Source organism: Peribacillus sp. NPDC097224 (assembly GCF_044761985.1).
GTDB lineage: Bacteria > Bacillota > Bacilli > Bacillales > DSM-1321 > Peribacillus.
In genome coordinates, this window is record NZ_JBIWDK010000006.1 from 1 (window position 1) to 57671 (window position 57671).

Below are 57671 nucleotides of genomic sequence, written 5' to 3' on the forward strand. Positions count from 1 at the left end.
CCTAAAAAAGATGACCCCTGTTCAATACAGAGATCATCTTTTAAAAATTGCTTAGGCTTTTTTAAAATGTCCTTTACACAGGGTACACTTTATAGATTAATGCCTTGGATCTTTTTGTTGTTCTACTTAAGTCGAAATGAAGATTTACAGTATTGCACCCTTTACGTCATAGTTTTTTAAATCAATGTCTAATTCCCTGTCAAGAGCAAGGTTCGCCAGTTGAGATCCAATATAAGGTCCCATTGTTAAACCAGAAGCACCAAGTCCATTGGCTACGATGATGCCATCCCAATCAGGAAGGGGGCCAATAACCGGAAGGAAGCCTGGGGTAAAGGGACGGAAGCCGACCCTTGCTTCAGTAAATGTACTCTCGGCCAAACCTGGCGCAGTATGTAAAGCTTTATCAAAAACCTCCTGCAAACCTCCTGCAGTCATTCGGTAATCGAATTCCTCCATATTTTCATGAGTGGCTCCCGCTACAATTTTATTTTCATTGAAAGCTAATATGTATTGATCGCTAGGGGGCATAACAACAGGCCAGTTATTCGTGTTGCTATTTGGTAATGCTAGATGGATAATCTGTGCCTTTTGGAAGCTAACTTGAAAGTTTACTCCTAATGGTTCAAGTAAATGAGACGCCCATGCACCTGCACAGACAATTACTTTATCTGCAACCATGCTATTGCCTTCAACCGTTACACCGGTTACAGAATTACCTTCGAAGTTCAGTGAAGCATCGCCATGAATCAATGTCGCTCCATTTTTTTGTGCCGCACGCAATAAACTATCTCGTAACGCGCGACCATCAACCCGTGCCGCACCACTTATATGAACCGCTGCATACTCATCCGAAAGTGGTGGGAAGAGAGCGCGTGTTTCTTCCACACTGAGCATAGTGATATCACCAATTTCAGGAGCATCTTCCTTACGCTTTGTCGCTCTTTTTTGCATGCCCATCAGTTTTTCTTCATCAGTATGTAAGCTGATGGCCCCTACTTTAGCGTAGCCTGTCTCTGTTTCCCCATCATTTCCAAGCTCTTTAATTAAACTTGGATAAAAGCGGGCCCCGTTTTTAGCAAGATGATACCATGATTTGTTACGTCTCTGCGATATCCAAGGACAAACAATACCTGCCGCAGCAGCGGTGGCTTGCCCATTATCTTGACGATCTATAATGACTACTTCAGCGCCTTTTTTTACAAGCTGGTAGGCAGTGGATGCGCCTAAAATCCCTGCCCCTATTATAATGATTTTTTGCATATAAACATCCCATTTCTTTCATTTGTGTAAACGTTCTTCTATAACTATAGCGAAGACACTATCCGATTGCTACATCTTGAATGGTATTTGATTATTCACACAGTTATTTTATCTCTGTAAGTTATGCTATGATTAAGAGGAAAAGGCTTGAAAAGATATTAGGAGGACGAATACCGATGTTAAGAAAACAAATGGAAACATACATATCGAAGACTTTGAATGGAGATACGATTGAGTTATATACAGAAGAAAAGGCATATGTAAAAAAGCATCAGTTACTCGCTGATGATATAACTATAGTAGAAATAGAAAACACTACCCGCTTTACTGATGCTTATATCGAACTCAGTGATAAAGAAACCGAAGAATTGATTAAGGAAGAAACAGCTGCATTTCTAAAACAGCCTCTTGAATACTTAAAAACGAATAAAAATGAATTCCTTTACTTTGAATCATCTTGGTTTGATTTAATTGGAGTTGAGGCACTTTCTTTGGAAGTAGATGATGTATTCGGCACTTATAACGCCATGTTCGGGTTGAAATTCCAGAAAAAAATGGGAGACGCACTTAAAGCCTATTTCAATCAAGAACTTCAAGGAGATATTGGGACATTCAGCATGATATTTAACCAAGGTGACGGGCTATGGGACGTTAATTTTGCCTTGAATGCTGTACAAGGATTTAAGGAAGAGATGACGTTAGGTGAAGCGTTCCAACTAATTTACCATTTTCTTTTTAACCTCAATGAAGCAATCGAAGAAGAACAATAAAATAGATGAATGACCCCCATCATTGTTTGATGGGGGTCTTCATGTGCATCCTTTTATTTTTATTGTCATAACCAAATTAAAGGAACTATTGAAAAAGTGCCGAATTAGTAAATAACATTGAATTCTTATTTAGTTCTCTTTTTATTTAATATAAAAAATCCAGAATTAGAAGGAGAGTAATTATATTTGCTGAATGAATTGGGAGTTACACAAGTGACGATTCCATTGCCTTTTAGGTTAGATCACGTGCATTGTTTTTTAGCCGAAGGAGCGAATGGGTGGACAATTATCGATGCAGGATTAAACAACCAAACAGCACGTGATATATGGAAACCGATAATCGAAAAACATGAAATAGGGGATATTATCCTTACTCATTATCATCCCGACCACTTTGGGTATGCAGGTCATTTACAACGGTTAACGGGTGCTGATGTGTGGATGACGGAAGTGGATGAAAAAGCAGGCACTACCTATTGGGAACCTGAAACACTCGATTTCCTGAAATCTAATTATGAATCATGCGGTATGGAAGAGGATTTAGCCCAAGCCTTATCTAGTGATGAAAGCAGCTTTATTCCAAAGGTAAAGCCCTATCCCACGGTTAACCATCATCTTGAGGAAGGAATGAAGATTTTATTTGGCAAGCTAGAGTATGAGGTGATTTTTACACCAGGACATTCAGACGGGTTAATTACTTTATACAATAAGGAAAACAGCATTCTTTTTTCTACTGACCATATATTGCCGAGAATCTCTCCAAACATATCTTATTGGTTTCAAGGAATCAGCAATCCGTTGGAGGCTTTTTTTACTTCCTTAAAGAAAATTCAGAAGTTACATGTAGACTATGTGATTCCTTCACATGGAAAGCCCTTCAAAGACGCAAATAAAAGAATTACGGAATTATTAGATCACCACCAAGAACGGTTACATGTAGCCTATGAAAATATGAAAGAACCGACCACTATACAAGCTGCTTGTAAGATTCTGTTCAAACACCTATCGACTCACGAATCTCGGTTTGCAATTGGGGAGACATTGGCTCACCTAGAGTATCTCCATTCCAAAGGAAAATGCCGAAAATATAAAAGAGATGGGATTTGGTATTACCAATCGATTTAATGATTAAGCTCATTTTATGAGCTTTTTTATCGTTTTGACCCAATATATTCAATATTAAAAAACTGCCAACATTGTTCTATCCCATTGTAATCTTACAATTGAAGTTGAGATTTACCATTATTCTTTTTTTGTTTCGAAGTTTATACTAATAATCAAGTGAAAGGAAGAGGGTACTCCGTGGACAAAGTATTATTTTGGGATAAAGCAAAGAAAGAACATTTCGTTAAAGAGCTTACTAATCAAATGAAAATTAAAAACCGGCTTTTAGGATTAATAATTTCGAATGTCGATAAAAAGACTAGTAGAGTGGAGAGCAATAATAAAGCTTTTAAATATGAACAACAAATAATCATGTTACAAAAGATGGCGGATCTTTGCAGAGGAATCAGAGGAAGAGAGGATATTAAACAACTTAATCTGCTGATCGATACGTATAATTCTTTAAGTTAGGAAAATAGGACAGCACTAAAGAGATGGAGATTATTCATACTCATTAAAAATATGAAATATGGCGTTATTTACATGACGGGGTATCGTAATATGATGGAAAGTGTTATATAATTATATTATTCAGAAAATTTAAAGTTGATTCTCTGTCACTAATTAGTTGGGAGTTTTGAGAATGAAGAACAGGCATTTGAATACCGCAACAGGAGTTTATATGAATTATTTCTTGCTTGGTATGGTGAATATCATGCTGGCATCGAATATGTCTTATTTATCGGAGCAATGGGATACGGATAGTGCTGGTATTAGTTATATTATTGCTGCTATCGGAGTAGGGAAATTGCTTACATATGCCTATACTGGTTATTTATCAGATAAAATCGGGCGGAAACCGCTAGTCTATGCCTCTGCATTCGGTATGGGCATTTTTCTAATCGGGATTCCCCTGTCCCCGAGTTATCAATTGGCTTTTGTTTTTGCAATACTCGCAGGTGTTGCCAATTCATCGATGGATGCCGGTTCATATCCGGGTCTGATCGAGATTTTTCCTAATTCAGCTGGCTCTGCTAGTGTTTTAGTTAAAGCCTTTATGTCTGCAGGAGCATTCCTTCTTCCTTTCATGATTCTATTTATCTCAGATCATGATATGTTTTACGGATACGCCTTCTTTATACCTGCTGCTATTTATTTAATCAATATGCTATTTTTATTTACTGTATCTTTCCCGAGTAACCCAAAAGGAAAAGCTAGCATGCCCGAGAATACTACAAAGAAGAGCAAGTTCAAAGGGAAACCGGTGTTGAGGAAAGAGGGATTTGCCCTTATTTTAATTGGGTTTACATCGACTGGCTTGTTCACCGTTTCCCAAATATGGCTTCCATCATATGGACAGGAAGCGGTAGGCATGAGTATAGCCAATTCAATAAAACTATTAAGTTATTATAGTTTGGGTGCTCTCATTTCCGTTTTGGTTCTATCTGTATTGCTAAAGAAATTTTTACAACCAATTACCGTCATCATGGTTTATCCGATTATTACCTTTATTTCTATTTTGACGATCCTTTTAGTTAAGATACCTATCATCGTGTCCATTACAGCCTTTTTTATTGGCCTTTCTACTGCAGGCGTTTTCCAATTAGCCATTACAATTATGACTGAATTCTTTTGGGAGAAAAAAGGGACCGTTACAGGATTTGTTGCAACCGCAGCTGGATTGGCATCAATTGTCATGCCGCTTATCACAGGGATGATGTCGAAAAGTGGGAATATATCTATCATATTCATTTTCGATGCTTTTCTCTCAATAATAGGTTTTATTTCTGCGGTGTATGTCTATTATCGCCATGGTCAGTTGGTAGACAAGAACAAGAAACCTGAAGAGGAAAAAGTGGATTTTCGTTTAAATGCCTAATTCTTGATATATATATGAAAAGGGTCTCTCGTCGGGAGGCCCTTTTCTTTTATGAAAATAAAGTGTAGGAGTAGACGTTATTGTGTGGCTATTTTTTCTTTTACTTCGTGCATGATATTTTCCAATGAAGTTACGATGCCTTTTTCATCTTTATAGCTAATATGCTTTGGTTGAAAATCGACAGGTGAATCTAAACCAGCAGCAGCCGATATACGAAAAAGACCTTTTCGTAAAGTGACAAGAAAGTTAACGACCCGGTACTTCTTTTCGTCAATGACCAGTGCCTTTTGCAAGTCTGGGTCAGTTGTCGCTACTCCGACTGGACATGCGTTGGATTGACATTTCATTGTCTGTATACAACCAATCGCTATCATGAATCCCCGGGCAATATTGACCAAATCAGCTCCCATGGCTAAAGCAATTGCTATCCGATCCGGGGTGAATAATTTTCCTGAGGCAATGATTTTAACCTGATTCCTTACTCCATATTTCTCAAGGGTTGATACAAGAATGGGTAACGCCGATTTAATAGGCAATCCTACGCTATCAATCAATTCCTGATATGAAGCTCCCGTACCGCCTTCCCCACCATCCAATGAAATGAAATCAGGCCCTTTTCCAGTATCTTTCATATATTTAGCCAATTCCTCGACACTATCATTTCCCCCGATGACCATCTTGATTCCTACTGGTATCCCTGTATGATTCCTGATTTTTTCAATGAATTCACATAAAGTACCTACATCACTAAATTGATGAAAACGATTCGGGCTATCTATCGATTTATAAGGCTCAACTTTTCGTATTTCGGCAATTTCAGGATTTACCTTTTCTGCATCGATATGTCCTCCGCGAGTTTTAGCTCCTTGAGCTAATTTTATTTCAAATGCCTTGATTTGTGGAATTTCGCTTTTCCTTTTCAGTTCATCCCAATCCATCTCACCAAACTTATCCCGTACGCCAAACATTGCGGGGCCGATTTGCATGATGATATCCACTCCACCTTCTAAATGATAAGGAGACAAACCACCTTCACCCGTGTTCATCCAAGTACCTTTAGCCATGCCTAACCCTTCAGACAAAGCTGTAATAGCATTCTTACCCAGAGATCCATAGCTCATCGCAGACATTCCGATAAGACCTTTTAATTTAAATGGGTATTTTACGTTTGGGCCTATAACTACCGTATCATTGTCGTGCAATAAAAAGGCAAGTGATTCTTCATCTTCCCATTTTTCCTCTCTTTGCGAAAAGAGAGGATCTTTTAGGAGGATATACCTTTTGGTTTTCACTTTTGTTTCCCTATCGTATTTCTCTTCTTCGGCTAGTTTTGGGAACATACTATTTCGAACAAAAAGACCTTCCTCATCAAAATCACGTTTTGAACCAAACCCTACCACATCTCTTAAATATTTAGAACCTTTAACCATATGCTCGTATTCATCACGGGAAAAAGGTTTCCCTTCATTATCACTGTTAAACCAATATTGCCGCATTTCTGGTCCGATTTTTTCCAAGAAATAGCGAACCCTTCCGAGTACGGGATAGTTTCTAAGTATTGCATGATGCTTCTGGTTTCGGTCAAAGAAAATCATGTAAATCAACATCAGGACAGCCATAATTATAATGATAAAGACAAGAGCGAATCCCAAGATAATCAAAAGATTGGCTATGACATCCATTTTACCCCTCCTATATGCAGAACTATATCGTTTAATCTACGCGGTCCTTCCTGCATTTATACAATTATCCAATGGGGGCACATGCGCTTCATTTTTTCCTCATGGTCCCCGTTTACTGCGTGATTCAATAGAAGAAGGAATAATCCGTCTATTAAGTTTATAATTAACTGTATATATAAACCGCTTAGGAAGGAGATGGAATTATGAAAATCGTTCTTGCACCAGATTCCTTTAAAGGAAGTTTGACGGCCCCTGAGGTGGCACAGGCAATGGAGCGTGGCGTTAAAAGGGTTTTGCCTTACGCAGAAACAGTAGTAGTCCCCATGGCTGATGGCGGTGAGGGAACGATGGAAAGTCTAATAGCTGCGACACATGGTCAAAGAGTTGACGTACTAGTAAATGGACCACTATTAAACAAAGTACAAGCTGCCTATGGGGTTTTAGGAGATGAAGAAACCTGTGTAGTCGAAATGGCTTCTGCATCCGGTATATGTCTAGTTGAACCCAATAAGCTGAATCCTTTAATTGCGACGACTTATGGAACGGGTGAGCTTATTCATCAAGCGCTAAATGACGGGTATCGAAAATTCATATTAGCCATCGGTGGTAGCGCCACAAATGATGCTGGTGTCGGTATGCTCCAAGCGTTAGGGCTGAAGGTTTTAGATAAAGAAGGGGTAGAAATCGGATATGGAGGAGCGGAACTATCACGCATTACAGCGATTGAGATGCATGATTTCGAGCCAAGAATAGCTGAATGTGAATTCATCATTGCTACAGATGTCCAAAATCCGTTGATTGGAGCCGATGGGGCAACTAAAGTATTCGGTCCGCAAAAAGGGGCAACCCCAGACATGGTTGAAATGTTGGAAGAGGCTTTATCGACCTGGGCGGATCTGGTGGAAATCAAGACAGGTGTCCAATTACACCATAAAGCAGGGGCTGGTGCAGCGGGTGGGATTGGTGGTGCCTTTCAAGCTTTCTTTCCTTCTAAAACGAGAAGAGGCGTCGATATCGTCATGGAATATTCAAGTCTTATAGAAAAGTTATCGGGAGCACAATGTGTTTTTACTGGAGAGGGACAAATCGATGTTCAAACGACATCAGGGAAGACGCCAATGGGAGTGGCTGAAGAAGCGAAGAAACTAAGAATCCCTGTATTTGCCCTAGCAGGCTCAATAGGCAAAGGGGTTGATGCTTTATATCAACATGGATTTACAAGTGTGCATAGCCTTGTCAACGAACCTATGTCACTACATGAAGCCATGGAACGTGGAGCTGAACTGTTAGAGATGCTGACTGAACAAGTTCTGCGTACCTTTATTGCTTCTTCTGGACAGTAATTATTGACATGAGGGATTGAGAAAATAATAGTGGAAATTCCTTAAACACAGTGTACTTGCTGTGTTTTTTATCGTATGCCAGATAAGAACATATCCTTATAGAACATTCCTTTTCACATCCGGTGGGTCTAAAAAGTTCCTGAATCCTCGATGGGATGATTGTACATACTTAGTTGCATACGAATGTATTTGGTTTGGAAGCACATTCTATACATAACTCGTTAAGAACACATGATGAATGAAGAGGTGAGTTGATGGAAGAACCAATTGTAACGGTTAGGAATGTATCAAAGATCTTCGGTAAGTCTCCAAAAGCAGCCATCGATTTATTGGAGAAAGGGAAATCCAAAAAGGAAATTTTAAAAGAAACTGGTCAAACAGTTGGTGTCAATAAAGTGAACTTCGAAATCTATCCGGGTGAAATCTTCGTGATCATGGGGCTATCTGGAAGCGGGAAGTCCACCTTAATTCGAATGTTCAATCGTTTAATTTCACCTACTAGGGGAGAAATCCTCATCAATAATGAAGACATTGTTAAAATGAATGCTTCTCGTTTAAGGGAAGTTAGACGAAAAAAAATTAGTATGGTGTTTCAAAACTTTGCTTTATTCCCTCATAAAACGATCTTGGAAAACACCGAGTTTGGATTAGAAATACAAAAAGTGCCGGTAGAAGAACGAGAAAAAAGGGCGATGCAATCCCTAGAGGTTGTGGGACTAAAAGGGTATGAAAATCAGGTACCCTCCCAATTGAGCGGTGGGATGCAGCAACGTGTCGGCTTAGCCCGGGCACTTGCTAGCCATACTGATATCATCTTAATGGATGAAGCATTCAGTGCGCTTGACCCGCTAATTCGAAAAGATATGCAAGATGAATTACTTGAGATACAAGACCAATTTAAGAAAACCATCATTTTCATCACACATGATTTGGATGAAGCTTTACGGATTGGTGATAGAATCGCATTGATGAAGGATGGAAGCGTCATCCAGCTCGGGACACCTGAACAGATCATGATGAACCCTGCAAATGAATACGTTGAGAAATTTGTTGAAGATGTAGATTTATCGAAGGTATTAACCGCTTCCCATGTTATGAAAAGAGCAGAGAAAATCAGTGTGGACCGTGGTCCAAGGGTTGCACTGGAAATTATGCGGAAGCAAGGATATTCAAGTATCTTTGTAGTAGATCGAAGGCTAAGGTTATTGGGCGCCATTACAGCTGAGCAGGCCCTTAAAGCTATAGACAGCCATCAACCTATATCAGAGGTCATGACAACTGATATACCGCTAGCTAAGGAAGACCAATTACTCATTGAAATACTAGATGTGATGTCCACTTCAACACTTCCGATATCTGTAGTCGATGAAGAGAAAAGATTGAAAGGAGTCATTATCCGTGGAGCCGTCATTGGTGCTTTGGCTGGTAATAAAGATTCCTTGAACGAGATGGAAGTGAATACATGAATATCACAAGAATCCCATTAGGCACTTGGGTTGATAAAATCGTTGATTGGATCACCATCACATTCGCTGGTTTATTCTCTTTTCTAACACGATTAATCGAAGGGATTTTAAATATCCTTGTTGATGCTTTGAGTATAGGGCCACCACTGGTTTTAATTATATTTTTGACGCTTTTAGTTGCCTATACGAGTAAATGGAAGTTAGGCCTTTTTACAGTATTAGCGCTCCTGTTAATCGATAATCTGGGTTATTGGGAAGCTAGTGTCCAAACTTTGGCCCTCGTTCTTTCATCGGCGATCTTAACGATTGCGATTGGTATTCCGATAGGGATTTGGGCTGCCCAAAGTCCTACTGCGAGAAAAATCATCATTCCAACTCTGGATTTCATGCAGACAATGCCAGCTTTCGTATATTTGATTCCAGCCATCTTATTTTTTGGAATTGGGGTTGTTCCTGGTATTTTCGCTTCGATTATCTTTGCAGTTGCACCGACAATTCGCTTAACCAATCTTGGCATACAGGAAGTTCCGAAAGAATTAATTGAAGCTTCTGATGCGTTCGGTTCAACAAATAATCAAAAATTACTCAAAGTTCAATTACCATTGGCTGCGCCAACCATTTTTGCCGGCATTAATCAAAGCATTATGTTAGCTCTCTCCATGGTTGTTATAGCTTCCTTGGTAGGAGCACCAGGTCTAGGTGCAGAAGTTTATCGTGCTGTAGCTCAGATCAAAGTAGGACAAGGGTTTGAAGCGGGTTTGTCTATTGTCATAATCGCCGTTATCCTAGACCGAATTACACAAAACCTACGAAATCCTGCCTATACGAATTTTTTGAGTAAACGAATCGTCTTCTCAGTTTTTGGTGTCTTGTTTCTAGGTGCCTGTATTTTTGCTTCTTTACAAGGAGAGAACCCTTCCGAGGAGAATTCAGGTAGTGTAGGCAGTCTGACCGATTATGAAATTATCGGTATTGACCCAGGAGCAGGAATCATGAAATCCACCAAAAAGGCTATGGAAGATTATAACCTGGATGATTGGACCCTTGTTGAAGGATCATCAGCTGCCATGACCGCTGAATTGAAAAAGGCTTATGGCAATAAAGAACCCATCATTGTAACTGGCTGGACGCCGCACTGGATGTTTCAATCATTCGACTTGAAATATCTTGAAGATCCCAAAAACTCCTATGGTAAAGATGAAGACATTCATACCATTACTAGAAAAGGCCTTGAAAAGGATGCGAAAGGAGCCCATACCGTACTGGATCAATTCTTCTGGAAATCGAGTGATATGGAAGAAGTGATGGCAGATACAGCAACTGGAATCGAACCCGAAGAAGCTGCAGAAAAATGGATAGCGGCACATCCAAAACAAGTAGCAGAGTGGACAAACGGGGCACAAAAAGGAAATGGAGAAAGTATCAGTCTAGTTTATGTAGCATGGGAATCAGAAATCGCTAGCACCCATGTAATTGGAAAGGTTCTGGAACAACAAGGGTTCAAGGTTACTTTACAGCAAGTAGAGATAGGTCCTATGTTCGCAGGAATCGCAAATGGTAGCGCTGATGCTATGGTTGCCGCCTGGTTACCAACCACTTCAGCTGAATATTACGAAGAATACAAAGAAGATATTGTAGATCTTGGGCCAAACTTGAAAGGTACGAAACTCGGGTTAGTGGTACCAACCTATATGGATATCGATTCTATTGAAGAATTAAATGACTAAAGAAAAGGGATTCTCATTTTGGGGATCCCTTTTTGCATTAGACTATTTGAAGCAGAATGTAAGGTAACAAAACCAAAATGGTGAATATTGTTTATACTTTTGTGCAGATTAGGACATTTACTTAGGCAGTCTATAAAATTTTCCTATATTAACATAAAGAAAAGGGTATACTAGATAGATAAGAATATATATATTCTTAGTACCACATGTAAGAATGGTTTCATTTAGTCAGAACTTGATTCTTACATACAGACAGAAGGAGAATTGATACATTTGAATAATAAAGAAGCAAAAGCAATCGAATTACCAGCAAATTATGAGGAATTAAAAAAATCGGCACACCGTACTGCGAACTGGAGAGAACGGTTAGATGCTATCGAAGAATTAGGACAGCTGAAAAACCAACAAGTAATTGATATTCTAACACATATTATGAATAACGATGCTGTATATAAAGTACAAGAGGCAGCCTACCGTCAATTAAAAGGTTTAGGTGAAGATGTCCAGTTACCTGCAAAGAAAAAAGGTGAATTGTTTAAAGGGGTAACCAAAGTCTTGGTAAGAATTAAAAAGAGCTTGCCTGAAGGCCATGCGTATAACGAGTTCAAAGAGAAGTTCAAAAAGATGAGAATTGATATATATGATGCCTACGAAGGCGAAAAAGGAGCCGACTTCGATAAGTGGCTTCAGTCTACCTGGGAAGGGTTATCGAAAAAGTAATTCGATTTAGTTTCATAGCATAAGAAAAAGGAGCAATCATTTTGCTCCTTTTTCTTATGCATACATATTAGATTGAATATGCATCTCGTCACATATTCAAAACATTCATAAACCATTGAAAGGCCTAACCTCCTAGAGCTTGTAAATCGAATCATAAAAAGAAGTAATCCTACTTTCTCCACTAAGATTCATTTTTTTCATAACTCAACATAATGATAGTAATACCCTATTTGAATTCATACATGACCGGGGGAGGATCATGAATCAACTATTCGAAATCTTGGAAGAAGTGCAAAACACTTCTATGGAGTGTGTCTTAGCAACAATTATTCAGGTGGAGGGTTCGGCATACTTGCGTGAAGGTACCTCGATGCTCATAAAAAAAGATGGCACATTCACAGGCATTATTAGTGCTGGTTGTTTGGAAACCGATTTATTGCATCATTCTCAAAGAATATTTGAAAGTAAAAAAGCGGAAACCGTCGTCTATAACATGGAAAATAATGAAGATTTGGATTGGGGAGTATCTACAGGTTGTAATGGAATCTTATATATTTTACTTGAATATGTAGATCATAAGTTAAAAGAAAATCTTTTATGTATCAACGACACAATCACCAAGGGCAAGGATAGCATTTATCAAAGAGTACTAAGTAATGAATGGAACTTATCAGAATCCTATTTTTCACCAGAAGATTCATTCAAAGACGAATCGCTTAGATATAGTCAAACATCCAATTATGTATTTACTCAAAAGTTCTCGCCAAAACCTCGATTAATTATCTTTGGTGCTGGAGCAGATGCACATCCAGTTGTTTCTTTAGCTTCCCAAACCGGATTCTCGGTTACAGTTTGTGATTGGAGAGAATCACTTTGTAACGAACATAATATACCTGAAGCGGATAAGTATATAATTGGCTTCCCAAAAGAAATCGAGAAACAAATTTCCTTCAAAAAAGACGATTATGTCATTATAATGACCCATAACTTTAAAAGAGATAAGGAAATCCTTTCTTTTGTTAAAGATGAGTCATTATTCTATTTAGGCATTTTAGGTTCAAGAAAGCGAACGGCAAGTCTATTTGATGATGAAATTCCTAAGAATATACATGCACCCATTGGTTTATCGATCGGAGCTGTAGGACCATATGAGATTGCAGTAAGTATCATAGCTGAACTAATTCAAATAAAAACAAGGAAGACCGGTCAATGAGAATTTCCGGTATATACTTGGCTGCTGGTAATAGTTATCGTATGGGAACAAATAAATTAACCTTAACATTAGGTAATAAAGAAATAGGTAGATGGGGTTTAGAAAAGGCCCTCGATTCAAATCTGGATGATATTATCCTCATTTCTCAACACCAAAATCGACTAGACTTATCTGGATTATGCACCCAAAAAGTAATGGAAGTAGAAGTTACCAAATCTAATGCGGGACAATCTCACTCACTTAAAGTCGGTATAGAACAAGCGAACATCTTACATTCGGATGCAGTCATCATTTTACTTGCCGATCAACCTTTTATTACGACAGATATGATAAATCAACTCATTAAAATATATAAACAAAAACCTACGACCTCCTTTGTTGCCTCTAGTTTTCTTGATATTATCCAGCCACCCATTCTTTTAGATAACCAGCTTTTTTCCAAGATACTTCACTTAACAGGAGATCAAGGTGCAAAAAAGATATTGAAGGAGCAAATGGAGCAAGGAATTCTTTTACCCTTTAATGACGAACAACTGTTTACTGACATTGATTGTATGAAAGAGTACTTGTTTTGGAAAAAACACGTAGAATCAAACAGATAATGAGGGGATTTCTATGGATATCATTGGAAAAGGTGTGATTCGTAAAGATGCGTGGGATAAGGTGACCGGTCAAGCCAGGTATACAGGAGATCATCATCATGCAAATATCCTTTCCGTTAAAAAGGTAATCAGTCCTTATGCTCATGCACTAATTAGAAAGATTGATATATCGAAAGCTGAAAAAATCGGTGGGGTCCGTGCAATCATAACAGGTGGAAATTTACCGCTAACAGGAGAAGAGATTAGAGATCGTTATCCCATAGCTCAAGACAAAGTCCGTTATCACGGTGAAGTTGTCGCACTTGTAGTCGCGGACACGCCTAAACAAGCAAGAATGGCTGCTGACCAGGTAAAAGTTGTTTATGAACCTTTGCCTGTTGTCAATTCTCCGACTGAAAGCATAGACCCTTCATCCCCTCTACTCCATTCCCATTTAGGTACATATACAAAAATATCCGAGGTATATCCTGAACCAGGTACGAATATAGCAAATCATTCGAAAATCCGAAAAGGTGATAAAGAAATTGGATGGCAAGAGAGCGATATAATCGTTGAAGAAAAGTTTTCCTTTTCTCCTTCTGATCATGTTGCTATGGAAACAAGATGTTCATTGGCAGAAATACATGCAGATCAAAAAGTCTTTATCACTTCTTCTTCGCAAGCTCCTTTCATGATCAAGCGGCTGATAAGCGATTACTTTGGCGTTGAAATCGGAAAAGTCGTCGTAAACACTCCTTTGGTTGGAGGGGGATTCGGCGGTAAAGCCTCAGTACAACTTGAGCTATTAGCCTATATCGCTTCTAAAGCGGTCGGTGGAAAGTTGGTTAAGGTGGAAAATAGTCGTGAAGAGGATATTATTACATCCCCTTGCCATATAGGTTTAGATGCAACAGTGAAACTGGGATGCACACAGTCTGGGGTCCTTAAGGTAGCTGAATTGACTTATCTCTGGGATGGGGGAGCGTATGCTGACAAGGCTACAGACCTTAGTCGTGCTGGAGCAGTGGATTGCACGGGACCCTACCACATTGAAAATGTTTGGTGTGATTCTTTTTGTATGTATACAAATCATCCATACGCCTCTCCATATCGAGGGTTTGCCCATGCAGAGGTTTTGTTTGCTTTTGAGAGGACCATGGATTCTCTTTCAAAAAAACTTGGCATGGATCCACTTGAACTTCGTGAACGGAATGCGATACTTCCTGGACATTCTACTCCAACTCAAGTTACGTTGAATTCAAGTACCGTAGGGAATCTTCCTGAATGTATACATGTCCTCAAGAAAAAAATGAATTGGGAAGAAGGACAGTTCATTAGAAAAAGTGACAAAACAGTATTGGCGAAGGGGATAGCTTGCGTATGGAAAAATTCCACCATTGATACAAACGCAGGGTCCGGTGTGATTTTAACATTCAATCCTGATGGGAGTGTTAACCTTATATCAGGAGTAGTGGAAATCGGCACAGGTACGAAAACGGTGTTGGCACAAATTGTATCAGATAAATTGAAGATAGAAGTCGATCGTGTGAATGTTCAGATGGGAGTCCATACGCTAAGTACTCCTGAGCATTGGAAGACGGTCGCTAGTCGTGGAACGTTCATGGCTGGAAGAGCAGCGATCCAAGCTGCTGAAGATGCTATCTTTCAAATCAAGAAACTTGCTTCGGTTGTATTAGGAGTTCCCCTGGAAGACATTGAAATCGGTCAGGAAATTGTATATCTCAAGGGTGATCCAACAATACGCATTCCTTTCAAGGAGCTAGTTTATGGATATACTTATCCAAACGGAAATGCCATTGGAGGACAAATCATCGGTAGAGGACATTATATAACTCCCCATATTTCCAAATTAGATTCCGAAACGGGAGCAGGGAACCCAGGACCTGAATGGACAGTAGGCGTACAAGGGGTTGAAGTAGAATATGATACCCATGAATATACCTATAAGGTAGTAAGAGCCATATCCGTCATCGATGCAGGGAAAGTGCTGAACCAAAAAACGGCAGAAGGTCAAATAATGGGGGCAATGAGTATGGGCTTAGCCTTTGCTGGTCGTGAAACGTTCTATTTCGACCATGCAGGCAGGGTCCTTAACCCGCAATTCCGGACGTACCGACCCTTAAGATATGGTGAAAATCCCGAATACATTTGTGAGTTTTTAGAGACACCGCATCTAGAAGCACCATATGGGGCAAGAGGTCTCGGTGAACATGGCCTGTTAGGAATGCCAGCTGCATTAGGTAACTGTTTATCCCTTGCTGCGGGTATACCTTTAAATCACTTACCCTTACTTCCCGAACTAATTTGGGAAGGGAAGAAAGAAGGGAGGCATCACTGATGTTACCCTTCCATTTTGATTATTATAAACCAGAATCCATACAAGAAGCTCTAGACCTTTTTCAAACATTAAAAGGTCTAGGGAAGACTCCTTTGTACTATGGTGGAGGAACAGAGATTATAACATTAGGACGACTGAATCTTGTATATGCCGATGCTATTATTGATTTAAAAGGGATTTACGAATGTAATATATTTGAATTCCAAAATAATGAACTCATTATTGGTTCTACAGTGAGCCTAAGCGCTTTTGAAGAGAAAATGCTTTTCCCTTTATTAACGAAGACTTCAAAGGAAGTTGCAGATTATACTTCAAGAAATAAGATTACCATTGGTGGGAATATATGTGGGAACATTTTTTATAGGGAGTCTGTTCTGCCATTCTTATTAGCGGATAGTGCTGTAATTATTGCAGGACCTAAAGGAATAAGAAAATTATTATTAAGCAAAGTTTTTCATAAAGAATTACAACTGGAAGAAGGTGAATTTCTAGTGCAAATCCTTACAGAAAAAGAGTATCTTCCTGCTCCCCATCTGAGTATTAAGAAACGGCAACAATGGGATACGGGATATCCACTTTTAACTGTGGCCTCCCTAAAAAAAGACGGATATGTACGTTTTGCATTTAGCGGAGTTTGTCCATTTCCCTTTCGTTCGATCCCAATGGAAGAAACCCTCAATGACCAGAATTTATCCTATAAAGACCGAGTTTTGGCATCTTTTGAATACTTGCCTAATTCAATTTTAAATGACATTGAAGGATCTAATGAATATCGACTATTTGTATTGGAAAATACGCTAACTTCTATTTTGTCTAAGTTGGGTGATGAAGAATATGAATAGGAATTTGGGGAATCAAAATACAACAATTCGCTTAAAAATTAATCAGGAGAGGTACGAGAGAGAGATACTGGCCTCAGATCTATTACTAGATGTATTGCGAAAAATAGGATTCACGGGAGCCAAGCCAGGATGCTTAAATGGTGATTGCGGGGCATGCACGGTAATAATGGGTAAACAGCCAATGAAATCATGTTTAGTATTAGCGATTGAAGCCAATGATACAGAAATCATTACTATTGAAGGTCTTCACAAAACCCCCATACAACAGGCATTCGTTGAGCATTTTGCTTTTCAATGCGGGTACTGTACACCTGGATTTATCATGAATGCTACGGCTTTACTTCTTAATGACGACGACCCAACCCCTGAGAAAATCAAAACATGGCTTTCTTCTAATATTTGTCGATGCACCGGGTACAAAGAAATTGAAGAAGCGATACATTCAGCCATACACAATATAAAATTCATTGAATGAAGTGACAGATTTCTGTTTACCTGAATAAAATGCCTACATGGGGAGTGATGATATTGAATGAATCCTGTGAGAAGGATACCAATTTAACAATAATTCACTCCTTTCAGCGTAGTATTGAAATTACGACAGCCATCCTATTATTGACCGGACAAATCACAATTATTGGCGTGTTTGTAAGACCGGGTAGATTTAGCCTCTCTTTAGGTGGGCCACTTTTTGGAGGGCATCGTTTAGAGGGAAAGAATCATGAGGAAGTGGGAAATCTTTTCATCGATATACTTGATATTATTTTAGCTATATTACTCATCAATAACGTCATACATGTTACGGGCACATTCGTTTCATCCGGTGACTTCTCCATTAATGTTTCAGGCCCCATTTTTGGTTACCCAGAAGTTGTCCCCGCACTGCCCTTTGAAGATTATGACTTTTTCAATAAAATCGTAAGTAAACATTACAACGTTCCTCCAGAAATGGTAACTAAATTAAGAGGGAATGAGTATAATGTCATTAACTGATATACCTACCGTAAAAAATTCGAGGTATAATGTATTTCTAATAGTTCTTCCAATAATTTTTTTCATTTTTTTCTTCACTCAACAAAAAACCACGGACCAATAAACTAAAAAAGGAATTGTCATCATTTTATAGAAATTTAGAGGTAAAGCATATCAAATGGCTTTACCTTTCTTATTTCATACACTTCATGGACCAAAGTGACAGGTAATATTGGACTCTTCAATGGAAGAGCAATTAAGTGACAGACCGTGATCAGAAGGTATCCACTAAATACAGCCCTGCTTAACCAGAGTTCCTGATTAGAGAGCATTATTTCTAGGTGACAAGTGAGCCATCCCTTTCTTTCATAACCTAAGCATAATAGGTAGAGAGCGACAGGTAAGACAAATAGTGAAAAAACATGGGTTATAAAATAGATTTTTCCCTATATTAATTACATCATAAGGTGAGCCGTGCCTTCACCTGAATTTATTATTTAATCTCGTAATTCCATAAAATAAGGAAGCATCCCTACCCATTTTGTTACGTGTATTCATGTATGGACGAAGACAATTCTGGAAGATTCGATCACAGTGTTCTGAAGGTCCATATTTTTCATAACAAATATCATGTGATTTGCAGCACGAATCGACCGCGTTAGTAGGTGCACCAGGTCCCGAACAACCCGGACCACACCATCTATACCCTGGTACACAAAAACCTCGATTTAATCGTTTACTTCTGTTCAAAATACCGCCTTCTTTCCTAAGAGGGATTAGCTATAATACTTTATGTAGGAATACCTGGAAGCGGTAGGGCTTTTTGCAGACTGTCATAAAATATATAGGAAAAGGGCATTGGCTTTGGAAATGAGAAAATGAAATGAAGACAAAGCACGCTATCCTATTTTCAAAACGTTATTCTATATGGATAGATATCGTTTGATTACTGATACTATGAGGTTTTAAAAGGGTAATAGCTTCCTGATTTCGGAGGTTGGTTATAAGTTCCAAACCCTTTCTCTTGAACTCGTTCCTTTTAAGGAGTACATTATTTTGTGACTTATGAAAAACTTACTAAAGGAGAACTAAATTGAACAGAAGTGATAGATTAAAAAAGCGTCAATGGACTTTATATATAGCCATAGCAATCTTTACTCTTATCCTTTTTCTCGGCACATGGAATCAGGTAGCCAATAAGAAGAATACTTTCGTTCCAGCTGGGGGAACTTCAAATGAAAGTGATCAAATGTTAATAATTGAATTGCCTGATGGTAATGTAATGACTACTGAACAAAAGAACATCTATTATAAAGGGGACAAAGTATATTACAAGAGTAAATATAATGAAATTGATATTACTGGTTCCAAAATTAAACAAAAAAAGTAGATAGTTGATCTTCCAATAACTGTATGAAATGAAGTAGGAAGAGAAAATGGGGACGATAATACAAAATATATCCTTTCCCATTCTTTTAAACAATTGGAAGCTTATTTTCTCCGTTATCTCCAATGCTATCAAGTGTAGCTGTGGCCATTTGTTCTCTAATACGTTTAATATGGACATCCATGAGGTGCTTGGCTTTGTCGGCATCTTTTAATGCGATAGAAATATAGATATCTTTATGTTCTTGAAGGGTTTCTTGAAAGTGACCTGGTTTTGAAAAACGGTGCTGTCTAGTCGCTTGAATCGTTTCTTTCATTTGATCACTAAGGGTATGTACCAGTCCTGCAAATATGGAATTGTTTGTAGCTTGTGCAATGCTATTATGAAACAACAGATCTGCTTGTAAACCCAATTCCTCATCGTGTTCTGAATTCGCCATATCTTCTAAAGCCTTAAGCATTTTTTGTAAATCTAGCGAGGTTGCTTTCTGTGCAGCTAAAAATGCACACTCCGTTTCAATTACTCTACGAACTTCGAGCATTTCATAAACCATATCATTCTCAGCATCAATGATGGTGGTGGATAACTGATTGATCAGTGACTGAACTTCAGAATGTCTTATAAATCTCCCATCGCCTGGTCTTACCTCTATGACTCCGTTAATCTCCAATACCCGAAGAGCTTCTCTGATTGAAGTTCGACTCACCTTAAACCGTATAGATAGATCCCGCTCAGAGGGTAATTTATCACCAGGTTTGAGTTCCCCAGTAATAAAAGATTCTTTAATTTGATTGAAGATTATTTCGTATACTTTTGGCGATTTAACTGGTATAGAATCCATTACTCATTACACATCCTTATCCCACTATAAGTGGACTCATTTTAACAAGCATTTCTCATTGTAGCAAGCGGATAAGTGGAATGTTATTTTCACCTTACATAATAAATACGAGTATTAACACTGGTTAGACCAATGTTGATAAATTCCTCCCTAAATAAAAGAGAGATTTCATACATGGTGATATTGGCGGAACCTACTAATCTTTAATAAATATGTGTTTTATTAGCGTTAATTTCAAGAAAACGAAAATTTGTTGAAAAAATCAAAATATTTAGTATAATGAAAACTGGTTGGACCAATTATTAAGATTCATAATGATTCGTGGACAAATAACTCGTTTATGAAATCGTTTACTTTATTACAATCAGATATTTGAGTAGAAAGTGGGAGATGGGGATGGAAGCAACTAGCGTAGGTTTAGTAAAGGCTTTAAAAGAAGTTCTATCGGAAAGTCAAGTAACCGAAAACCAGACAGTAAGAGAACTGCATGGCAGAGATGAATCCTATCATGCTACAAGCCTTCCGGATATTGTTGTATTTCCAGAAACAACGCAGCAAGTGAGCGAAGTTGTAAAGGTAGCAAGTATACATAAAGTTCCTGTGGTTCCTTTTGGATTGGGATCTAGCTTAGAAGGGCATGTCATCCCATACCAACATGGTATCACCATTGACTTTTCACTAATGAATAAAGTATTGGAAGTACGTGGTGATGATTTTCTTGTAAAGGTGCAGCCTGGCGTGACTCGTTCTCAACTGAACAAAGAATTGAAAAAATACGGTTTATTCTTTTCCGTCGATCCGGGAGCAGATGCTACCCTGGGAGGAATGGCTGCTACCAATGCTAGTGGAACTACATCAGTTAAATATGGTGTAATGCGAGACCAGGTCCGTGATCTTGAAGTGGTTCTTGCGGATGGTTCAATTATACATACCGGTAATTTGGCCGCTAAATCATCATCAGGTTACCATCTAAACGGCCTATTCGTTGGTTCTGAGGGGACCCTAGGATGTTTTACTGAATTAACCCTTAGAGTTTACGGAATTCCTGAGCATATTATGGCCGCAAGAGCATCCTTTCCTTCATTGAATGATGCAGTTGAAGGCGTAGTATCTATATTACAGGCTGGCATTCCAATCGCAAGGGTAGAGCTAGTGGATGAGCCATCCATGAAACAGGTGAATCTCCATAGCGAAACAAGCTATAACGAAGGCCCTACGCTATTTTTGGAGTTTCATGGGAATGAAGCTGGATTGAAACAAGATGTAGCTTTCACAAAAGAAATAGTAGCAGAACATAATTGCCTCGATATTGAATTCGAAACAGATAATGCTGCTAGGAACCGCCTATGGGAAGCTCGCCATAATCTTGCCTATGCTTATATTCACGGCCATCCTGGGAAAAAACTGATGGTAACGGATGTCTGCCTGCCGATATCGGAGCTATCTGGAGCCATTCACCACGCCAGGGAAACGGTGGATTCATTAGGTCTGACCGGTGGAATCGTTGGCCATGTAGGCGATGGCAACTATCATATCCTCTTAATGATCGATAACGAAAATAAAGAAGAGGTGGGAAGGGCTAAACAATTAAATGAACAAATTGTTCTATACGCCCTTGAACGCAACGGAACATGTACGGGAGAGCATGGAGTGGGAGTCGGTAAACAAAAATATCAGAAACAAGAACATGGGGAGTCACTCTTGGTGATGGAAAAAATAAAAAAAGCCCTTGATCCTGACAATCTATTAAATCCAAGTAAAATATTCATGCAAGAAGGAGAGTGACGAGATGAAAGTTCTAGAAACTCTCAGTGCGTTAGCCGGAAAATATTTTGCTGTTTGGGTTATCTTAATATCCGTCATTGCCTTTATGTTTCCAGATCCCTTTTTGGGTCTTGGAGGGTATATTACGATATTGTTAGGCGTTGTCATGTTCGGAATGGGTCTTACGTTAAAGGCAGTTGATTTTAAAATCATCATTACAAAACCTCTGCCCGTAATCATTGGTGTTGCCGCACAGTTTGTCATCATGCCATTAGTGGCATTCTTTATTGCGAAAGTCATGAATTTACCACCTGAATTGGCTGCAGGGTTGGTGTTACTTGGCTGTGTACCAGGCGGGACCGCCTCGAACGTTATGGTATATCTAGCAAAAGGGAATGTTCCCTTGTCAATTGCTATGACTTCGGTATCAACCTTACTGGCTCCAATTATGACACCATTGCTTCTGCTGTTGCTGGCAGGCCAATGGATGCCGGTTAATTTTTCATCAATGTTCATGTCCATCGTTCAAGTCATCATTCTTCCCATTGTTTTAGGTCTGATCATTAAAAAGTTTTTCCCAGTTATAGTAGAGAAAAGCTTAACCGTATTACCGCTTATATCCGTTGTAGCTATTATCACGATTGTAAGCGCAGTAGTTTCAGGAAACGCCTCCAGTATTGCTACATCTGGGTTCCTTATTTTCACGGCAGTCATGCTTCACAATGGATTCGGACTTCTGATTGGTTACTTTGCGGCAAAAGCGCTTGGGCTTGATGAAGTGAATAGAAGGGCGATTTCAATTGAAGTGGGCATGCAGAACTCTGGATTAGGCGTTGCCCTTGCAACTGCTCATTTCGGACCGTTAGCAGCGCTCCCAAGCGTTCTGGCGGCTGCTTGGCATAATATATCCGGACCCATTCTTGCGACATACTGGTCAAAAAAGTCTGCTGGTAATAAAGGGATCGAGGAAATACCGGTGCAGCCAATGGAGACGAAGGTATAAATATGAATGATTTAAGAATTCCATTCTTCATGGGATTCTTTTTTTGTCTGAATTGAAAAGTCCAAAGAATTTAGATCCAATAGTAGAACGTCGAACAGTAGACTTTTTGTGATCAGACAAGAATTCAGCCAAGGTGAAAGTAACACTTTGTCTCACATAATCATGTACATCATATGAAATAGTATCTATTATTGGGTCTCCAAATAAAATTTCATTCTATTTGGAGATCCTTTGAACATATAATGAAAAAATTCAGAACTACGTTCGACAGCAACAATATATTGTCGTTCAATAAAAGGAAATCTGTAAAATATTTCGAATGGTATTTGCATATTAAAAGATTTTGGAAGGATTCCTGAACCAAGTAGGATTGGCCTTTTTCTGTGAAATGCTTATGAAAAAGAAAATGGGGCAAAATAATTGCCTTTGAGCACGGGGCGGGAATCGAATGAGATTAAATGGAATGTAGATTCGGAGTTTATTAGGGAGGTTTATAAGTGGGCAATATTGATAATAGAAAACGATTAGATGAAGCTCCGTTTAGTTACAGAATTACCAAAAGTAATACTGTTTTTATCGATTATAAGGGAAAACAAGTAAAATTATTAAAAGGTAAAGATGCTGAAAAAATTTTAGAAAAGATTAACATTGCTGAAAATGAAAAAGCAGTGCAACTGATATTGGCAAAGATCACAGGGAACTTTAAAAGAGGAAATGAACGTATTGTGAATTCAAAGAATAATGGAAAAACCTAAAAAAGTAATACACTTATTGAGCAAATAGGGGCTTTAGTTCAATAACGAGTCGGGCACTTCCTTTTACTAAAAGGAGAGATTATCGGACATTGAGAAGGAGAAGTCATTATGAGGAACTGGAAGAAGAAAACTTCACTAGTATAGATATTATAGGAATGAGCAGCGCCTTAAATGGACTGCTCTTATTTATTATCTCAGCTCCGCTCATTAAATCGTTTTGGTGCATTATAAAGTTTTTGGTGCATTAAAGAGCGAAACCTGTGTAGCATTTTATACGGAAACCTTTTTACGATTATAAGAACCCTTTCCTTTCTTATTCTTGATTACACGAGTGGAGGGGTCGAAAGCCCAACACATTCTACTATTTGTTAGTTCGCCTATTGTTTTCTTTTTAGTTTTAGCCATATGTATTCCTTCTTATGTAGATATGTAGAAATAAAAAAGACAGCCGGAAATGGCTGCCTTTCTATGGAAGGGAGGAAAATAAGATGTTAAACATAAAGTAAAAGGGACTAGCTTTATACGGCTAATCCTTCTTCTTTTCTGCAAAATAAAAACCGATCTTAGTTATCAAGTATAAGATAAACAAGACATAAAGGTTTCTGGAAATGACTACACCATTGACACCCAAAATTAGAAAGAGAAGGAGGGGTTGGGCTTAAGGTTATCCGAGCTTTTTATTCTCATGAGCCAATTGAACGTTTAACAGCAATTAATTCTGCTTTTTCAGATGTGCTTATACATAACCTTGTAACATTGATCCCAATTCTGAAAGAACAGCATTAGGACCTGGAGCATCAAAAATTCCAGCTACCATAGTGTTATGAAATGCAGGAATTACTTTAGAATTATTTTGATTTTCAACGGGAACTAATGGGGCTTTAGATTAATAAAAAGATCACAAAAAGTGGTTATTCTTGAAATCAATATTAAAGTATAACAGAATCTATGGAAAGAAGGTAACACTTTAATGGAATGTAAAATATATAATAGATTAATGTCATCAGTCATGAAAGGTTAGGGCAGAAAGTCTGTCACAGAGCAAAATGAATAATTCTAGTTTACATAATATATATTATAGGAAGTTATAAAATAATATCAATCTTTGTCTCATATCATAAGAATACTTAACTAAGTGAGACCAAATCAAAATTTATGTTTTTATTTAAAGCTCTATGATTTTTATAACACATACAAGTTTTCATCTATTTAAATGATTTAAGATTAAATGTAAATAATTTATAAAACTATTATTGATTATTCTTGATCAGGATCACTTACAATTTTCATTTTAATGCACTCACAGTAAATGTAATCTGGAAACTCCAGTGTTATTTTATTTCCATAACAGAAATATATTCATATGAGCTCCTGCTTATATTATTAATATTAGTCTCGCTTTAAATTACTTACCAGATAATAACAAGTGTTTGTATCACATTTTGTATCAAGCCTGTATATTCTCCCCATACCATACGTTATAACAGCAAACCGCCAAGAGTCTTTAATTCTAGATTAAACAACATCCAAAATACTTTTTTATTGTTATGTAAACTTTGGTTTACCATACGAGTAATATCTCTCAATTTTGGATGTGTATTGACTTGAATTGTTTTTAAACCCACTATCAATATTACCCGCCCTTCCCTTCTATCTCGTATTATATATATTAGTAAAATCCGTTTACTTCACTGGCTTCGATCAATCAAAAGTATAACGAATGAACAAGATATTCTTAAAACGCCCATTACTATATCAATATATATAAATATAACTAAAATGATAAAAATCACGGGTTAACACTTCAATAAAAGTATATCAGAATAATAAACTCATTCGAATTTATTAGTGATTTCCACTTTAACACTAATAATATCTATAAATTCTTTTCAACATCACAACCTTCCCAATTGTTAAATATAACTGTAGCCGCTTTCCATAAATTAAACTGAAAATGATAATTATGTTTCCTTTCCGTTTTCCCTCCAGTCTGATTTTGTTACGAATGATAGCAATTCCGTTAATACGTTCACTAATAAGTTCGCTGAGTATAAATGGACAATTGTCACTCCTAACTAATTAATTGAAAACATTCTTTAGTCAATTAATTAGTTAGATATAGATTTCTTTTATAAGCAAAGTTATACAGAATTAAAACTATATTTCTAAACATTCCTCCATTATACCTACTATCAGTAAAGTACTTTACTCGCATTGACTAAGAAAAAAATCAATTGTAACCTTTAATAATATCTTACTCAAATTAAAGTAATGTGTTTTGAGTAAGATGAAGTTCTAATTAAGGAGGTTAGTGAAATAAGTAATCATAGTACATGTACTTATTACTAAACTGCAAATTAATTAATAATTTTGGATTCTTTGAATGAAATAGTTTTGCTTTACGACAACTTACACGAGTATGAACTAATAACCAATATTTATTAGGAAGGATGATAGAACATGAATAAGTCAGATCAAATGATGCCAGAGCAAGTTCTAAATCTATTAAGTGGAGAAAATAAAGAGAATCCATTTTCTATATTCGCGCAAATACGTAAAGCGGGATCTGTCATTTCTATTCCAAACCCTTTTGGCCAAACAGATAGTAAAGCATGGCTAGTTGTACATATGGATGAAGCGATTCAAGTTTTGAAACAGCACGCTATATATACTGTAGACCCAAAAACGATTGAGAATGACAAAAGCTTTAGGGATAAAATGGCTAATGATGTAGATTCATCGTCGCCCGATACCTTTTTCACTGGGAAGTCCATGCTCTTTGCCGATGGTGTAGATCATAGAAGATTACGTATGTTAGTTTCAAAAGCCTTTACACCTCGATACATGGAAGGGTTACGTTCTCGCGTTCAAGAAATCGCCGATGAATTACTGGATCAAGTTCAGTCTCAAGGTGAGATGGACATTGTTAAAGACTATGCTTACCCCTTACCGATAAACGTAATTTCAGAAATGTTAGGTGTGCCCCATGAAGATCGTGAAAAGCTTAAAGTTTGGTCCACCGCAATCGCTAATGGCCTAGGTTTGGGTAAACAAGATCCGACAGTTGGGAAGCACTTACAAGAGTTCGGGGAATATACTGAAATGTTAGTTGAAGAAAAAAGGAAGAATCCTTCCGATGACTTAATTAGCCAGTTGATTGCCATTGAAGAACAAGGTGAGCGTCTTGATAAGTCAGAATTGATTTCGATGATCACTTTACTTATTTTTGCAGGTCATGAGACAACGTCGAACTTAATTGCAACTGGCACTATGATGTTATTTGAACATCCAGAACAGCTAGAAATGCTTAAGGCTGATTTAACTTTAGTTCCTTCAGCTGTTGAAGAACTATTGCGATTCAATGGTCCATCAACGATTGTAGGACCACGTTTTGCTAAAGAAGATACACGATTGGGTGGGCAGCAAATCAAAAAAGGAGATTTACTACTTGTGATGGTGAAAGCCGCCAATCGTGATGAGAAAGTCTTTACTGACTCAGAAGATTTAGATATTAAACGTAAGATAGATCGTCACCTCGCCTTTGGACATGGCCTACACGTATGTCTAGGGTCTCCGCTTGCTCGTATAGAAGGAGATATTGCCTTCACTACGCTTTTAAAACGAATGCCCAACTTAAGGTTAAATATTCCTAAGGAGAAAGTTGAGTGGCAGTTTTCACTCTCATCCCAAAGTCTTGATTCACTTCCTGTTGCTTTTTAGAAATGTATTCACTCTTCTAGTTTTGATACTTACCAAAATAAAACCCCAAACCACTAATAGGTATTTATTGGTTTGGGGTTTTCACTATTAGAATTTAGGTATCATCAACCAACATCCCCTTCCTAATTAACTTTTAGTACAAATGCATACAAAGCATCACCTTTGGACACAGTAGCATCTTCTCCATCCATCCACCACACACTATATGAATAATAGTAAATCCCTTTTTCTTTAGGAACAGTAAACTGATCATCCCTTAAATGAATGTCTGTTTCTTTATTTTTCTCATTCGCATTAAACTGTGTTATATACATTTCATTTGGTTTAGGTTCATAATCCATCTTTATGGTAACCTTCTCACCTGGTAGTGCCTCAATAGGCTTTTTATCCGCTAATAGTTCCACTGGTCCTGCCATATCTACACAAGTATTTACTTTGTTATCGCTCCAACAGTAAGTACCTAGTTTCGTTTCATATGCTTCATTAGCCAGTTCAATCTGAACCTTTGGGGGCTTTTCCCCATCCATTTCATTACTGTTTGAACACCCCATTAGATTAAGCGCAAAGAATGATAATGCTAACCATTTTTTCATATAGAATCCCCACCTTTATTACATAGACGTTAATTCATATGAAAAGTTGCCCCAAGTCCCCATTAATGAAGTATAGAACTATAAATAATTTTTATCACATTATGAAACTCCGTGATATCAAGTACGAATTCAATTAATCATGAATTACTCTACAAAATCCACTTAACTCCTCTCCCTATGTATGCATATCTCCAAAGTAGATGTCCTTTCTCTTAATCTAGTCTGAACCTTCCAATACCAATATCGTTTAAATAAACTTGTACGTTACTTTGAATGGGTACGTCTTTAATGGCCATAAAGCCACTATCCTTGATTTTTTCTTCTAATTTGAGCCCAACATATTACTTAAACCCCTTACGTCTGCAAAGCCTTACCAGTCAACAGTATGAGCTTAACAAAATGATAGATTAAAATAGCATTAAGAAAACGAATAAAAGACGGAGTTTTTGAACCCCGCCCATCTTTCTTAAAAGATTCTCTCCTCGTTTAACTCGATTGCCAACTGTTTGAAAAACGACAGTGATTCAGGATTGCTCATAGAATCGGGATTTACTACTTTATCGAATTCGAATCCTAATAGTAGTTTACGTATTGGCACTTCCATCTTCTTACCATTCAACGTTTTTGGTATTTTATTGACGAGATAAATCTCATCTGGAATAAAGCGTGGGGAAACATGTTCCCTAATTTCATTTTTGATTTTTGTCATCAGATTCGAATCGAGAGTGTTCCCTTGCTTAAGGACAACGAATAGCAGCAAGGATGATCCTCGACTAAGTACCTCCCTATCAATAACCAGGCTCTCCATCACTTCATCCATCGCTTCCACGACACGGTAAATATCGCTGGTCCCCATGCGTACACCTGAACGGTTGATGGTAGAATCTGAACGTCCATAAATGATGCAGCTGCCTCTATCATCAATCTTAATCCAGTCGCCATGCTTCCAGATGCCTGGATACGTATCGAAGTAACTATCGAAGTATCTTGCACCATCATGATCATTCCAAAAATATAGCGGCATGGAAGGCATCGGTTTAGTGATCACTAGTTCACCGACATCGTTTACTAGTGAGTTCCCTTGTTCATCAAATGCTTCAACATGGACACCTAACGAGCGACCCTGTATTTCTCCAATCCTAACAGGAAGTATGGATACACCCCCCACAAAGCCGGAGCATACATCAGTCCCTCCACTGGATGAACTAAGCCAAATATCCTTTTTAACATGTTCATACACCCACTTATAAGCATCACTTGATAAAGGGGCCCCCGTAGAAAAAAGAGATTTTAATTTTGATAGATCATATGTTTCGATTGGTTTAATGCCTAGTTTCATCGAGCTGGTAAGAAAAGGAGCACTAGTACCAAATGAAGTCACACCTGCATCTTCTGCCAATTTCCAAAGTGTATCCATGTCAGGATAGGAAGGACTACCATCATAAAGGACAATGGTCGCCCTATTGAGTAGTCCGGCCATCAACAGGTTCCACATCATCCAGCCAGTCGTTGTGAACCAGAAAACCGTATCTTCAGATGTCATATCTTGATGCAGGCGCGTGGCTTTTAAATGCTCTAGAATGATTCCTCCATGTCCTTGAACAATCGGTTTCGGCATGCCCGTGGTACCTGAAGAATAAAGAATCCAAAGTGGGTGGTCGAATGCAACGCTTTCAAAGGACAACTCTGATGATTCTATTAAAAGTGTTTTCCATGGAATGATATTTTCTATTTTTTGCTCTAGATTCTTTATATCTATGTAAGGAACTAGTACGGTATGTTTAACTGTAATCAATTCTTTTTGTAACTGGGCAACTACGGATGTTTTATCGAACGACTTTCCATTATAGTGATATCCATCAACAGCAAATAAAACAACGGGTTCTATCTGTTTGAAGCGATCAATGACGCTTTTTGCCCCAAAGTCAGGTGAGCAGCTTGACCAAATGGCACCTATACTGGCCGTAGCCAAGAACGCAATGACGGTTTCAGGGATATTGGGCATGTATGCAACAACTCGATCACCCGATTTCACCCCTAGTTTTCTTAATGAGTGAGAAACAGAGGCAACTTTTTCTTTTAGCGCTTTCCAGCTGATTTCTTGATTGACAATATGCTCGGAACGAAAGAAAATGGCCGTCTTGCCTTCTTGTTCTTTCGATAGGGCATTCTCCGCATAATTCAACCGCGAGCCTTCAAACCACTTAGCACCTGGCATCGTCTGATCCGCTAAAACCCTATCATATGGTCTAGTTGCAATCACTTCGCAAAATTCCCACACAGATGCCCAAAATTCCTCGAGTTCATCGACTGACCATTTCCATAGTTGTTGATAATCTTGAAATTCCAAGCCTTTCTTTTCTTTCAACCAGTTTGCATAGTGTGTCAATCCCGTTTGCTCAATCCGCTTTTGTGTCGGTTCCCAAATGATTTGTCCTTCTGTAAGTGACTTCATATCATTTTCCCCCTTCGCTATCGAAAATCAAACAGTTTATTACTAGTTGTTTATCAATGCACACATCCTATAAATGGTAATTCAACTTGATGATACTGGATTGTTGAAATACCGTCAATCCGTATACAGTCAAGAAGGCTGAATTATTCGATAATTCCCTTCAAACACGCCTATAGACCTTCACGTACTATAAAAGCTAGATTGAATATTTACTTAAAACGAAGTGATAAATATCTCCATTAATTTGTACCCATGAAAGCTAAGAATGAGGTTCTTCTTCTGAGAATCCCTCACAAGTTTTGTCTTAAAGAAATTTAAAGCTTCCCTATAACTAAACGTAAAAAACACTGAAACGAATGGTCCATTTCAGTGTCTAAATAGCTTTTTTCTTAATAAAGGGCTGATTTCGCAAGTGTGGTAATCGTAACATCATCCATGGGTGGATTATGAAGTCCTGCACGTACATCGCGGTAATATCGTTGCAGCGGATTAGACCGTTGCAGACTCTTCGCTCCAACGACTCTCATCGCCTTGTCGACAATGGTTATGGATTTGTTGACGACCGATAATTTAACCGCTCCTAATTCTTTTGATAATTCGTCATGATTTTCGGGTTGCATTTCCCATTTTTCCGCAACGGAAAAGAGAAAATGTCGCGCTTCCATTAATGCCAATTCAATTTCCCCAATTGTTCTTTGCACATTCGGAAGGTCGCGGATGGGTCCGGGTAGACTATTTGGGGAATACGTCTTTGCAAATTCGACTGCATAATTTCTTGCTGCGGTCGCAATTCCCAGATAACAAGCTGGTATATGCAGTAGCCAAGCATCCGGTATTCTTTTACCGGGATTTTTTTGCATGACATAGTACTTTTCTGGAATGATAACGTCATCTAGGACAAGATCATGACTACCTGTTCCCTGCATGGAAATCATATCCCATGTTTCTTCTATCGATACTCCTGGAACGTCTCGATGGACCAAAAAAGTACCCATCTGTTCTTCTTCCGTTACCCAGGCGGTAACAAGAAAAATATCAAGGACTGGGGAAAGCGTCGTAAACGTTTTACGGCCACTAAGTATCCATTTATCGCCTTTCTTACGTGCAGTCGTTTCAGGACGTCCTCCACGTGTGGGACTACCCGTTCCGGCTTCTGATGCAGCCGTATTGACAAGGGCTCCTCTAGATATTTCTTCGAAAAATTCGTCCATGACCTCTTTTTTCCACGGCCTTTTCTCCGTTAAAGATAAAACCGTCCCAACATGCCAACCAATTCCTAAAGCGGTTGGTCCACAATATTCTGCAATTTTCTCCTGGGCTAAGAGAAAATCATATAAGGAACCGCCCTGTCCTCCAAACTCTTTAGCCAACGTTAATATTGGATAACCGAATGCTTTTAATTCCTGAATGTTGTCAAAAGGAAAACCTTTAGACTCATCAAGTGATTCGGAACGATCCGGGAAGGACTGTATCGCTCGCTCTAATTCTTCTATATATTTTTTTTGCGCGTCTGTTTGATAAAACATGTCGATCATCCCTTCTAGATATGTAACCAAATACTCTTACAAGTATTCGCGAGTATCATCCATCACTATAACTCACCTATATCTTATCACTTTAGTCATATATATGATTCGAGAATTCCCTTAATCGAATTGATTAAGGGATAATTTCTTCTTTTTCTTCTTTTTCATATACATTATTAGCATGCTTATATGCTTCTTTCGCTTGCTCCATGCTTTTGTCTTCAATGAAATAAGCAATGGCAGCCTGACCAATGCCATATGTTACGGCTCCCGCTACAGCACCCGAAACAGCTAGACCTGCGCCGGGTATCAAACGGACTGCGGCACGCACGCCTTCCCTAACAAGGAGGCCTAATCCGACATTAATGCCTAGAGCGGCGATGAATTCACTTGCTGTTTTTGTGTTAATTTCTTTATCCGCGATAAATCCAATCACTACAATCATCAGTCCTTGAATACCGGTCAATATTGGAAAATCAGCAAATGGGATGGGTTCAGCGCCGATTAAACTGGCAATAGCGGTAAATGTGCTGACGATTGTCCGTGCGAATTTCTTCTTGACGAAGTGACTTTGCATGGCCTTAGCCGTCATTAATTTCGCTTCACTGGGTAAGGCCTCGATCAAGTAGGTAGATAACTCATCGATGTTCCATCTCATGTCGTAATCGATATTGCCATTTTCATCAAAATCAATATAAGAACAAATCGGAATGATATTCAAAAGTGGGATGTCGCTTTCTTTAAATCGCTTTTCCATCAACGAAACTGCTTCATCTATATGCTGTTTTTTCTTAGGGTGGGCATCAAATGGCACTTGTTTATAATGAGGTGGATCCAATTCATCGACTTGGGTAACCACACAGATTACTGGTACATCATAGTGATGTTTATTTTTCACGATTTTCCGTAGCTTATTTAGCTCTTTTAAATCTTCTTCAATCCGTGAATCGGTTTCTTTCGCTTTAATCAAGAAAAGAAACACATCCGGCTGTTCCCCAGTAACCGCATTAATTAACTCATCCATTGGTGTTTCTTCTTCAAACGCCTCTGTAGGCGCCTCACTTTCTCCCAAACCGCGAGAGTCAAGCAAACGGATTTTTGGATTGTTTTCACTAGGGTACCACAGCCATTTGCCTTTACCCGTTCCAGACTTAACAGAACTGACATATTGCCGTTTTTCTCCGAACATCGAATTAATAAGAGAGGACTTTCCTGAACCACGCCTTCCGACAAGAGCAATCCGTGGCTCCCTAGCATCAACCGTCATCGTTTTTACTTTTAAGAGTTGGTCCAGCATTTTATTCTTTTTAGATTCTGAAATAGGAAGTTTATCGACCTGGCTCTTAATCAATGTATATATACTACTCATTTCATCGCGCTTTTCTTTCATTGTGATTCCCCCTTAATTAAGAACAGTTTTATTAAACTTTACCCCTGAACGATTCGTCTTAAGCATATACATGAGATGATTGATCTTTTCAGTCACTAGGCAATAGTTGTTCTTAACGAAGTAAATGGAGATTGAAAGATGTTAGGATTTTTCTTCGAGAAAGGTCACTACGCTTGCCAGGTACTTTTGGATTTCCTGCACTTGGTAAGCCGCAGAATCGGCAATTTGTTTATAGTGATGCTGTCCTTCATCTGTAATCCGTAAATAACGCTTCGTTCGTTTTTCACTTTCCCATCTACCAACAAGTAACCCATTCTCCTCCATTTCGTGTGATAAATCATATAAGTATCCATTGGAGGCAATCCAGCCGAATTGATTTTTTAACAAGTCGGCAATTTCCCCCATATAAATCGGTCTTTTAGTGAAAGCGGCCTTCAAAGTAACGTAACGGACTAGATCCTTCACAGAAATGATTTTCGAGAAATAAGAGCGGTATTCTTCTGGTAGCTCATTCACAACCGGAGGATTCGTACCAGAACCTTTTAAATCGAACATAAACCTGTCAATGACCTTTTTCACTTCAGAAAAACGTTCCAGGAAATTTTCTTGGTACCATGTATAAAGGTCTTTCCCTTTTTCTGTTATTTGATAATAATTTCTTCCTTTACTCGTATATAATGATAAATGGCCGGATTCGACGAGATTATTAGAAATTTTACATAAGTAGTCATAACTATGGACTTTCCCTGTAAACATATTTTTCAGGTCTTGATGAATGGCACGTGGATAGTTAGCTTTATCCGTCAAAGAATGCAGTAAAAAAATCGTTAAGAATTCTCTCTGGCTTAATCCAACAGACTCAACCGTTGTAGATAGTTTTTCCCCTTTCTTCACTGTCAACCCCCCTTATATATTGTTTGTCACAAAATAGTTCAGCTTCTTCTTATTATCCTGCGCACCCACAAATTAGTAAAGGGTTTCGTGCCTAATTACCTTAGTACTTAAACTATGTATACCGTCCATTTTAGTTGTCAAATTCATTCATAGTATTCTGACGAGGTATTTACTGGAATAAATTTACACCGAGGATATAACAAAAGCGATGACCATAAAATTAGGTCATCGCTTTTGTTATATCTTATTGTTCTGTAAGTATGATTGGTCCTTCTTTTGTAATAACTATTGTATGTTCATATTGGGCGGAAAGTTTGCCGTCTGTTGTTCTTGCTGTCCAGCCATCCTTGTCCACTTTCATATGCCATGTTCCGGCATTCAACATAGGTTCGATCGTGATGACCATGCCTTCTTTTAAACGAGCGCCTTTACCAGGTTTACCGTAATGTAACACGGTTGGATCTTCATGCATCGTTTTACCGATACCATGTCCTGTGAAATCACGTACGACAGAGAATTTTTCTCCTTCAGCATACGATTGGATGGCGTGCCCGATATCTCCAAGACGATTGCCTACTTGTGCAGCCTCGATTCCTTTATAAAGAGCATTTTTCGTTACATCCATCAAGCGTTGTGCTTCCTCGGAAACTTCACCCACACTATATGTCCAAGCTGAATCAGCTAATCCTCCGTTAAGCCTTACAACCATGTCGATCGTTACGATATCTCCCTCGTTCAGTGGCTTCTTCTGTGGGAAACCGTGACAGATTACATCATTAACAGATGCGCACGTCGCGTATTTATAACCTTGGTAGCCTTTTTGTTCCGGTGTTGCACCATGATCAGCCAAGAACTTTTCAACGAATTCTTCAATTTCCCAAGTCGTTACGCCCGGCTTGATCATTTTTGCGATTTCTCTATGCGTCTCAGCAAGAAGCTTGCCCGCTTCATGCATCAAATGTATTTCTCGTTCACTTTTCAATGTAATCATTTAAAATCCTCTTTCATCTTAAATTATCTTTTCTAGTTGAGACTCCTTATTTATCATATGCCTTCCTTTACATAAAAAGCAACCAAAACACCGGTAAAAAACAATGGTTTACTCATTTCATGAACATATATTTTCATCCGGTAAATATAAATCGTTCGTGCCCTTCAATTTAAAAAATGATTGAAGGCGAATAGATTCTGATACGTTACTTTCTACGACTAGACTCGTTCTATATACTGTGGATGTTTAAAAGAATACTAAAATAGTTATTACTCATTCTTTTTGGTAGAATAAGAGAAGATAAAGTGATAATAGGGAGAAAACATGAGAAGATTACGTAAAAAATCAAAGGTCATTCTGATAATATCGATGATGCTTTTTTTATTTCTGTTTATAAAACAAGTGTTGCAGACACCTTTTTCAGTAAAACTATCAACACCGCTTAATAAGATGAACTCGTTTGCAATCGTTGAAAAATATAGCACCCAAATTCAATCTGAATTGAAGAAATATGGCCTTGAGGATCAAACGCTAACATTGATTGCCGTGATGCAACAAGAAAGTCGAGGAAAAGGAGGAGATCCCATGCAAGCATCCGAATCCGCCGGTCTCGCTCCCAATACAATAACCGACCCTAATGAAAGCATCGAATATGGCGTGAAACATTTCCAGAGAATCATGGAATATGGGAACGAAAAAGCCGTTGACTTCTCAACCATCATCCAATCTTATAATATGGGGATTGGATATATTGATTACGTTGCAAATTCCGGCGGCAAACATACTGAGGAGCTAGCAAAACAGTTCTCTGCCCTGCAAGTTGAAAAGAACCCTGAACTCTACGACTGTGGTGGCAATGAGGAAAATTTCCGTTACCCATATTGTTACGGGGACTTTTCTTATAGTGATAAAGTAGAAAAGATTCTTGATACACTTACAAAAAGCACTCCTGCCATTGCCATTGAAGAGAAATCAGATGAAGCATTTTAGCTGCGACATCTGGTTTCTTTTTATTTTAACTGTATAATTCCATATGATTTTTCTTATTGAAGTCCATGCATATTTCCCTCGGCCTCTTCCCACGTTACTGTATACCCTTGCCCTTTGGAACAGAAAATGGAGGATGAGGTGTAATCGGGATCAGCATTTTTATTATATTCGGTCCGTTCGATGACCTCTTTGGGATTATGACACAAGTCATATCCAGCGAAGGTCAAGTTTATGGCCCCTTTCCCTTGGGTGAAAGAAGCCAGTTGGCTACTATAGTCCATAAATGTGGCAACTGGTACGAGACCCGTTAAAATCGCTTTGTCACCTTCCGTTTTTGGAGAATCGAAACTCCCATGTGCCTGTTGAATATCAGAAAGTACACGGCCCATCTGGTCCAGGTCTACTCTGATCTTAAATAGGTAAACAGGTTCAAGCAAGATATTTTCCGCCTTTTCCAATCCCTGCCTTAATGCCCGGTATGTAGCCTCTCTAAAGTCCCCACCTGATGTATGTTTATTGTGAGCTCGTCCAGTAAGTAGTGTTACATGTATATCCGTAAGGGGAGAACCTGTAAGTATGCCATGATGTTCCCGTTCAAAGAGATGATGGCGGATTAAGTTCTGTATTCCCACAGTAAGGTCATCAGCATGACATCTATTATCAAACGTAATCCCACTATTTCTTTCTCCCGGCTCTAATTGAAGATGAACTTCCGCATAATGTCCTAAAGGCTCAAAATGTCCATATCCAATAGCGTCTGTACCGATTGTTTCTTTATAGAGGATTTCAGGCTTTTCAAAAGTGATATTTAATAGGAATCGGTCCTTGACCAACTGCACCAATACTTCTAGCTGTATGGTCCCCATGACATGAACGTGTATTTCTTGAGAGCGTTCTTCCCATGACACATCCAATGAGGGGTCTTCAACATTCAAAGTTTTAAAATACTGTAATGCTTCTTTGATATTCACAGTAGGTTCAAATGTAACTTTTGACTTTAATGTCGGTATCATGTCAAAAACGGAACTTTCTTTAATCAGTCCTAGACCATCCCCAACTGATGCCAAGGATAAACCGGTGACTGCAAAGAGTTCCCCTGCCGCAACCTGATTTACGTTTTTAAATGTACTACCATTATAGATGCGAATGGATGTGATTTTTTCGAAGACGGAATCTTCTGGTTTTCCATATTCGATTTCATCTCGTACTCTTAATGTTCCACTTAATGCTTTGATAAATGTTATTCTCGTTCCGTTACCATCATGACGAATCTTATACACACGCCCAGAAAATGGTCCTTGGCTGCGATAATCCGTGGCCGTTAACTGGTCAACCTTTTTCATAAAACTCTCTACTCCGACACCATGCAGTGCTGACCCACATGCAAGTGGGAATACTTTATTATCATGAAACAAATCTTTCATCGTCTTAAACCACAAATCCTGGTTATAACCTTGATCCATATAATGATCCAGTAAGAGTTCATTACGTTCAGCGACAAATTCCACAAGCTCCTCTTTCATCACTCCATCTGTGAAAGAGTCTGTGATATTACAGACGTCCTGGGTTAAATTCAACTGTATATCTTTCATTACAGCATCGACATCTGCTCCTACACGGTCAATTTTATTGATAAAGAAAAAAGTGGGCACTTGATACTTCTGGAGAAGCCCCCAAACGGTTTCCGTATGACCTTCTATGCCTTCCACTGCACTGACGATGATGATTGCATAATCCATCACCTGAATACTCCGCTCCATCTCCGGTGAAAAGTCAACATGGCCCGGCGTATCGATGAGATTATAGTTCGAATCTCGGTAAGAAAACATGGCTTGATCTGCAAAGACCGTAATTCCTCGTTGCCGCTCGATATCATGGCTATCGAGGAATGCGTCCTGATGATCAACACGCCCCCTATGTTTAATGCTATTCGTATAAAAAAGAAGCTGTTCGGAAAATGTTGTTTTCCCAGCGTCCACATGTGCCACTATTCCAATTGTCTTATTCATTTATGTTCCTTCTTTCAAGTGCCTTCACACCAATTTCTTACCTTTAAAGATAGAGAATATCTGTGATTTTGAATTAAACAACGAGTATATATTCTAGAACTAATGATCATTTCCTTAGTGCAAGCTCGCGGGATGAACTTGATAACACCGATTCCACATACAAACCGCCCCTTATTTCTGAGGCAACTCCTAATACGTCCACTAATATTCAACCTAGGACATGAATGTTTTAGTCACCCTTTCATTCTAAAGCATAAAATATGTATAAGACTACACCAAGGGAGATAAAAGTTATGTATCACACATATCTAGATGCCTTAGCCTTCTACGGGATTGAAAGTGCTCATCCAGGCGGTTTCGATTTGACATCAAACATCATGATGAATGAGAGAATTGATACGAATACCACAATACTCGACGCAGGATGCGGGATAGGGCAAACATCACATTTCTTGGCAGAAACCTTTAAATGCCACATTTATGCGGTGGATAATCATCCACAGATGGTTAAAAAGGCAGCACAGCGATTTCAACAAGCCAATCTGCCTATTCGAGTGTATATGAGTTCCTTAGAAGAATTACCGTTTCCCAACGATTCATTTGACTATATTGTGGCTGAGTCCACCACAGGTTTTACGGAAATCAACAAGTCCATTGCAGAATATTATAGGGTATTAAAACCTGGCGGAATTTTGCTTTCAATTGATATGACTGCGGAAATTGCATTGCATGCCAATTTGAAAGTTGAATTGATGAATTTCTATAAACTTAAAAATATTCCGACTGAATTGGAATGGGTACGTGCCTTTAAAGAACAAGGGTTCAAACATACGGAAATCCTTCATTCCAGTACAGTTTTAGAAGAGTTAAAAAGATACTCAGCTGCCAACCAACGCTCGAGCGATTCTCCGGTTTTCAAAGGAACCTTAAATGATATCATCAAAGAGCATTATCGCCTTATGCTTACTCATGGAAATAGTCTAGGTTACCGTGCGTTTAGGGTGAGCAAGGGATAGCAGTCTTACTTTCCAATGGTTTCTGTCTCCTTCGAAGGATTCTTCAATAAATTGCCGTATCATCTAATAATCTAGCGAAATGGCTGTAGTTTTATGTGAAGCTGTTATAAAAGAATATCTTCTCGAATGAAATGATCCCCCTAATAATAGATCATTTACAATTTTTATTAAGGGGATTCTATTGTTTAGAGTGATTATACTTATTGTTAGTACCTTAATATTTAATTGTACCTTTCTGCTTGGGAATACAAAGATAGAAAAAAACCTGTGGCCATTGCCTTACAGGTTTTTAAAGAATCTTTTTCTATTACCAAAGGAATGCAAGGAAGATTAATGAGGTGATTGCTCCAAAAGCGAACCCAGAAGCCGCTCCCCAACCGAATCCCCCATAATATCCACCATAGCCAAATCCACCAAGGTTACCTCCATTATTAAATGGGCGAATATAGACTTTGTTGGGTGTTACCCTATGAATAATGCCCCTATGGATTGTTCCTCTATTTGTACGGATTTCTACCGGTCTCCCAATTCCTTGGCTGCACTTATGAAAATAGTTTTGATTGTTATATCCCAATTTAATAAACACTTCCCTTATATTCGATTCTACATGGTATGCAGAAGGGGACTAGCTTGCATAGATAAACACCCACTATGAAAAGCAATTATCATATCCGCTTTAACTTCCGTGACATACTATGAATCAATCACATGGAAAAAGGAGACAACAGGAATGAAACACTCTTACCAAGATGCCTTGGTCTTTTATGAATTGGAAGGGGCCCATCCAGGCGGTTTTGAACTAACCAAAAGTATTCTAAAAAATGAAGACATTCATAAAAATGATAAGATCCTCGAGGCTGGATGTGGACTTGGCCAGACTTCACAATATCTAGCCGAAACTTATGGTTGTCAGGTTTATGCAATGGATAATCATACGGAAATGGTAAATAAGACAACCAAAAGATTACAACAAGTTCAATTACCGGTGAATGTATTTATGGGCTCCATTGAAAAAATGCCCTTCCCCAAAGATTTTTTTGATTTTATCATAGCTGAATCATCTACATCATTCACTACCATTCAAAAATCCATTCGGGAATACTACCGTGTCCTTAAACCTGGAGGCACGTTAATCTCTATAGATATGACAGCGGAATGTATTTTGCCTGGTGAACATAAAGAGGAAATCATGAATTTTTATCAGCTTAAAACCATCTTGACACAATCTGAATGGATAAGTGCTTTTGAAAAAGAAGGATTTTCACACCTGGAAATTCTAAAATCCAATACGGTTATAGAAGAATTAGAGAATGCTCAAGCGGAACATGTCAAGCCTCTGCCTTCTAATGAAGCCTACAGCCGAATACTGGAAGAACATTATCGTCTAACCCTCACTTATGGAAATAGTTTAGGCTACCGTGTATTTAGGATGAACAAATAGCATGGATATACCAACTTAAACTAAGAGGAGCGTTTCTCGGTTAGAAGAAACGCTCCCTTAGTTTTATACAGTGACTATATAAATCCCCACTCCTAGAGCTAAGACAATCCCTAGGACGGCATATATCCAAGTTAGCCTGGTTAAATTGCCTCTAACAGCGCCTGAATAATTTTCATCGCTTTTTCCACCCAAAGCCATGGTACCAAATAAGGCAGCAATCATGATGATAAAGACCAATATCATGGAAAATTTCATGTTAATCCCCCCGCTCATGCACCTTCATTTTGAGATACATTACGTTCTCTCTGTAACTCCTAATAATATAAGTATACGGAATATTGAGAAAAAATGAAACATGCAAAGTCCACTAAAAAAGGCATCTTGGTGTCCTTATGATTTACAGGATTTCATCGCAACTAATAAAAGGCCAACCGATGTCGGTTAGCCAAATAATTGCCTATATAGTTTACCTTATCGAAGTTTGACATGGGTATTGATATATCAACTTTAAGGTGTTATTGGACCCCCAAATCCACCAGATAAGCCTTAGAATTATCGCTATCTTCGTTAAGATCAATTAATACATTCGTAAAACCTGCTGTTCCAACTACTTTTGCTTCGTAATCAACACTTAATACGATTAAGTCATCGTAAAAAAAATTAATATGGGCAAAGTTGACACTATCCGCTTTTAGATTAAGCTCTTTTGCTATATCCATAAAATCTATTTTAAATACTTTTTCGTATTTCTCATTTCCTTTTTTATAATTTTCTATAGTCTGTATCCTTTGTATCCCATCTTTAAAGCTTTCTTTCGTTCCATTTAAATAGACAAACTTCCCATCATCACTAAGAAGAACATCTTTTTCATGAATCCTAAAAACAGTATGTTCCTTTTTATTCCATATCGTTTCGGAATGCAGGATGTTAAAGAATTCCCCTGATGGATCAGTCTTAACGAATAAATCTTCAAAGTTTTTCAATTCTTCAGAATCAACGACGTTTTGAAGTTCATCTGGTACCAGTTTACTGGCGGTTACCGTTGAAAAATCACTTTTTACGAAAAGAAAAATTGACCCACTTTCTTTTTTATTTAATTGTTGTATTTCAATTGCCATTGATTCCTTACTTAATCCCCTTATATTAAAACTGAGCCAATCGGTCTCCGTCAAACTATATCGATTTAAAATGCCAGGCAAATTGAGTGTTTTCTCACCTTCCATGGTCTTAATTCGTAATCTATTCTTTTTTTCCAATTCAACTAAAGGGAGATTATATTCATGCAGTGGTTTTACTGGTAGAAAAACCTCCTGCTTTATATTTTTATTTTGTAATGAGTTCAATGTTGATGAAACATCCTCTAAACCTAACAAGGGCTTGTAAAAGTCACGGAATACCTTACCATACGAAAAGTATTGAATGGGGGAGAACTCTTCAGACCCTTTTCTTATGGCATTTACGCTAACGCCGTCTTCCATAAAAAGAGGATTACCATAATTCGGAGCGAAAAAATTGATCATAAATCGAGAAAGTGACTCATTATCCGTTTCAGGGAATCCCTTTATATAAAGCAAGTCCTTCACTTCCTCTTGTTTTTTTGTTGTTGAAAGATCCGGTCCGCATCCAATGAGAAAAATAATGATTAAAAGTACGATTCCGTTAAAGAAACACTTTTTCATAGATTTTAGCTCCTAATTATTTGTCTGTATTAACTTGTCTTATGAGTTCAATGAATTCTTCATCTTTAATTTCATTACCATGACCTGGATTCTTTATTGTGCTAACACCCTCTACCTCATATTGCGGTCTTTCATCAATCAATGATTCAAGATTGTTTGCATTTTGACTTTCCAATGAGACTACATCGTCGCTTTCTGTTTTAACTTCCATAGACCCACCCTCATAATATACCGTCTCCATTCGATAACCGGCAGAAGCTATTATATTCATCTTTTCAAGTTTAGTATATACTTCAGGATTTGCAGATTTGAGATTTTGTAAGTCCTCTTTCATTTCTTCCTTAGATAGATCGGTATAGACATTGCTATGGAGAATTCCATTATCCTCCCTTTTATTTTCTGGATTGAAATCCAAAAAATCTGTAAATTGCCGTGGGTCTTGCCCTATTTTTTCAGCAACATAAGGTAAACTGTTTCCCATTTTAGCTAGTTTGTTTTTGTCATAAGGTGTGCCGATAGTAGTAATGCTCTGTACATAGTCTGGATAATCCATTGCAAATTGCATAGATCTTCTGCCTCCATAACTATGACCAAACAAATTAAGTTTTGTCGTTTTGTTTATAAGCCCCATTTCTGAGAGCAATCTAGTTAAATCATCACTGGTTTCCTGTCTATGTTCATTTGACTGTTCTGTATCATAAACTAAATGAATACGTCCTTCAGGATATTTAAAGGCATCTTCCTTTTGTAAGGATTGAAAATCGTCTAGTGCAAGCACTTCCTTTTCGCCATATTCATTCATTTTCACAACATAATATTCTTTCTTTCCGTTACGTTTCACATGAACGATTACGTCACCCTCAACAGAAGCCTTTTTAGCACTTTCCAAAAACTCGTTCCCGTTTGATTCGATTCCATGAATATAAACTGATACTTCTTCAAAGTCCCCCATAGGTCCTTTAATATTTTTCATGGAATTATAAATGATTGAAATATCATTTAATCCCTGTCGCATCGGCGAACGATAATAGCGGCGGACAGCATTTTCGAAATCTAATTCAATTTCAGATATTTCACTTTTGAGCATATTATAATAAAGTGAAATTTCCTGACATTGAGAAATAATATTCGTAAGTTTTAATAGTTCTTCTTCAATCTGATCGCCTTTTAACTGAAGTTTTTTGTTCTCCGACTTCAACCTTAACTCGTCTAAATCACTTATGTATTGGTCCACTTCAGCTTTCAAATCAGAGAAGTCAAACATAATCATAGTACCAGCCAATTCCGTTATACTGCCTGAATCAATAAAACCCCAAATCTTTGCATATGCATTTCTTACAAGTTTGGAATTTGCTAATAATACCGTAGCATTTGCGCGGCTAGTGTGTAAATTGATCAAACTCGTTACTTCTGGCTCTTTATACATAGGTTCTTTATCCTTTCCTGGTTATTCACACTTCCCTAGGTTATGAGCAATGAGATTATCTACTCGTTCAAGCTCTTTAATAATTCCATCCGCGTCAGCGCTAAGTTCTTCGACACTTTTTAAAAACGTGGATAAAAGGAAAGTAATTTGCACCTTTCCTTCCTCCCACACATCGGCAACATCCCCCCAAGGAAACTCCGTATGAAAAAGTACATCATTCAATAATTTTTCAAAGTCTTTTAACAACTCGTTTAAGCTAGCTAAGTTAGAAGAAAATTCTTTTTTTGCTGTTTTTAATGTGTAGGCATTTAGTTTAATTTCGTTACTCATATTTTCATAAGAAAACTCGTATTGCTGCACTGCACGGTTGTTCTGAGGTACAGTCTCTACTGAACCTGATTCATCCGTACTCAAAATCATTGATACAAAGTTCATAACAGTATCAGCAAAATACAGTAAACCAACGCTAGCTTTGTTAAAAAATTCGATATGATTACTCAATTTTGTCTTAAGCGCTGTAACAGCTTCACCGCTATGATTCTCAAGTTCCTTACTAAAAAAAACGATGGGTTTATAAACGGCTAATATCGTATCTTCTAATTTTCGGACGCTTCCAGAAATCATATCAGGCAAGTCTTTATTAAATTTAAATACCCCCACTTATTTGGCCTCCCTCAATTTTCGAATCGCCTCCCTTTGTTTCCGCCTCTTTAAGTAATTGATCAACTTTTACTTCCATTTCATCCACATACCCATAATGATACAAAACGTCTATATCATCCTTGTTAAAAAGAATGAATTTTTCTTTCGAATGGATATAACCATTTGGATATTCAATAGCTGTATAATCTTTAACCACATTATGATTTTCAGAAAACACCAGACGACCGATGATTAACAAACGCCTTGAATCACCTTGGACTCCAACTACACTCCCTATTGGTAAAAACTCCTTAGAAAAGAACAATTCCATCTCTCCTTCGCATCCTCTTGCCATTGAACACCCTAAATATATTTGTTTTTTTTAATTACCCATCCTCTCTATTTTAAAACCATTTTTTTCCTATTATAGAATTCCGACCCTTCATTTAGCTAAATCCGGAAGGCTCCATTATCTTTAGAAATACATTTCACTAACATGGTAAGTTGCAATAAAAAAAGGCATGATTTCATATGAAATCTGCCCTTTTAGGAAACCACGTAATATATTAGTAGTGTTTTTTCAATCTGCCTATTTAGCTTGTATCGCAAGGACTGTTTCTAAGATGACATTCACACCTTTTTCACAATCTTCCCAAGATGTCAGCTCGTTTTCGCAGTGGCTTTTTCCGTTGACACTTGGAACGAAAACCATCGCGGTAGGGATATAGCTTGCGATGAATTGTGCATCATGCCCAGCTCCACTTACCATTCTTTTGTAGGAATACCCCAATGAATTAGTAGATTGCTCTAATAAATCGCAAAGTGACTCATCAAACCAAACCGTATCGCGTCCCCATAGCTTTGTGGCAGTGACTTCACACCCATCATTTGAGCCTGACTGTATTAGCCCTTTTATAATTTCTTCTACACGCTCAATAACCTGTTGATCCTTATGTCTCGCTTCTAATGTAAAAACTACTTTATTCGGAATGACTGTATGAATATTAGGATGCACATTTACCCGCCCTATGGTAAAAACTAAATCTTCATCAAGAAGATTTAACTTTTGAATGGCTTCTGTGACAAGACTATTTGTCGTAAAGAAGGCATCTTTTCTCATATTCATAGGAGTGGTTCCAGCATGGTCTGATTCGCCAGTCACTTCTATTTCGTAGCAGACCATTCCAAGAACACATTCCACTACACCAATCTTCAAAGCTTCTCTTTCAAGGATAGGTCCTTGCTCAATATGTAATTCTAAAAAGGCTGTGGCCTCTTTTAGGCGGGACTCAATGTCTCCTGCATACCCAATCGAGTTCAGGGCATCTTCGAAAGTAATTCCATCACTATCGTTTTTTTGTATCATCGTAGTTTTTTCAAATTTCCCCGAAAGGACCCCGGAGGCCATCATCGAAGGCTCGAATCTAGCTCCTTCTTCATTTGTAAAATTGACGATCGTGATTGGAACATTTGGTTTGATATCATTATCTACTAAGGTACGAACCACTTCCAACCCAGCAGCCACCCCTAGGATTCCATCAAAGCGCCCACCTTTTTTCACGGTATCCATATGTGAACCCATGACGATTGGCGGTTTATTCTCCAAACCTTCTAATGTAGCGTAAATATTACCCATATCATCAACTTTAATCGACATTCCTAATTCTTCACAACAAGAGCAAAAGTAATCTCTGACTAAACGGTCTTCTTCAGTCAACGAAAGGCGGGTGACTCCATTATTTTCAGTACGTCCGAAATCTGCAAATTTTTCAAGTGAGTCACTTAACCTCTTACCATTTATCAGTAGTTTTTGCTTTTTCATAGAGCACTACTCCCTTCGAATACTTACTAAAAAACATGATGACTTTCTATAAAACTTAATTTTCGGATTATTCTTTTTATTATACTTGCATAGACTGTTACATTCATTAGACAAAAAGTTAATTCTTTGGACCGTTTTTTATACCTTTTATCTATTTTCAATTACTACTATCTAAAACAACAAAAAACACTACCAACAATTGTTTTTTACTAAGGGATATGAAATGTTGTTGTATTTTTAAAAGTTAACTATAATGGAAAAGCTAAAGGAAGGAGTGATTTAATGCGAACAAATGAAGTAGCAAAAAAAGTGAAAGTTCACCCTAACACTGTAAGGCTTTATGAGGATTGGGGGTTTATTTCTTCAGTTCCCAGAGAAGCAAATACATACAGGAGATATTCAAACATCCATCTAATTCAAATGCAAATCGCTCGCTATGCTTTTCGACAAGAATTCATTCAAAATAACCTGCGCAAACAAGCTACCCGAATTGTCCGATTAAGTGGTAGTGAGCTGTTTAGCGAGGCATTAATAGAAGCAAATAAATATCTGCAATTTTTAGAAGCGGAGTATTCTTATACTTGTCGTGCTGTCCAAATAGTTGAAAAGATTTTAACGAAGGTAGTAGTTCATACTGAGACATACACTCATAGAGAAGTAGCAATTAATCTGCAATTAACGGAAGAGACCCTTAGGAATTGGGAAAGAAATGGCTTATTTACGGTAAAACGAAATTCCCAAAACCGACGTCAATATTCAGAGCGTGATATTCAGAAACTATTAATTATTCGTACGCTTCGTACTGCTCATTTTTCCATTGCAGCCATACATCATTTAATAGAAGGTATTGAAGAAGTGCAAACCGCACGGGATATTCAATCCCTTTTAAATTCACCAAAGTTTGCTGATGAATTTTTACATGTTACAGATGAACTTGAGATAAATTTAAAAAATGCGATGAAAGACGTAAAGTCAATCATCCCATTATTAGAGGACTTATAATAAAGGAGACGGATTTACTTCGTCTTTTAAAATGGTTAGTTCATGCATTGCTCTTGTCGTTGAAATATAGAGTAACCCACGATCGAATTCATTCCGATAATTCGTGCCATTTACGAATGGCACTATTACCGAGTCAAATTCAAGTCCCTTTGCATATTGGATTGTTGTTAAAATAATCCCCTTTTCAAATTTTTCTGTATGAGCATCTACTAGGTGAATCGGCAAATGGTTTACATGTTCTTTTAACAAAACAAGTTCTGATTCCGTTTTACAAATGATGGCTGTAGATTTGAAATCATTTTTAATAGATCCAAGCAATCTCAAAATCATTTCATTCAATGTTTTATAGGGGATTTCTTTTGGTTCCTCTCCGTGACGAGCGATTGGATGAATTGTCGAATTCCGCATGAATTTTTTCGCATACATTGCGATTTCATAAGATGACCTGTAACTAGTCGTTAGTTCAACATATTCTAGGTTTGAAAAAATTTGCTCAAAACCTTCTTTTGAAATTGTTTCGTATGGTAGAAGTGCCTGACTAAAATCACCAATAATCGTACGTTTACACTCAAATACTTTTTCGAGTAGTGCATATTGAATCGGTGTATAATCTTGCATCTCGTCTAGGACAAAATGCTGTATCATATCAAATGTCTTTATACCCTCAAAGTAAAGCTGACAATAAAGATAGGGATATACATCGGTAAATTCAAAGTGCCGCTTTTTGAAATAGAATGTTTCTTCACTGAATTCCGACATAAATGCTTTATAAATATCGATTGCGGAGTTAATAAGTAGCCGTTTTTTTAATCGTTTTACGATTTCGTTTTTACTGGGTAGTTTTAGTTCACCTTGGCGCTTCGTCTTGAGAACATTCATTACATCATCAGCTATCATCTCTAAGCGAATAAGTACGGGTTCTTTTGCATATTTGCTGAAACGATTCTGCAAATATTCTGTTGTGAATTCATAATCAGCAACCGAAAGGGTACCATTTTTAAATAAGGTTGAGTTCAATCTTTGTAAAAAAGCATTTAACTGTTCTACAAAAGCATAAGTTGATTTGATCGAAGCTCTTATTGCATAGTCACTTTTGGGATCTGCTAAAATATCTTTTACCTCTTGTTCAAACGATACGTAAGTTAAGTGGTTAGGAAGTAACTGTTCCGTTAACTCATCTATAGTAAAGGAACGGATTGGCTGCTCGCCAAGTTCCGGTAGGACTGAAGATATATAATCACCGAAAACTTTGTTAGGGGATAGTATAAAAATTCGATTTGCTTGTAGTGTATCTCGAAATTTGTATAAAAGGTACGCAATACGATGCAGAGCAACTGCCGTTTTCCCCGATCCCGTGACACCTTGTATGATGACATTATAGGCAGAATCATTACGGACAATTTTATTTTGTTCCCGTTGAATTGAGGTCACGATCGTTTTCATTTTAGCATTCGCATGCTCACTTAAAGTCTTTTGTAACACAGCATCCTGAATTGTTAATGAGCTTTCAACCATATACTCAATTTTGGAATTTTCGATTTTGAATTGCCTTTTCGAAACAATTTCACCGTCAAAATGATTTTCTTTTGCCTCATAATAAGCTTTTCCTATTTCAAATTCATAGTACATATTACAAACCGGAGCACGCCAATCATAGATGAGATTATTACTGGCTTCATCACTAAATCCAAAACGGCCTATATAAAATGATTCCACTTCATCTGGTTCATCGCCTTCATAAACAAAATTAAATCGACCAAAGTATGGGGAATCGATCAGTTTCTGTAGTTGCTCTCGTTCGGTAACTTGAGCAAAACCCCGTCGGTCAATCATATTCAACGTTTGGCTATAATCATATATCTCAAATTTATCGATTTCACTTTTGTAATCAATCATATATTTTTGTAACTCTTTATAGGAGTGGTCTTGTTTTGTAATATCTTTTGAAACTTGTTCATAAGCTTCCTTTAGCTTTTCTATAGTATGTTCGAAATATGTTAATTCTCGTGAGTCCATCATCATCGTCCTCCTTTTTACCAGTAATCACTAGTTTAACGATTCAAACTTCGCTGGTGTGTATATGGAGGGTTTAAAAAGTTTATGAAAAATCTTACAAATAATATATTTCCTATTTTGGATGTGGCAGATAACTAGTAAGGTTTTTCAAAAATAAAGAGATCCCTTCTATTCGATTTCTAGTAGAAAGGATCTCTTTATATGAAAGTAGGATTTTGATTTTTTTGATGCAGGTCTGTGCTAATATCCTTATTGTCCTCTGATGTTCCTTAAACTTGTTTCACTTTTCCCAATAGCCCGATTGATAAATATTGCTTATTTTCATCGAAATCCCATAACCAATGGCGCAAGGAAAAATCTTGCCGATCCACTTTACTCATATAATGCTGGATGGCAATTAATGCGGCCCCATACCCGACATTGGAAGCTAATGAAAAAATGGCGTTAATTCCTTGATTGGTAGTCTCAATGTATTCTGGTTCCATCTTCAAGATATCGGACCAGGTTATGTAGAACCCATTTCCAGTACAACACTTGAAGGCTACATCCTGCAAATTAAGCACAACCTGATCTCTTACATCCAAAAATCCATCTTTTATTCTTACTAAATCCAACTGTTCATAGTGGTGTTTATTCTTTTCAAGAGTATCTAATGCCCAATTATAAAATAATTGAGTATAAATGGCCGATGTTGCGAATATGTCAAATTGGCCAATATAATCATTGAATTCATTATGAACGATTTCTGATAACTTATCCTTCATATTCAATACGTATTGAATAATGTCTTCAGTCTTTTCACCATGCTCCAACATGGAAGTCAGTGTTTGTTCGAAATTTATTTTATCCAATCCGGTCACATCCATTGCAACTAACTGAATTTTATTGCGAGTACTTTCTGAAAAGTTCTTGATTCCATTTACCATGCTTTCTTTATCTATATCGAATAAATAAATCGAATTACATTTTGTTGATAGATGATTTAAATCCAGATCATCACAATTGCCCGCTCCAATAATCCCTATTTTATTTACAAAAGCTTGTTTGGAAAAAACGGTATCAAATAATTCTGTTACCCGTTCACGATGTTTTCCCCATTTAATCCTTCTATATTCGTCACGATTATGATTCAAATCCCTTTGGAAGGCTTCCAAGACTTAACACTCCTTTATGTACAACTGATTAAACTATTGTATCAAAAGACTGCTCTAATGTAGAGATTCTCAGCAACAAGGAAATGGTATTTTTCCAAGAGATAAATAAGTAAATTTGGATATCTTTTTGTATATCTCAAACATTAGAATATAATGGAAATAAGAGAATGGATAATAGGGGGCATATCGTGAGTAAGACAAAAAAGATTTTATTGATTTTACTTGTAATTTTTCTATTTATATTAGCCGGAGTAGTCATCCTGATGTATTCCTTCACACAAGGTATGAAGGGTGATCCTGATGAAGAAAAGAAAGTCCGGGTGCAAGCGGAACAATATCTAGTGGAAAATTTTAAAGAAAAAACGTATGTATACGACGTGTTATACGATAACATGGGTAACTTTGATGAGTTTGAATACGCCGCTAAAGTTAGAGAGGAAAAGTATGGTACAGAATTTCTTGTGTATTCTAACGTGCATACTGGAAAAATGGAGGATTCCTTTATTTCCAACAAATGGAGAGATGATTCAGAAAAAGAAATAAAGCCCTATATCGAAGAAAAAATTGGGGATGTAAAGTCATCAGTGGAAATGAAAGAAATTACTGATAGTAACAATTATGAAGAAATCCAGGCTAAAATAGGGGATTCTAGTGAATTAGTTGTCCTTTTTGATAGGGAGATTGGAAGAGAATTAGATATTGACCCGAATCATCCAAAAAGTTATAAAGAGTATGATGTTGCACCATCTATCCTTCTTACAATTCACCGTAAAAAACAAGATTCAGATGAAAATGATTTTAACAGTATTATTCAATCCATTAAAACCGACCGCGCTCTTGTTCGAGGTGAACTCATCGTGAATTACGTCAGCATTGATGGAGTGGCATTAGAAGATGACGAATGGCGAAAAACGTTTTAACCTATGTATTGCCAATATGGGTCCTGTTCAAAGGTTTAGACACTGTTTATATAAACAGTGTCTAAACCTGACTATTCATTTTTTTAGTGATGAAAAAGGCATACTACTTCTTATGATATGATTTCTTTATTTGACTCCATTGTAAATTTATCCTTTGTTTTTCCTTTCATGCTGTTAGCAACTAGCACGCAAATCATACTGAAGATAAATAATCCAAGGAAGAAAATCCATGCAACACGGTAGCTTTCAGTGAGATCATAGATTAAACCGGAAACAATGACCCCTAAGGAACCTGCTGCCACAAAGAAGACTTGTACGACTCCAAAAATTGCTCCGAAATCTTTGTTACCAAAAATATCGTTTGTCATGAATGGAGGTCCTAATGTCGAGATCACGACACTGAATCCAAAAGCAATCGCAAATAAGTAGGCGAAAGCAGGGCCTTTAGCCAACAGAAGGGATAGCATGGCAATAGTCATACATATCCCTACATAGATAGCTCCTCCAGTAGTACCGAACTTATCCAATACAGCACCTAAAATCAATTTTCCCACTGTGTTTGCGAGGGAAAGCAGGCCAAAAATCGTACCGGCAAAGAGGGCGGGATGACCAATATCTATTAAATAAGCGGGAATATGCATCTGTACACCCCCTGCCACCAATGCAAAACAAACGATTCCTAGTACAAAAATCCAAAACATCGCTGTCTTCTTGGCTTCGCCCATCATTAATCCGCTCTTCTCTGTCTCTATTTTCTCAGTTGACTCCATTTTATCAGCACCAAGTGGGGCTAGGCCTTTTTCGGAAGGACTTTTCTTGGCAAATAGTAAAACAAACGGCAATGTTAAGACAATGAGAAGTATTCCCGCTATAACATAGGCTGTTGGCTTTATGATAGGTATCTGTGTCGCGGGTTTTTCAAATATTCCCATTTCCATTATGGTAACGAACTGGTTTTATGAGAAAAAGGGAAAGGCCATGGGTTTTGCTTTTGCAGGATCAGGAATAGGCGCTGCGGTGCTTAGTCCTGTATTAACTACCATCATCACAAACTACGGATGGAGAACAATACAAAAGTATAGAGCTGAATTGGCTAATGAGTATGACATGAATCCCAAGCCCGCCACCACTACACAAATGGACATGATCAATCTCATATTACCCTTAGCCAGTAGCTTTCCCATAAAGGGGGAAGCTACTGCCACGCCAAGACCAGCTATGGAAAGAGCAATTGAAAAAGTGGTTCTACTTATTCCTAAATCTTCAGTAACAGAAACCATAAATAAGCTGTGTAAAGAATTTATTATAGAGTAAGCGGCAAACATTATAAAGAACCCACATAATACAACATACCAACCATAGAATACGCCTTTAGCTCCTTGCTCCATACATTACCGCCTTTCTCCAACCACTTCAATTACCTTCGAAGATTAACCGATATCAATATAACATGTTTTCTCACGAGTGAATTCCATAATAGAATCCACACCGTATCCACTACTTTTTTGTCCACCGAAAGGCAACTCAGGACCTACTGTCCGGTATGTATTGACCCAGACATTTCCTGACTCCAATTTCCGAATCATTCGGTGTGCCCGGTTCAAGTTGGTCGTCCAAACGCCTGCTCCTAAACCGAATTCAGTATCATTGGCCATAGCAATCGCTTCATCTTCCGTATCAAAAGGGATGACGGTCGCCACCGGACCGAATATTTCCTCCTGACAAATTCGAAGGGTGTTACTATCCACCCTGATTAATGTAGGCTCAATCCAGTAACCTTCCGCTAAATGTGGCATATCCGGCAATAGATCCTTTCCTCCGTGGCGACCGCCGATGATAATTTCTCTCCCTTCTTTTTTACCTAATTCTATATACGAGCACACTTTTTCATATTGTATGGCATTAGCAATTGGCCCCATGGCGCTTTCAGGATGCATCGGATCTCCTAGTTGGATATACTCGATGATCACTTCTTTCATTTTGGTCACCATCTCATCAATAATCGATCTTTGAATAAGGATCCTGGAACCACCTACACATAGTTGGCCTGCATTCCCAGTGAAAATCCCATTGAGTGTAACACCTTGTGCAGCTTTTTCAAGATCGGCATCCTCAAAGACGATGTTTGCTGATTTTCCACCAAGTTCAAACGTCATAGGCTTTGGATTTTTAGCCGTTGATTGGGCAATTGCCCTGGCCGTTGCCCCGGATCCAGTTAGGCTGACTCTATTCACGTTAGGATGACTGACCAATGTATTACCTACTTCCACTCCATCCCCTGAAACAACATTCAGAGTACCAGGGGGAAGAACCTCATTAATTAATTCACCGTACCTTAATGATGCGACAGAGGCCAGTTCAGATGGTTTGATTATGACGGTATTCCCTGCAGCAAGGGCATAGGCCGCTTTAACGGTAAAAGTAAAAAGAGGTGAGTTCCATGGAAGTATTCCTACAACCACCCCATAAGGTTCCCGTAATGTATATCCAACACTTGATGAACCCAACTGGACGGTATCTCCCTTGCTTCCTACAGCTGTCGCTCCTGCTGCATCGTACCAGTAACTTGCTAAACTTGGAATGAGTCCGTAACTCGTTTCCCTAATGACCCACCCATTATCTCTAGTCTCTAACTCCGAAAGTTCTTTACCATGTTGGACAATCAGATCACCAATTCTCCTCAAATAGTTTGCCCGCTCCATAGCTGGTAGGGTAGACCAGCCCTCAAAAGCACGCCTTGCTGCCCTTACTGCCGATTCGGCATCTTCGACTGTACTGTTAGGAATAGTGGCCCATACCTTTCCCGTAGATGGATTGATACTTTCTATTTGTCTTCCGGAAGAAGATTGAATTAATTTCCCGTTGATCATGTTTTGAAAATCCCTAATTTCATTTGCTATTTTCAAAGTTCAACTCCGCCTTTCAAAATGAGTATATATTTCAAACAGGCATGATTACCGCACTTTCGTCATACCATCCTAATGCTGTTGCGGCTTGTTTATAAAACTGATCTGTACGGCCTAAATAATTCTCATAGAATCGGGCCCGTTTTACAAATAGCTGGCAATCCATTTCTTCTGTAAAACCAATTCCTCCATGAATTTGTATATTATCAGCGGAGATACGGGTAAAGGCATCCGTAGCAAAGATTCTTGCGCAAGCAATGGCCTGAACACGATCGGATGCATGACTTTCCAATGCCCAATTCGCATAATATGCCAAAGATCTTGCCATTTCCAAGTCTGTCTTCATATCTACTATTCTGTGTTTGATCGCCTGGAATCTTCCAATGGGGTGGCCAAACTGTTCACGAATTTTTGCGTACTCGGTAGCCATCTCCACTACTTTCTCCATAGCTCCCACTATTACAGCTGAAAGTGAAGCATTGAAGGAAAGTAAACCCTCTTGGAGAACATCCCAGCCTTTGTGAAGAGTTCCGAGGATTTGATTTCTTGGAATTTTAACGTTACTAAATGTAAGCTTTCCTAAGCTGCGCGTCTCATCCATGTTTTTTTGGTTTTGAATAGTCAGATTGGGATCGGTACGATTGACAATAACTAACGAAATCCCTTCTGTACCTTTTCCTATATCTGTGCGGACCGTTACGATAAAATGATCGGCTAACTCGGCATCTGGAACAAGCGATTTTACCCCATTTAATATCACTTGGTCATTTTCTACTTTTCCAGATAGATTAATTCCAGAAGGACCATAACTTCCGCCCCTCTCTAACCATGCAAGAGAAAATGATTGAGTCCCATTCGCTATATTGGGTAGATAGTTTTCTTTTTGTTCTTCCGTACCGAACTTTTCTAATAAGGGAACAGCCAATGCACTCGTTTCTAAATAAAGTCCTGGTACTAATGAACGACCGGATTCTTCAAGAACAGGTATTAAATCCAAAGGTCCTAATCCCATTCCTTCATATTCTTCTGATATATTAATACTAGTACAGCCTAATTCGGCCATTCCTCTTTGCAGGGCTAGTAATGATTCTGTATCACCCTTGATAAAATCACGAGCTGCCTTTGTTTGACCTGCATCATCTAAATACTTTCGGACATACCCCCGAAACATCTCTTGTTCTTGATTTAAAGAAAAATCCATTTTTCATCACCCCTATTTAGACTTAGCGTCCCATATCCTTCGGTAAGCCTAGAATTCTTTCAGCAATTGTATTCTTTTGTATTTCACTCGTCCCTCCACCAATTGTCTGGCCGAATGAATAGAGATAATTATCTTGCCAATATGACTGACCTGAAATGGCATCTTCTTTCCATAGAACTCCCTGATGACCTTGCAGGGATATTGATTCAGAAAGTAAGTCCTTTGTGAGTTCACTTACTATTAATTTATCCATGGAACCCTCGGCTCCTGGATAACCATTTTTTATTGTTTTCGTTAAATTCCGATAATAATTTAATAGAGAACCACGGGAACGAGTATATAAATCTATCATCGTTTTTCTAACAAGTGGATCGGCCATTAACGGCTTGTCATCCACTTTCCATTCTTTTGTCAATGATACGAGGTCATTGAATTGCTGTTCCAATGTGAAAACCTGTGCTCCTATACCCGTTCTCTCATGCATAAGGAGCGCAATTGAAACCTTCCATCCTTCATCCACTTCTCCAACAATTTCAGCATCATATGCAATCGCGTCATTTAAATACACTTCATTAAAATCATGCTGCCCATCCATTTGAATGATAGGTCGCGTTTCCACTCCTGGCTGTTTCATGTCCAAGAGGAACACTGTAATCCCTTTATGTTTCTTATCAAAACGATTTGTTCTAGCAAGTAAAAAGCAGCGATCCGCTAGATGCCCAAAGCTTGTCCATACCTTTTGACCATTAATGATCCATCGGTCTCCATCTTTTACTGCACTCGTTTGGATAGCTGATAAATCTGATCCAGCGTTTGGCTCGGAGTATCCTTGACACCAAACTTCTTCACCTGTGAGGATTTTTTGAATATACTTTGTTTTTTGTTCTTCCGTACCTATTTGCATAAGTGTTGGTGCAACCATATGTAGTCCAACATAATTCACCAAAGGAGGTGCTTTAACACGAACCATTTCCTGATGATAAACAATTTCCTCCATCAACGTAGCTTCCCGGCCACCATACTTTTTCGGCCAAGCAATTCCCGCCCAGCCCCCTTCGTATAACTTCCTTTGCCAATCTCTTAAAAAAGCGGCATATTCACCTTCATCCTTAGAAACCTGGCTAGATCCTTCTAACCAACCTTCAGGTAAATTTTGTTCAAGCCACATTCTTAATTCATGTCGGAATTCTTCTTCCTTTGCTGAAAACGAAAAGTCCATTGTTTCTTTCCCCCTTTTTTACCAGTCTAAATTGAATGATCTATACTTGAATCCATTGTGGCAAAGAACGTTCTTCCGTCATTTTCTCCCAAGTCATCTTGACCTGCATTCCGATATGAACATCATCGGTAGGACACTGCTGAATATTCCCGATTAATTTGACATCAGGCAATTTATCTAATTCGACAATTGCAATGATGAGTGGTAAATCATCTTGGAATCCTGGCAGAAATGGACGATAGGAAATGATATACGAATAAACTTTCCCGTTTATGTCACTACCTTGACTTTCCCAACTTAGTTCCGTACTTCCGCATTTTGCACAACTTGGTCCAGGAGGATGCGAATATTCCTGACAGCTATTACACTTTTGTAGAATCAGTTCATGACGATCTGCCCCATCCCAATATGGGGTATTATCTTGGGTTTTTACCGGAATTGGTTTTTGATATTCCATCTTTTTCCCTCCTAGTTTCTAAGAATCATAGCTCCTGCGATATCAGGACCAGCCCAGCCAGTACATATACCTATTTCACAATTTTCCACCTGGCGATCTGTCCCTTTATATTCATGTCGGACTTGTCGAACAATTTCCAATACGTTATTCATCCCATGTGTATAGCCTTCTGATAACATTCCTCCAGCAGTATTCGATGGTAATTTCCCACCCATCCGTAAGTTTCCTTCGGCTACAAAATCCCCTACTTCGCCTCGTGGCGCGAATCCATAAGCCTCTAATTGACGTAGCACCACCCAGCTATAACAGTCATAAATGGACGCAACCTGAATATCTTCGGGTTTAACCCCTGCCATTTTATATACTTCAGGTGCAACATAGTCAGAAGCGACTTCATCTAAATTGTTCCAATAATGGGCATGTGACACACATTGCCTTGCAGATAAGCCCATGATGTAGACTGGTTTAGATTTACCATTTTCAGCTCGCTCTGCTGAAGTGACGATGATTGCATTTGCTTCATCTGATTCCATG

At 38.1% G+C, this 57671-nt stretch carries 52 protein-coding genes (1 of these 52 running past the window's edge); 24 read left to right on the plus strand and 28 right to left on the minus strand.

The window, feature by feature from the left end:
- Window positions 1-144: 144 nt before the first annotated feature.
- On the minus strand, window positions 145-1260 hold the full coding sequence (locus ACIQXR_RS12605; RefSeq protein ID WP_403080069.1) for an NAD(P)/FAD-dependent oxidoreductase: 1116 nt from the start codon (window positions 1258-1260) through the stop codon (window positions 145-147).
- Window positions 1261-1436: 176 nt separating this feature from the next.
- Here ACIQXR_RS12605 and ACIQXR_RS12610 point away from each other — a divergent pair, with 176 nt between their 5' ends.
- The 4 genes from ACIQXR_RS12610 to ACIQXR_RS12625 all read left to right on the plus strand — a co-directional run bounded on the left by ACIQXR_RS12610 (window position 1437) and on the right by ACIQXR_RS12625 (window position 5013).
- Window positions 1437-2030: a branched-chain amino acid aminotransferase gene (locus tag ACIQXR_RS12610; RefSeq protein WP_403080070.1), complete on the plus strand. Its 594-nt coding sequence runs from the start codon at window positions 1437-1439 to the stop codon at window positions 2028-2030.
- Window positions 2031-2216: 186 nt separating this feature from the next.
- Complete coding sequence (locus ACIQXR_RS12615; protein WP_402959404.1) at window positions 2217-3155, plus strand: MBL fold metallo-hydrolase; 939 nt, start codon at window positions 2217-2219, stop codon at window positions 3153-3155.
- A 177-nt stretch (window positions 3156-3332) separates the two neighbouring features.
- Window positions 3333-3605 (plus strand): hypothetical protein, encoded by a 273-nt coding sequence (locus tag ACIQXR_RS12620; RefSeq protein ID WP_402873015.1) that lies wholly within the window; start codon window positions 3333-3335, stop codon window positions 3603-3605.
- 172 nt (window positions 3606-3777) lie between these two features.
- Window positions 3778-5013: an MFS transporter gene (locus tag ACIQXR_RS12625; RefSeq protein ID WP_403080072.1), complete on the plus strand. Its 1236-nt coding sequence runs from the start codon at window positions 3778-3780 to the stop codon at window positions 5011-5013.
- A gap of 77 nt (window positions 5014-5090) precedes the next feature.
- On the opposite strand, the gene ACIQXR_RS12630 is transcribed toward ACIQXR_RS12625, so the two are convergent.
- Window positions 5091-6695 (minus strand): FMN-binding glutamate synthase family protein, encoded by a 1605-nt coding sequence (locus ACIQXR_RS12630; RefSeq protein ID WP_402873010.1) that lies wholly within the window; start codon window positions 6693-6695, stop codon window positions 5091-5093.
- 203 nt (window positions 6696-6898) lie between these two features.
- Between ACIQXR_RS12630 and ACIQXR_RS12635 the strand changes: the two genes are divergently transcribed.
- The 10 genes from ACIQXR_RS12635 to ACIQXR_RS12680 all read left to right on the plus strand — a co-directional run bounded on the left by ACIQXR_RS12635 (window position 6899) and on the right by ACIQXR_RS12680 (window position 17939).
- Window positions 6899-8038, plus strand: a complete 1140-nt coding sequence (locus ACIQXR_RS12635; RefSeq protein ID WP_402873008.1) for a glycerate kinase — start codon at window positions 6899-6901, stop codon at window positions 8036-8038.
- Between the two features lie 254 nt (window positions 8039-8292).
- Entirely contained in the window at window positions 8293-9504 is a 1212-nt protein-coding gene (locus tag ACIQXR_RS12640) for a quaternary amine ABC transporter ATP-binding protein (protein WP_402873005.1), read from the plus strand.
- A complete protein-coding gene (locus ACIQXR_RS12645; protein ID WP_402873003.1) occupies window positions 9501-11231 on the plus strand; it encodes a glycine betaine ABC transporter substrate-binding protein in 1731 nt (576 codons plus the stop codon). The genes ACIQXR_RS12640 and ACIQXR_RS12645 overlap by 4 nt, the downstream gene beginning before the upstream one ends.
- Window positions 11232-11504: 273 nt before the next feature.
- The gene (locus tag ACIQXR_RS12650) at window positions 11505-11951 is read left to right on the plus strand and encodes a HEAT repeat domain-containing protein (RefSeq protein ID WP_402873001.1); all 447 of its coding nucleotides are present in this window, start codon (window positions 11505-11507) and stop codon (window positions 11949-11951) included.
- A 259-nt stretch (window positions 11952-12210) separates the two neighbouring features.
- Window positions 12211-13164: an XdhC family protein gene (locus ACIQXR_RS12655; protein WP_403080074.1), complete on the plus strand. Its 954-nt coding sequence runs from the start codon at window positions 12211-12213 to the stop codon at window positions 13162-13164.
- Entirely contained in the window at window positions 13161-13766 is a 606-nt protein-coding gene (locus tag ACIQXR_RS12660) for a nucleotidyltransferase family protein (RefSeq protein ID WP_402872998.1), read from the plus strand. The genes ACIQXR_RS12655 and ACIQXR_RS12660 overlap by 4 nt, the downstream gene beginning before the upstream one ends.
- A 13-nt stretch (window positions 13767-13779) precedes the next feature.
- Window positions 13780-16104, plus strand: a complete 2325-nt coding sequence (locus tag ACIQXR_RS12665) for a xanthine dehydrogenase family protein molybdopterin-binding subunit (protein WP_402872995.1) — start codon at window positions 13780-13782, stop codon at window positions 16102-16104.
- On the plus strand, window positions 16104-16946 hold the full coding sequence (locus ACIQXR_RS12670) for an FAD binding domain-containing protein (protein WP_402872992.1): 843 nt from the start codon (window positions 16104-16106) through the stop codon (window positions 16944-16946). The genes ACIQXR_RS12665 and ACIQXR_RS12670 overlap by 1 nt, the downstream gene beginning before the upstream one ends.
- Window positions 16939-17421 (plus strand): (2Fe-2S)-binding protein, encoded by a 483-nt coding sequence (locus ACIQXR_RS12675; protein ID WP_402872989.1) that lies wholly within the window; start codon window positions 16939-16941, stop codon window positions 17419-17421. Before ACIQXR_RS12670 ends, ACIQXR_RS12675 begins: the two co-directional genes overlap by 8 nt.
- 47 nt (window positions 17422-17468) lie before the next feature.
- Window positions 17469-17939 (plus strand): hypothetical protein, encoded by a 471-nt coding sequence (locus ACIQXR_RS12680; protein ID WP_402872986.1) that lies wholly within the window; start codon window positions 17469-17471, stop codon window positions 17937-17939.
- A gap of 459 nt (window positions 17940-18398) precedes the next feature.
- Here the strand turns inward: ACIQXR_RS12680 and ACIQXR_RS12685 are convergent, their stop codons facing one another.
- On the minus strand, window positions 18399-18668 hold the full coding sequence (locus ACIQXR_RS12685; RefSeq protein WP_402872983.1) for a Parvovirus coat protein VP1-like protein: 270 nt from the start codon (window positions 18666-18668) through the stop codon (window positions 18399-18401).
- Window positions 18669-19011: 343 nt separating this feature from the next.
- Here ACIQXR_RS12685 and ACIQXR_RS12690 point away from each other — a divergent pair, with 343 nt between their 5' ends.
- Window positions 19012-19308: a hypothetical protein gene (locus tag ACIQXR_RS12690; RefSeq protein ID WP_402872980.1), complete on the plus strand. Its 297-nt coding sequence runs from the start codon at window positions 19012-19014 to the stop codon at window positions 19306-19308.
- An 85-nt stretch (window positions 19309-19393) separates the two neighbouring features.
- On the opposite strand, the gene ACIQXR_RS12695 is transcribed toward ACIQXR_RS12690, so the two are convergent.
- Window positions 19394-20146 (minus strand): FadR/GntR family transcriptional regulator, encoded by a 753-nt coding sequence (locus tag ACIQXR_RS12695; protein ID WP_402872978.1) that lies wholly within the window; start codon window positions 20144-20146, stop codon window positions 19394-19396.
- Window positions 20147-20542: 396 nt separating this feature from the next.
- Between ACIQXR_RS12695 and ACIQXR_RS12700 the strand changes: the two genes are divergently transcribed.
- The 3 genes from ACIQXR_RS12700 to ACIQXR_RS12710 all read left to right on the plus strand — a co-directional run bounded on the left by ACIQXR_RS12700 (window position 20543) and on the right by ACIQXR_RS12710 (window position 23668).
- Window positions 20543-21931 carry an FAD-binding oxidoreductase gene (locus tag ACIQXR_RS12700; protein ID WP_402872976.1) on the plus strand — a complete coding sequence of 463 codons (1389 nt, stop codon included), beginning with the start codon at window positions 20543-20545 and terminating at the stop codon, window positions 21929-21931.
- 4 nt (window positions 21932-21935) lie between these two features.
- Window positions 21936-22913, plus strand: a complete 978-nt coding sequence (locus ACIQXR_RS12705) for a bile acid:sodium symporter family protein (RefSeq protein ID WP_402872973.1) — start codon at window positions 21936-21938, stop codon at window positions 22911-22913.
- 497 nt (window positions 22914-23410) lie between these two features.
- Entirely contained in the window at window positions 23411-23668 is a 258-nt protein-coding gene (locus ACIQXR_RS12710; protein ID WP_402872971.1) for a hypothetical protein, read from the plus strand.
- Window positions 23669-23938: 270 nt separating this feature from the next.
- Here ACIQXR_RS12710 and arfA read toward each other — a convergent pair whose 3' ends face one another.
- Complete coding sequence (gene arfA / locus ACIQXR_RS12715; protein ID WP_402991715.1) at window positions 23939-24073, minus strand: alternative ribosome rescue factor ArfA; 135 nt, start codon at window positions 24071-24073, stop codon at window positions 23939-23941.
- Window positions 24074-26128: 2055 nt separating this feature from the next.
- Here arfA and ACIQXR_RS12720 point away from each other — a divergent pair.
- On the plus strand, window positions 26129-27388 hold the full coding sequence (locus tag ACIQXR_RS12720) for a cytochrome P450 family protein (RefSeq protein WP_403080077.1): 1260 nt from the start codon (window positions 26129-26131) through the stop codon (window positions 27386-27388).
- Window positions 27389-27510: 122 nt separating this feature from the next.
- Here ACIQXR_RS12720 and ACIQXR_RS12725 read toward each other — a convergent pair whose 3' ends face one another.
- From ACIQXR_RS12725 to map, 6 genes are all read right to left on the minus strand, one after another.
- A complete protein-coding gene (locus ACIQXR_RS12725) occupies window positions 27511-27981 on the minus strand; it encodes a hypothetical protein (protein ID WP_403080081.1) in 471 nt (156 codons plus the stop codon).
- Window positions 27982-28447: 466 nt separating this feature from the next.
- Window positions 28448-30436 carry an acetoacetate--CoA ligase gene (locus tag ACIQXR_RS12730; RefSeq protein WP_403080083.1) on the minus strand — a complete coding sequence of 663 codons (1989 nt, stop codon included), beginning with the start codon at window positions 30434-30436 and terminating at the stop codon, window positions 28448-28450.
- Window positions 30437-30825: 389 nt separating this feature from the next.
- Window positions 30826-31971 (minus strand): acyl-CoA dehydrogenase family protein, encoded by a 1146-nt coding sequence (locus ACIQXR_RS12735; protein ID WP_403080084.1) that lies wholly within the window; start codon window positions 31969-31971, stop codon window positions 30826-30828.
- Between the two features lie 124 nt (window positions 31972-32095).
- A complete protein-coding gene (locus tag ACIQXR_RS12740) occupies window positions 32096-33352 on the minus strand; it encodes a GTPase family protein (RefSeq protein WP_402872913.1) in 1257 nt (418 codons plus the stop codon).
- Between the two features lie 141 nt (window positions 33353-33493).
- Window positions 33494-34246: a PadR family transcriptional regulator gene (locus tag ACIQXR_RS12745; RefSeq protein WP_402872911.1), complete on the minus strand. Its 753-nt coding sequence runs from the start codon at window positions 34244-34246 to the stop codon at window positions 33494-33496.
- Between the two features lie 244 nt (window positions 34247-34490).
- On the minus strand, window positions 34491-35237 hold the full coding sequence (map, locus tag ACIQXR_RS12750) for a type I methionyl aminopeptidase (protein WP_402872909.1): 747 nt from the start codon (window positions 35235-35237) through the stop codon (window positions 34491-34493).
- A 324-nt stretch (window positions 35238-35561) separates the two neighbouring features.
- Between map and ACIQXR_RS12755 the strand changes: the two genes are divergently transcribed.
- On the plus strand, window positions 35562-36227 hold the full coding sequence (locus tag ACIQXR_RS12755) for a lysozyme family protein (protein WP_402872907.1): 666 nt from the start codon (window positions 35562-35564) through the stop codon (window positions 36225-36227).
- 53 nt (window positions 36228-36280) lie between these two features.
- Here the strand turns inward: ACIQXR_RS12755 and ACIQXR_RS12760 are convergent, their stop codons facing one another.
- Window positions 36281-38236: a GTP-binding protein gene (locus ACIQXR_RS12760; protein WP_403080086.1), complete on the minus strand. Its 1956-nt coding sequence runs from the start codon at window positions 38234-38236 to the stop codon at window positions 36281-36283.
- Window positions 38237-38529: 293 nt separating this feature from the next.
- On the opposite strand from ACIQXR_RS12760, the gene ACIQXR_RS12765 reads away from it, so the two are divergent.
- Window positions 38530-39252, plus strand: a complete 723-nt coding sequence (locus tag ACIQXR_RS12765; protein ID WP_403080087.1) for a class I SAM-dependent methyltransferase — start codon at window positions 38530-38532, stop codon at window positions 39250-39252.
- 307 nt (window positions 39253-39559) lie between these two features.
- On the opposite strand, the gene ACIQXR_RS12770 is transcribed toward ACIQXR_RS12765, so the two are convergent.
- The gene (locus tag ACIQXR_RS12770; protein ID WP_402872900.1) at window positions 39560-39826 is read right to left on the minus strand and encodes a hypothetical protein; all 267 of its coding nucleotides are present in this window, start codon (window positions 39824-39826) and stop codon (window positions 39560-39562) included.
- Window positions 39827-39982: 156 nt separating this feature from the next.
- Here ACIQXR_RS12770 and ACIQXR_RS12775 point away from each other — a divergent pair, with 156 nt between their 5' ends.
- Window positions 39983-40693, plus strand: coding sequence for a class I SAM-dependent methyltransferase (locus ACIQXR_RS12775; RefSeq protein WP_403080089.1), 711 nt, complete (start codon window positions 39983-39985; stop codon window positions 40691-40693).
- A 63-nt stretch (window positions 40694-40756) separates the two neighbouring features.
- Here ACIQXR_RS12775 and ACIQXR_RS12780 read toward each other — a convergent pair whose 3' ends face one another.
- From ACIQXR_RS12780 to ACIQXR_RS12805, 6 genes are all read right to left on the minus strand, one after another.
- Window positions 40757-40948 carry a hypothetical protein gene (locus ACIQXR_RS12780; RefSeq protein WP_402872894.1) on the minus strand — a complete coding sequence of 64 codons (192 nt, stop codon included), beginning with the start codon at window positions 40946-40948 and terminating at the stop codon, window positions 40757-40759.
- A gap of 260 nt (window positions 40949-41208) precedes the next feature.
- Entirely contained in the window at window positions 41209-42267 is a 1059-nt protein-coding gene (locus tag ACIQXR_RS12785) for a hypothetical protein (protein ID WP_403080091.1), read from the minus strand.
- Between the two features lie 121 nt (window positions 42268-42388).
- A complete protein-coding gene (locus ACIQXR_RS12790) occupies window positions 42389-43798 on the minus strand; it encodes an alpha/beta fold hydrolase (protein WP_403080093.1) in 1410 nt (469 codons plus the stop codon).
- Window positions 43799-43819: 21 nt separating this feature from the next.
- Entirely contained in the window at window positions 43820-44458 is a 639-nt protein-coding gene (locus ACIQXR_RS12795) for a hypothetical protein (RefSeq protein WP_403080094.1), read from the minus strand.
- Window positions 44445-44765: a DUF4176 domain-containing protein gene (locus ACIQXR_RS12800; RefSeq protein ID WP_403080096.1), complete on the minus strand. Its 321-nt coding sequence runs from the start codon at window positions 44763-44765 to the stop codon at window positions 44445-44447. Before ACIQXR_RS12800 ends, ACIQXR_RS12795 begins: the two co-directional genes overlap by 14 nt.
- A 264-nt stretch (window positions 44766-45029) precedes the next feature.
- Window positions 45030-46262 carry a Zn-dependent hydrolase gene (locus tag ACIQXR_RS12805; protein WP_403080098.1) on the minus strand — a complete coding sequence of 411 codons (1233 nt, stop codon included), beginning with the start codon at window positions 46260-46262 and terminating at the stop codon, window positions 45030-45032.
- 282 nt (window positions 46263-46544) lie between these two features.
- Here ACIQXR_RS12805 and ACIQXR_RS12810 point away from each other — a divergent pair, with 282 nt between their 5' ends.
- On the plus strand, window positions 46545-47264 hold the full coding sequence (locus ACIQXR_RS12810) for a MerR family transcriptional regulator (RefSeq protein ID WP_403080100.1): 720 nt from the start codon (window positions 46545-46547) through the stop codon (window positions 47262-47264).
- Here the strand turns inward: ACIQXR_RS12810 and ACIQXR_RS12815 are convergent.
- On the minus strand, window positions 47259-49280 hold the full coding sequence (locus ACIQXR_RS12815) for a HelD family protein (RefSeq protein WP_403080101.1): 2022 nt from the start codon (window positions 49278-49280) through the stop codon (window positions 47259-47261). The two genes, ACIQXR_RS12810 and ACIQXR_RS12815, sit on opposite strands and share 6 nt — an antisense overlap.
- 269 nt (window positions 49281-49549) lie before the next feature.
- On the minus strand, window positions 49550-50434 hold the full coding sequence (locus tag ACIQXR_RS12820) for a hypothetical protein (protein ID WP_402959534.1): 885 nt from the start codon (window positions 50432-50434) through the stop codon (window positions 49550-49552).
- A gap of 188 nt (window positions 50435-50622) precedes the next feature.
- On the opposite strand from ACIQXR_RS12820, the gene ACIQXR_RS12825 reads away from it, so the two are divergent.
- Window positions 50623-51354 carry a hypothetical protein gene (locus ACIQXR_RS12825; protein WP_403080103.1) on the plus strand — a complete coding sequence of 244 codons (732 nt, stop codon included), beginning with the start codon at window positions 50623-50625 and terminating at the stop codon, window positions 51352-51354.
- Window positions 51355-51464: 110 nt separating this feature from the next.
- On the opposite strand, the gene ACIQXR_RS12830 is transcribed toward ACIQXR_RS12825, so the two are convergent.
- The 7 genes from ACIQXR_RS12830 to ACIQXR_RS12860 all read right to left on the minus strand — a co-directional run.
- Window positions 51465-52292 (minus strand): MFS transporter, encoded by an 828-nt coding sequence (locus ACIQXR_RS12830; RefSeq protein ID WP_403080104.1) that lies wholly within the window; start codon window positions 52290-52292, stop codon window positions 51465-51467.
- A 114-nt stretch (window positions 52293-52406) separates the two neighbouring features.
- The gene (locus tag ACIQXR_RS12835) at window positions 52407-52742 is read right to left on the minus strand and encodes an MFS transporter (RefSeq protein WP_403080106.1); all 336 of its coding nucleotides are present in this window, start codon (window positions 52740-52742) and stop codon (window positions 52407-52409) included.
- Window positions 52743-52784: 42 nt separating this feature from the next.
- Window positions 52785-54260: an aldehyde dehydrogenase family protein gene (locus ACIQXR_RS12840; protein ID WP_403080108.1), complete on the minus strand. Its 1476-nt coding sequence runs from the start codon at window positions 54258-54260 to the stop codon at window positions 52785-52787.
- A gap of 34 nt (window positions 54261-54294) precedes the next feature.
- Window positions 54295-55461, minus strand: a complete 1167-nt coding sequence (locus ACIQXR_RS12845; protein WP_403080110.1) for an acyl-CoA dehydrogenase family protein — start codon at window positions 55459-55461, stop codon at window positions 54295-54297.
- Window positions 55462-55483: 22 nt separating this feature from the next.
- On the minus strand, window positions 55484-56680 hold the full coding sequence (locus tag ACIQXR_RS12850) for an acyl-CoA dehydrogenase family protein (RefSeq protein ID WP_402959528.1): 1197 nt from the start codon (window positions 56678-56680) through the stop codon (window positions 55484-55486).
- A gap of 40 nt (window positions 56681-56720) precedes the next feature.
- Window positions 56721-57137, minus strand: a complete 417-nt coding sequence (locus ACIQXR_RS12855; RefSeq protein WP_402959526.1) for a Zn-ribbon domain-containing OB-fold protein — start codon at window positions 57135-57137, stop codon at window positions 56721-56723.
- Between the two features lie 11 nt (window positions 57138-57148).
- Window positions 57149-57671: the final stretch of a thiolase C-terminal domain-containing protein gene (locus ACIQXR_RS12860; RefSeq protein ID WP_402872846.1), read on the minus strand. 641 nt of this gene lie beyond the right edge of the window; only the last 523 of its 1164 coding nucleotides appear in the window; the start codon falls outside the window, past its right edge; it ends in the stop codon at window positions 57149-57151.

Coding starts and splice junctions, on each gene's coding strand:
- ACIQXR_RS12605 (WP_403080069.1), bottom strand. CDS start 1,260: ATGCAAAAAATCATTATAATAGGGGCAGGGATTTTAGGCGCATCCACT.
- ACIQXR_RS12610 (WP_403080070.1), top strand. CDS start 1,437: ATGTTAAGAAAACAAATGGAAACATACATATCGAAGACTTTGAATGGA.
- ACIQXR_RS12625 (WP_403080072.1), top strand. CDS start 3,778: ATGAAGAACAGGCATTTGAATACCGCAACAGGAGTTTATATGAATTAT.
- ACIQXR_RS12630 (WP_402873010.1), bottom strand. CDS start 6,695: ATGGATGTCATAGCCAATCTTTTGATTATCTTGGGATTCGCTCTTGTC.
- ACIQXR_RS12635 (WP_402873008.1), top strand. CDS start 6,899: ATGAAAATCGTTCTTGCACCAGATTCCTTTAAAGGAAGTTTGACGGCC.
- ACIQXR_RS12640 (WP_402873005.1), top strand. CDS start 8,293: ATGGAAGAACCAATTGTAACGGTTAGGAATGTATCAAAGATCTTCGGT.
- ACIQXR_RS12645 (WP_402873003.1), top strand. CDS start 9,501: ATGAATATCACAAGAATCCCATTAGGCACTTGGGTTGATAAAATCGTT.
- ACIQXR_RS12655 (WP_403080074.1), top strand. CDS start 12,211: ATGAATCAACTATTCGAAATCTTGGAAGAAGTGCAAAACACTTCTATG.
- ACIQXR_RS12660 (WP_402872998.1), top strand. CDS start 13,161: ATGAGAATTTCCGGTATATACTTGGCTGCTGGTAATAGTTATCGTATG.
- ACIQXR_RS12665 (WP_402872995.1), top strand. CDS start 13,780: ATGGATATCATTGGAAAAGGTGTGATTCGTAAAGATGCGTGGGATAAG.
- ACIQXR_RS12670 (WP_402872992.1), top strand. CDS start 16,104: ATGTTACCCTTCCATTTTGATTATTATAAACCAGAATCCATACAAGAA.
- ACIQXR_RS12675 (WP_402872989.1), top strand. CDS start 16,939: ATGAATAGGAATTTGGGGAATCAAAATACAACAATTCGCTTAAAAATT.
- ACIQXR_RS12680 (WP_402872986.1), top strand. CDS start 17,469: ATGATATTGAATGAATCCTGTGAGAAGGATACCAATTTAACAATAATT.
- ACIQXR_RS12695 (WP_402872978.1), bottom strand. CDS start 20,146: ATGGATTCTATACCAGTTAAATCGCCAAAAGTATACGAAATAATCTTC.
- ACIQXR_RS12700 (WP_402872976.1), top strand. CDS start 20,543: ATGGAAGCAACTAGCGTAGGTTTAGTAAAGGCTTTAAAAGAAGTTCTA.
- ACIQXR_RS12705 (WP_402872973.1), top strand. CDS start 21,936: ATGAAAGTTCTAGAAACTCTCAGTGCGTTAGCCGGAAAATATTTTGCT.
- arfA (WP_402991715.1), bottom strand. CDS start 24,073: ATGGCTAAAACTAAAAAGAAAACAATAGGCGAACTAACAAATAGTAGA.
- ACIQXR_RS12720 (WP_403080077.1), top strand. CDS start 26,129: ATGAATAAGTCAGATCAAATGATGCCAGAGCAAGTTCTAAATCTATTA.
- ACIQXR_RS12725 (WP_403080081.1), bottom strand. CDS start 27,981: ATGAAAAAATGGTTAGCATTATCATTCTTTGCGCTTAATCTAATGGGG.
- ACIQXR_RS12730 (WP_403080083.1), bottom strand. CDS start 30,436: ATGAAGTCACTTACAGAAGGACAAATCATTTGGGAACCGACACAAAAG.
- ACIQXR_RS12735 (WP_403080084.1), bottom strand. CDS start 31,971: ATGATCGACATGTTTTATCAAACAGACGCGCAAAAAAAATATATAGAA.
- ACIQXR_RS12740 (WP_402872913.1), bottom strand. CDS start 33,352: ATGAAAGAAAAGCGCGATGAAATGAGTAGTATATATACATTGATTAAG.
- map (WP_402872909.1), bottom strand. CDS start 35,237: ATGATTACATTGAAAAGTGAACGAGAAATACATTTGATGCATGAAGCG.
- ACIQXR_RS12755 (WP_402872907.1), top strand. CDS start 35,562: ATGAGAAGATTACGTAAAAAATCAAAGGTCATTCTGATAATATCGATG.
- ACIQXR_RS12760 (WP_403080086.1), bottom strand. CDS start 38,236: ATGAATAAGACAATTGGAATAGTGGCACATGTGGACGCTGGGAAAACA.
- ACIQXR_RS12765 (WP_403080087.1), top strand. CDS start 38,530: ATGTATCACACATATCTAGATGCCTTAGCCTTCTACGGGATTGAAAGT.
- ACIQXR_RS12775 (WP_403080089.1), top strand. CDS start 39,983: ATGAAACACTCTTACCAAGATGCCTTGGTCTTTTATGAATTGGAAGGG.
- ACIQXR_RS12780 (WP_402872894.1), bottom strand. CDS start 40,948: ATGAAATTTTCCATGATATTGGTCTTTATCATCATGATTGCTGCCTTA.
- ACIQXR_RS12790 (WP_403080093.1), bottom strand. CDS start 43,798: ATGTATAAAGAGCCAGAAGTAACGAGTTTGATCAATTTACACACTAGC.
- ACIQXR_RS12805 (WP_403080098.1), bottom strand. CDS start 46,262: ATGAAAAAGCAAAAACTACTGATAAATGGTAAGAGGTTAAGTGACTCA.
- ACIQXR_RS12810 (WP_403080100.1), top strand. CDS start 46,545: ATGCGAACAAATGAAGTAGCAAAAAAAGTGAAAGTTCACCCTAACACT.
- ACIQXR_RS12815 (WP_403080101.1), bottom strand. CDS start 49,280: ATGGACTCACGAGAATTAACATATTTCGAACATACTATAGAAAAGCTA.
- ACIQXR_RS12830 (WP_403080104.1), bottom strand. CDS start 52,292: ATGGAAATGGGAATATTTGAAAAACCCGCGACACAGATACCTATCATA.
- ACIQXR_RS12835 (WP_403080106.1), bottom strand. CDS start 52,742: ATGGAGCAAGGAGCTAAAGGCGTATTCTATGGTTGGTATGTTGTATTA.
- ACIQXR_RS12845 (WP_403080110.1), bottom strand. CDS start 55,461: ATGGATTTTTCTTTAAATCAAGAACAAGAGATGTTTCGGGGGTATGTC.
- ACIQXR_RS12850 (WP_402959528.1), bottom strand. CDS start 56,680: ATGGACTTTTCGTTTTCAGCAAAGGAAGAAGAATTCCGACATGAATTA.
- ACIQXR_RS12855 (WP_402959526.1), bottom strand. CDS start 57,137: ATGGAATATCAAAAACCAATTCCGGTAAAAACCCAAGATAATACCCCA.